The organism is Gemmatimonadales bacterium, assembly GCA_030697825.1.
In the GTDB taxonomy this organism is placed as follows: domain Bacteria; phylum Gemmatimonadota; class Gemmatimonadetes; order Gemmatimonadales; family JACORV01; genus JACORV01.
The window spans coordinates 1-55,554 of record JAUYOW010000146.1 but is presented as its reverse complement, the minus strand read 5'-3'; the positions used below and the strand labels follow the sequence as shown (position 1 = coordinate 55,554).

Sequence of the window (55,554 nt, the reverse complement as noted above, 5' to 3'; positions counted from 1 at the left end):
ATCCGCTCGAGCTCCCCGACGGGCGTCACGGTGTTGAAGATCCACATGAGCTCCACATGCTGGGGCACCTGCGACTGCACGAACAGTGTGCACTTGGCCGGGTCGAGACCCGCGGCCAGCAGCCCGACTGCCATTTCAAGAGTGCGCTCGGGTAGGTTTGCGGGATCGTAGGGCTGCGTGATAGCGTGCAGGTCGACGATACTGAAGATGCACTCGAACTGGTCCTGAAGCTCGACCCAGTAGCGAACCGCGCCGAGGTAGTTGCCGATGTGTAGCTCGCCGGACGGCTGGATTCCGCTGAATACGCGTGACATGGGGGCAAGGTAAGGATGGCCCGGGGGCGTGGCAAGTGAAGCACGAAGCGGCCCAACTCTTGATGATGGCGCAACTTGCGGCCGATCAAGCCGCCGAGTTCCTGCGCGGGCAAGAGGGCCGCCTTGGCCCGGAACGGTGGTCGGAGAAAGGCCGGGCGGATTTCGTCACCGAAGTGGATCGGGAGGCGGAGCGACTCATCGCGGAGGCGCTGCTGGTGGCGGCACCGGACAGTCGGGTCGTCGGCGAGGAGTTGACGCCAAACTCCTTGCCCCGGGGGCTGGCGTGGATCGTGGACCCGCTCGACGGCACCACGAACTTCCTCCACCGTTTCCCCTACTACTCGGTCTCGATAGCCGCGGTGACGGACGGGGAGATCCAGGCCGGAGTGGTCCAGCACGTCCCGCCCGGGATCCGCTATCACGCCACTCGCGGCGGCGGGGCGTTCCAGAACGGCGCGCCCATCGCCGTTTCTTCCATCCAGGATCCGAAGCACGCGCTGATCGGCACGGGTTTCCCCTTCAAGTTCGCCGATCTGCTCCCTCGCTATCAGCGGCAGTTCGCAGCCATTCTCGCCCGCTCCGCCGGCGTTCGGCGCCCCGGGTCGGCGGCACTCGATCTCTGCGACGTGGCGGCGGGCCGGTTCGACGGCTTCTGGGAGCTGATGCTGGCGCCGTGGGACGTCGCGGCCGGGACGCTGATCGTGCGCGAGGCTGGCGGCCTGGTGACGGACCTGGGCGGCGACGACGCGGTGCTGCGCCACGGACCCGTCGTCGCGGGCAACCCCGCCATCCATCGCTGGCTCCTGGGTATCTTGCAGGCCGTCCCGGACGCCTGACACGGGTGCTCTGCACCCTAAACCCTACACCCTACACCCTTTCTCTTCATGACCCATCTCGTCGAATGCGTGCCCAACTTCAGCGAAGGCCGAGACGCCGCCACGCTCGCTGCCCTGCGTGCCGCACTCCTGTCCGTTTCCGGCGTCCGGCTGCTCGACGTCCAGGCGGACGCCGATCACAACCGGTCGGTGTTCACGTTCGTGGCGCCGCCGGACGCGGCTGTCGAGGCGGCGTTCCGCGCCGTGAAGACCGCGAGCGAGCGGATCGACCTCACCGTCCACCAAGGTGAACACCCGCGCATGGGCGCTACCGATGTCGTCCCGTTCGTGCCGCTCGGCGGGACGACCATGGACGACTGCATAGCGCTCGCGAGGCGGCTCGGCGAGCGGATAGGGGCGGAGCTGGGGATCCCCGTGTTCCTGTACGCCCGCGCCGCCACGAGGCCATCGCGAGAGCGGCTGCCGGACGTGAGGAAAGGTGAGTTCGAGGGCCTGCGCGAGGAGATAGGCACCAACCTCGAGAAGGATCCCGACTACGGGCCCAAGCGCATGCACCCCACCGCGGGCGCGACGGCTGTGGGCGCCCGGCCGTTCCTCGTTGCCTACAACGTCTACCTCGGGGGCGGCGACGAGGCGCTTGCCAAGGCGATCGCGAAGAAGGTGCGTGCCTCGAGCGGCGGGCTGCCCGCCGTCCAGGCCATGGGTATCACCGTGGGCGGAGAGCCGCAGGTCTCGATGAACCTGGTGGACCTCGACACGACCTCGATCCACGAAGCGTTCGACGCCGTGGCGGCGGCGGCACGCGAAGCCGGCGCCGACACCGGCTGGAGCGAGATCGTTGGGCTGGTGCCCGAACGCGCGGTGCACCAGGCGGTCGAGGCCCACCTGAAGCTGCGCGAGCCGGTCTCCGAGCACGTGCTGGAGGCGAAGGTGCGCTGGTCCGCCGGTCCGTCGCTCGGCGAATGGATGGACGCAGTCGCGTCCGCGAGCCCGACCCCTGGGGGCGGGACCGTTTCGGCCGTGGCCGGCGCGATGGCGGCTGGGCTCGTGGCCATGGTGGCGCGGCTCACCGTGGGCCGCAAGAAATACGCCGAGGTGGACGCCGAATTCCGCGGCATGATCGAGCGGGCCGAAGCGTTGCGCCTAGCCTTGATCCGGCTCGGCGACGAGGACTCCAAGGCCTTTGACGCGGTCAGCGCGGCTTACTCCATCCCCAAGGACCGCGACGCGGAGAGGCAGGCGGCGATCCAGGCCGCCCTGATGGGTGCTACCCTGGTGCCCCTCGAAACGCTTCGGGCGGCCCGGGAGGTAGCCGGTCTGGCCGCGCGGGCTGCGGAGGCCGGGAACCGTAATGCGGTATCCGACGCGGGCGTAGCGGCCATTCTGGCCCACGCCGCGGCACGCGGAGCGGCATTTAACATGCGTGTGAACGTGGTCGGAATGCCCGACCCATCCGAGGCCGCGCCCATGGCGGAAGAGGCGCAGCGGCTGGTCGGTGAGGTGGCGCGGGACGCGGAGCGGGCGGCCGCCATGGTCGAAGCGGTAGTCGGCGGGTAGGGATGAGCCCGAAGACGGAGGTCATCCGAACCTACCTGGAACTCAGCAGCCGCGCGGCTTTTCAGCCTGCCAAGCTCGAGGATCCCAAGGTCACCCTCGAGCGAGTGCCGCGTTGCAGCGTCGAGCAGTCAAAGACGCTGTACCGGGAGGTGGGGGAAGCATGCCACTGGTTAGACCGGCTGGTTTGGAGCGACGACGAGCTTGATGCGTACCTGACCCAGCCTGGATTCGGGGTGTGGCTGATGCGCTACGAAGGTAAGTTGGCCGGGTTCTTCGAGTTACGAACAGATGCGGACAAGTCCATTGAAATCGCGCTCTTCGGCCTTCTGAGCGAGTTCTTTGGCCGGGGACTTGGGAAGCACCTGTTGAGTTGCGCGGTAGAAACGGCGTGGGAGATCGGCACCTCGAGGGTCTGGCTGCACACGTGCACCCTCGACAGCCCGGCGGCTCTGCCGAACTACCTGGGTCGCGGCTTCGTCCCATACAAGAGGGAATCACATGCCGTCGAGTCCGCTTCCCCCTGACGTTGCCAATAGGATGAGGTCGGCGGTATTTCCCCGAGGCGCCCCCTGATCGGTCGGGGCGCCGCGATCAGCCCGCCGTGGTCAGGATCCTCGCCCCGTTCTCGGTGATGGCGACGGTGTGCTCGAAGTGGGCCGAGAGGGAGCCGTCCTGCGTCACGACGGTCCAGCGGTCGCCGAGGGTGCGCACTTCCGGGCCACCGACGTTGATCATGGGCTCGATGGCGATGGTCATGCCGGGGATGAGGCGGGCGCCGTGCTTGGGCCGGCCGAAGTTGGGCACCTGCGGCTCCTCGTGGAACTGCGCGCCGATCCCGTGGCCTACCAGCTCGCGAACCACCGAATAGCCGGCGCTCTCCGCCACGTGCTGCACCGCGAAGCCGATGTCGCCCACGTGCGCGCCCGCCCGCGCCGCTCCGATCCCCGCCGCCAAGGCCCGCCGCGTGGCTTCGAGGAGCGCGAGGATGGCCGGCGAGACCTCGCCGACGGTCGCGGTGATCGCGCTGTCGGCGTGCAGGCCGCCCACGCACACGCCGACGTCCACGCTGACGATGTCGCCATCGACCAGGACGCGCCTCTTGGCGGGGATGCCGTGGACGACTTCGGCGTTGATGGAGGTGCAGAGGGTCGCGGGGAACCCGTACAGGCCCTTGAACGACGGCGTCGCCCCGGCGTGCGAGCGGATGAACTCCTCCGCGATGCGGTCGAGCTCCCAGGTAGAGGAGCCGGGGACGGCACGCGACCGGACCAGGTCCAGCACGCCGGCCACGATCCGGCCCGCGCGCGCCATCGTCTCGATCTCCCGCGCCGACTTCACCGTGATCACTACCTCACAGCCTCCCTCATGCGTCCCTGGATCTCGTCTACGCCGCCGCTCCCCGCCACCCGGTGAACCACGCCCTGGCCATCGTAATATGCGATGAGAGGCGCCGTCTGCGCGTGATACACCTTGAGGCGCTGCCGGATGGATTGGAGGTTGTCGTCGCTGCGGCCTTCCTTGGCCGCCCGCCCCAGGAGCCGCTGCACCAGCTCTTCCTCATCTACCTCGAGCAGTGCCACTCGGTCAACCTTGGCGTGCTTCACCGCCAGCATCCGGTCCACGGCCTCGGCCTGCGGGATGGTGCGGGGGAAGCCGTCCATCAGGACGCCCTTCGCCGCCGCCGGCGAGTCGAGGATCTCCTGGATCAGCCCGAATATCACTTCGTCGGGGACGAGCAGGCCCTGGTCATAGTACCCCTTGGCCTTCACTCCCAGCGGAGTGCCCTGTTTCATCGCGGCGCGGATCAGGTCGCCGGTGGACACCTGCGGAACGCCAAGGTGTTCGGCGAGGAGTTTGCCCTGCGTGCCTTTGCCGGAGCCGGGGGCTCCGAGGATCATTGCGTACATGGCGGCCCTCTTGGGTGGGGCGACTACGACAGATAGGGGAGATAGGAGAGAAAGGGGAGTTAGGGAAGAAGGGGGAGAAAGGGCTCACCCTCACTCCCCTCTCTCCCCTCACTCCCCACACTCCCATAACTCCCCTATCCGTCTCACATGAACCTCTGCTTCCCACGGAACCGGACCCTGCCCTGCTTCATGAACCCGTCGTACTGCCGCAGGATCATATGTTGCTGCATCTGCTGCACGGTGTCCAGCGCCACGCCGACCACGATGAGGAGACCCGTCCCGCCGAAGGCGAACGGCACTCCGAACCGGTCCAGCAGGACGATGGGAAGGATCGCGATGGTCGCCAGGAAGAGCGACCCCGGTAGCGTGATCCGGGAGAGCACGTGATCGATGTACTCGGCGGTACGCGAGCCGGGTTTCACGCCGGGGATGAACCCGCCCTGCTTCTTGAGGTTCTCCGACAAATCCACCGGGTTGAAGATGATCGCCGTGTAGAAGAACGTGAAAAAGACGATCAGCGCGGTGTAGGCCACGTAGTAGACCCACGAGGTCGGCTGGAACAGCTCCGAGAGGTCCCGCAGGAAGCCGATGCTGGAGAACTGGACCATCGTGCCGGGCACGATGATGATTGACTGAGCGAAGACGATCGGCATCACGCCCGCGGAGTTGATGCGGAGCGGGATGAACGACTTCTGGCCTTCGCGGATGCGGCCGCGCCCCATCACCTTGCGCGGGATCTGGATGGGGATGCGCCGGGCCGCGACGGTGATGGCCACGGTGAACCACACCACCAGGACCATGGCCACCAGGAGCGCCAGCAGGCCGGGGAACGTCAGCGCGCCGACCTTGAGCGACTCGATGGTCCGCAGGGTGGCGGGCAGCGCCTGCTCGATGATCGAGAAGAAGATCAGCAGGCTCATCCCGTTGCCGATCCCTCGCTCGGTGATCTGCTCACCGAGCCACATGATGAATACGCCGCCCACGGTCATCGTGAACGCGGTGGCGATGCGGAAGCCCAAGCCCGGGTGCGGCACGGCGCCCTGAAGGGACTCGAGGAAGAGCGTGATGCCGTAGGCCTGCGCCGCCGCGAGTCCGATGGTCAGGTAGCGCGTCCACTGAGTGATCTTCTTCCGGCCTTCCTCGTCCTTCTGGAGGCGCTCGATCGTGGGGAAGACCGCGCCCATGATCTGGAAGAAGATGCTCGCCGAGATGTACGGCATGATGCCGAGGGCGAACACCGTGGCCTTGGAGAGGGCGCCGCCGACGAACAGGTTGTAGACGCCGAACAGCGACTGGCTTCCCTGGTTCCGGAAGAAATCGATCGTGGCCTGCGCGTCCACCCCCGGCACGGTGATGTGGGCGCCGATGCGGTAGAGCAGCAGGCACAGCAGGGTGAAGAGGAGCTTTTCCTTCAGCTCCGGGATCTTGAAGGGGTTCGGCAGCTGCGGCGCGGTCACCGCTTACTCCTCGACTCGCCCGCCGGCCGCCTCGATCTTGGCGCGCGCGGACGCCGACATGGCAAGACCCTTCACGACCAGACCCTGCGGGGCGTCGCCATCGGCGAGCAGCTTGATCGGCCGGTCAGCGTGCTGGACCAGGCCGGCCTCCCTCAGGGCGGCCGCCGTGACCTCGCGACCGGCGAGGTCGGCGAGCGCCGCCAGGCTCACCACCTGCGCGCGGACCTTGAAGGGGTTGGTGAAGCCCCGCTTGGGGACGCGCCGGATGAGCGGCATCTGGCCGCCCTCGAAGCCGGGCCGCACATGGCCGCCGGAGCGCGCCTTCTGGCCCTTGTGGCCCTTGCCGGCAGTCTTGCCCGTGCCCGAGCCCGGCCCGCGGCCGAGCCGCTTGGCCACGTGGGTCGAGCCCTTGGCGGGGCGAAGCGAGTGCAGCGTCACGCGCTCGATCGTCTTCTCCTCCATCAACCCTCCTGGACCGGCGCGACCTTTACAAGGTGGCGCACCTGGAACAGCATGCCGCGCATCGACGGCGTGTCGTTCACGACCACCACGTCCTGGTGGTGCCGCAGCCCGATGGCCTCCAGCGTCCGCCGGTGGTTCGCGGGCCGGCCGATGCCGCTCCGCACCTGCTCGACGCGCAGGCGGGCCGAGGCCGGGGCCTTCGTCCTACCCGGCATGCGCGACCTCGCTTTGCCGCGGCCGGTAGCCCAGCGAGTCCGGATCCACGCCCCGCTCGCGCGCCACCTGGCGCACCGTCACGAGCTGGCTCAGCGCGTCCACCGTGGCCCGCACCATGTTGTGGGGGTTGTTGCTCCCCAGGCTCTTGGTCAGGATGTCGTGGATGCCGGCGCACTCGAGCACGGCCCGCACCGGACCGCCCGCGATCACGCCGGTCCCCGGCGAGGCGGGCTTCAGGAAGACCCTCCCCGCGCCCAGCGTGCCGGTGACCTCGTGCGGGATGGTCCCGCCGACGCGAGGCACGGTGAGCATCTTTCGGCGCGCCGCCTCCACGGCCTTGCGCACCGCTTCGCTCACTTCGTTCGCCTTGCCCGTCGCGACTCCGACGTGCCCGTCGCCGTCCCCGACGGCGACCAGCGCGTTGAAACTAAAACGCCGGCCGCCCTTCACGACCTTGGCGACGCGGTTGATGGCCACCACGTTCTCGATGAGCTCCGACTCGCGGTCGCGCCGGTCACGGCGGGGTTCGCGCTGCTGATCTCGTGCCATTCCCTAGAACTCCAATCCGCCCTTGCGAGCGCCCTCGGCGACCGCCTTGACGCGTCCGTGATAGGCGTAACCCGCGCGGTCGAAGACCACCCGGGTGATCCCTTCCTTCTTGGCCCGCTCGGCGAGCGCCAGGCCCACCGCGAAGCCCTTCGCTACCTTGCCGCTGTCCGTCGCCGTCACCCCGTCCGACCGGTCCGCCACGCCGAACAGCATGCGGCCCTTCGTGTCGTCAACGAGGTGCGCGTAGATGTGCTTGAGCGAACGGAAGACCACGAGCCGCGGCCGCTCCGTCGTCCCCTGGACCTTGCGCCGGACGCGCACGTGGCGCCGCGCGCGGCGCTGCTCTGCGGTCTTCGGCTTCCTGATGCGCCTCACGCTACTTCGCCCCCGTCTTGCCGGCTTTCCGCCGGACCTTTTCGCCCTGATACCGGATCCCCTTGCCCTTGTACGGCTCGGGAGGCCGGACCGCGCGGATGTTGGCCGCGACCTGCCCCACCAGCTCCTTGTCGCTCCCCGAGACCTTCACGACCGTGGGCTGGTCGGCCGTCAGCTTGATCCCCGGCGGCGCCTTGAACTCGACCGAGTGGGAGTAGCCGACGACGAGGTTGAGCCCGTACGGCTTGGTCTCCGCCTTGTAGCCGACGCCCTGGATCTCCAAGGTCTTCTCATACCCCTTCGTCACGCCCTCGACCATGTTGGCCACGAGCGTCCGTGAGAGCCCGTGCAGCGCCCGGTGCTTCGAGGAGTCCGTGGGCCGCTTCAACCGGACCTCGCTCCCCTCCACCGCCACCGAAAGCTCGCGGTGCAGCGTGCGCGTGAGCTCGCCCTTCGGGCCTTTCACCGCGATGGTCGTGCCGCTCACGGAGGCGGTGACGCCTTGGGGCAGCGGAACGGGCTTCCTGCCGATGCGCGACATGCCGCCCCCTACCAGATCACGGCGAGCAGCTCGCCGCCCAGGTGCGCGGTACGGGCATCGCGGTCCGTCATCAGCCCTTTAGGGGTGCTGAGGATGGCCATGCCCAGGCCGTTGCGGACCCGCGGGATCTGCCGCGCCCCGACGTACCGGCGCAGGCCGGGCGTCGAAACCCGCTTCAGCTCGCGGATCACCGGCTGGTCGCCGTCGTGATACTTCAGGTATACGCGCAGCAGGCCGTGCCGGCCGTCATCCAGTACCTGGAACTCCTGGATGTAGTGGTTGTCGCGCAGCAGCTTCGCGATCTCCGTCTTCAGCTTGGAGACCGGGATGTCCACCCGGCGGTGCCGGGCAAGACACGCGTTGCGGATGCGCGTCAGCATGTCTGCGACGGGATCGGTCATGCTCATGCTAGCGAACTCCTTGTGAACAGCGAACGTCTCGGCCGGGAGCCGGGAGCCGGACCTTCCGCGCCAGACCCGGGCCCCGCGCCAAGGGTACGGCTCCCAGCTCCCGGCTCCCGCTTCTCACCAGCTGCTCTTCCGCACGCCCGGGATCTCGCCCCGGAGGGCGAGCTCGCGGAAGCAGATGCGGCAGAGACCGAACTTGCGGAGATAGGCGCGCGATCGGCCACACCGCTGGCACCGGGTGTTCACCCGGGTGCTGAATTTCGGCTTCCGCTTGGCCCTCTCGATCCAACACTTTTTCGCCATCGGCTCCTCGTCCGGTTCAGCCCACGACCACCGGCGATTCGCCGTGGAAGGGCATGCCCATCTCCCGCAGCAGCGCCAGGGCCACATCATCTCGCTTGGCGTTCGTAACGATCGTTATGTCCATCCCGTGGATGCGCTCGACCTTGTCGTAGTCGATCTCCGGGAAGATCATCTGCTCTTTGATCCCGAAGGTGTAGTTTCCGCGGCCGTCGAAGCTCTTGGTCGGCAGCCCGCGGAAGTCGCGGACCCGCGGCACCGCGATGTTGATGAAGCGGTCCAGGAACTCGTACATCCGCGCGCCACGCAGTGTCACGGTCGCGCCGATCGGCATCCCCTGCCGAAGCGAGAAGTTCGAGATCGCCTTCTTCGCCCGGGTCACGACCGCCTTCTGGCCCGCGATCGCGCTCATCTCCGTCACCATCGCTTCCAGTGCCTTGGGCGCCTTCTGCGCCCCGCCGAACCCGATGTTCAGCACGATCTTCACCAGCTTCGGGATCTGGTGCGGGTTCGATAGCCCGAACTCGCGCGCCAGGGCCGGCCTCACGTGCTGTGCGTAGTGCAGATGGAGCCGGGCCGGCGGCGCCGGCTCGGCCGGGACCGCGGGCTGCCTCGGCTCGGCCGCCTCGGCCTTCGGCTCGCCCTTACCAGCCTTGGGCTTCTTCGACCCCTTCGACCCTTCGACCTTCGACTCTTTCACGTCTTTCATGGCCCCTACCGGTTCCGCGGGATCGGCTCGCCGGAGCGCACCGCGATGCGTTCGACCGTCCCGTCCTGATCCACCCGCCGGCGCACCCGCGTCGGCCGGTCCAGCTTCGGATCGATCAGCATCACCTTCGACACCGCGATGGGCGCCGGGAACGATACGATGGCGCTCTCTTCGCCCTGTTGTCGCGCCTTCCGGTGGCGCTTGGCGATGTTCACTCCCTCCACCACCACCCGGCCCTTCTTGGGCAGGGCACGGAGGACCTTGCCACGCTTCCCCTTGTCGTCGCCGGAGATCACCTGCACCAGGTCGCCCTTGGTGATGTGCATCCTGGCGCGCTCCGGCCGCACCGGACCCCTGCTGCGCCGCGCATTCTTCTGGTGGACCAGCACCCGCATGCTAGAGGACCTCCGGCGCGAGGCTCACGATCTTCATGAACCGCTTCTCGCGCAATTCACGCCCCACCGGCCCGAAGATGCGGGTGGCACGGGGCTCGTTCTGCTCGTTGATGATGACGGCCGCGTTCTCGTCGAAGCGGATATAGCTGCCGTCCTTGCGCCGCGTCTCCTTGGCGGTGCGCACCACGACGGCGCGCGCGACCTCGCCCTTCTTCACGGTGCCGGTGGGCAGCGCGTCCTTGATCGCGACGATCACGACGTCGCCGAGGCCGGCGTAACGCCGCTTCGAGCCGCCGAGGACCCGGATGACGAGCGCGCGCTTGGCGCCCGAGTTGTCGGCGATCTTGAGGATCGACTCCTGTTGGACCACGCCCCCCTCCTACTTCGCCCGCTCGACTACCGCGACCACACGCCACCGCTTGGTCTTCGACAACGGCCGCGTCTCCATGACGCGGACGACGTCACCGACGTGCGCGTCGTTGGCCTCGTCGTGCGCCACCACGCGCTTGGTCCGCGTTGACTGCTTCCCGTAGAGCGGGTGGGTGATCCTCCGCTCGAAAGACACGACGCACGACTTGTGCATCTTGTCGCTCACCACCGTGCCGACGCGCGTCTTGCGCCGGTTACGCACCGCCTGCTGCTCGCTCATGTCGCCTTCGCCTTCGACGCGCGGCCCTGTAGCGCCGTCTTGAGCCGGGCCACCGTGCGCCGCGTCGTCCTGAGATCCATGGGGTTGGCCATCACCTCGGTGGCCGACTTGAACCGGAGACCGAACCGCTCCTTCTCGAGCTCCACGAGCTTGGCGCGGATCTCGTCGTCCGTCATCTCGCGGATTGCCGTCATCGTCAGCTTCTCGAGCGCCATCGTCAGCCCTCCCGCTCGATGAAGCGGGTCTTGATCGGCAGCTTGGCCGAAGCCAGCGCCATCGACTTGCGCGCGACCTCCTTGGTCACGCCCTCGATCTCGAACAGCACGCGGCCCGGCTTCACCACCGCCACCCAGCCCTCCGGGTTGCCCTTGCCCTTGCCCATCCGCGTCTCCGCCGGCTTCTTCGTGATCGGCTTGTCGGGGAAGATCCGGATCCAGAGCTTCCCGCCGCGCTTCATCTCCCGCGTCATCGCCACGCGCGACGCCTCGATCTGCCGGTTCGATACCCAGCCAGCCTCGACCGCCTGCAGGCCGAAATGTCCGAAGGCGACCGTCGCCCCGCGGCCCGCGACGCCGCGCATCCGGCCCTTCATCATCTTGCGGAACTTCACCCGCTTGGGCGCGAGCATCGGCTACGCCCCCGTGCTGTAGGTCCGGCCGCGGGAATCCTCCACGACCTCGCCCTTGAAGATCCAGACCTTCACGCCGATGGTGCCGAAGGTCGTCTTGGCCGTCGAGGTAGCGTAGTCCACGTCCGCGCGCAGCGTGTGCAGCGGCACCCGGCCCTCGTGGTAGCCCTCGACCCGCGCGATCTCCGCCCCGCCCAGGCGGCCGCCGCACTTGATCTTGATCCCCTGCGCGCCCATCCGCATCGCCGACTGCACCGCCCGCTTCATGGCGCGGCGGAACGAGATTCGCTGGGCGAGCTGGTGCGCGACGTTGTCCGAGACCAGTTGCGCGTCGAGCTCCGGTCGCTTGATCTCCTCGACGTTGATCCCGATCTCCTTGCCGGTGAGCTGCGCCAGCTCGTCACGGAGCTTGTCCACCTCGGCGCCGCGCTTGCCGATCACGACGCCCGGCCGGCCGGTATGCACCGTGACCAGCACCTTGCCGGGCTTGCGCTCTATGTGCACGTCGCTGATCGCGGCGTGCGAGAGCCGGGTCTTCAGGTAGGTGCGCACCAGCTCGTCTTCCTTGAGCAGCGCCGGGAAGTCCCGGTTGGCGTACCAGCGGGAGCGCCAGGGCTTGACGATCCCCAGCCGGAAACCGTGCGGATGTGTCTTCTGTCCCACGAGTTACTCCTTCGTGGCCACGGTGATCTTCACGTGGCTCGTCCGCTTCTTGATCGGAGTCGCCCGGCCCATCGCCGCCGGCATGAACCGCTTCAGGGCCGGACCCTCGTCCACCGTCACGGTCTTGACGAAGAGCGAGTCCTCGTCGAGCCGTTCGTCGCCCTTCAGCGAATGCTCCCGCGCGTTCGACACCGCCGAGAGCAGGACCTTCGAGATCTGCCTCGCGGCGCCCTTCTTGCTGAACTTCAGGATCGAGAACGCCTCGTTCACCGGCAGGCCGCGGATCAGGTCCACGACGAGCCGCATCTTCCGCGGCGACTGGCGCACCGTCCGCTGGATCGCGCGCGCTTCCATTTACGCCTTCCCTCCGGACCCAGCGGCCGGCGCCGCGGCTGCCGGCGCCGCGGCGGCCGGCGCGGCGCCCTCGCCCTCCAGCTTCGCCTTCTTGTCCGCCGACAGCCTCCCGCTGTGGCCGCGGAACATCCGGGTGGGCGAGAACTCGCCGAGCTTGTGCCCGACCATGTTCTCCGACACGTACACCGGGACGAACTTGTTCCCGTTGTGGACCGCGATGGTGTGCCCGACGAAATCAGGCGTCACCGTGGAGGCGCGGGACCAGGTCTTGAGGACCCGCTTCTCCTTCTTCGCGTTCATCTCGTGGACCCGTCCGAGCAGCCGCTCGTCGACGTACGGACCCTTCTTGACGCTGCGTGCCATTATTGCGTCGCCTTGCCGCGTTTGCGGCCGCGGATGATGAGCTTCGTGCTGGCCTTCTTCTTGTGGCGCGTCTTCACGCCCTCGGGCTTGCCCCACGGCGAGACCGGGGGCCGGCCGCCGCTGGACTTCCCCTCACCGCCGCCCAAGGGGTGGTCCACCGGGTTCTTGGCCACGCCGCGCACCCTGGAGCGCCTCCCGAGCCACCGCGACTTGCCCGCCTTGCCTACGCTCTCGAGCTCGTGCTCGGCGTTGCCCACCTGGCCGATGGTCGCGAGGCACTCGCCGCGCACCAGCCGCACCTCGCCGCTCTTGAGCTTCAGCGTGACGTGGGCGCCTTCCTTCGCCACCACCTGGATCTCGGCGCCGGCCGCGCGGCCGATCTGGCCGCCGCGCCCACGCTTGAGCTCCACGTTGTGCACCGTCGTGCCGAGCGGGATCTCGGAGAGCGGGACCGCGTTGCCCAGGCGGATGTCCGCCCCGGGGCCCGCGTTGACCGTGTCTCCCACCTGCAGGCCGCGCGGGTGGATGATGTACCGCTTCTCGCCGTCCGCGTACTGGATGAGGGCGATGCGCGCCGAACGGTTCGGGTCGTACTCGATGTGCGCGACCTTCCCCGGCACCCCGTACTTGTCGCGCCGGAAGTCGATCCGCCGGTACATCCGCTTGTGGCCGCCGCCGCGGTACCGCGTCGTGACGTGCCCCTGGTTGTTGCGCCCACCCTGCGAGCGCAGCGGCTCGAGGAGGGACTCCTCGGGCGTGGTCCGCGTGATCTCCGCGAAATCGGAGATGATGCGGAACCGCTGCGACGGCGTGCCGGGCTTGAACTGACGGATGCCCATGGCCTAACCCTCGAAGATCTGGATGGCGTCGCCCTCTTTGAGGGTGACGATCGCCTTCTTCCACGACGACCGGCGCCCCGCGCGCCCGCGGCCCATGCCGCCGGCCTTACGCTCCTTGGTGCGGACGGTCATGGTGCGCACCGCGGTGACCGTGACGCCGAAGAGGTGCTCGATCGCCTCGCGTATCGCCGGCTTGGACGAGTCCAGGTGAACGCGGAAGGTGTAGATCTTCGCGTTCTCGTACGCCGCCGAGGACTTCTCGGTCACGACCGGCTTGATCAAGGTGCGCGTGAAATCTGGCATCGTGCTCTCCTACTTCCCCTTCTTCTTGCCGGGCTTCTTCGCCGCGGGCTTCTCGGCCTTCTTGGCCGGGGCGGCCTTCTTCGCCGCGGGCTTCGCGGCCTTCCTGGCCGGAGCGGCCTGCTTCGCAGCGGGCTTCTCCGCCTGCTTCGCCGGCGCGGCCTGCTTCGCCGCCGGCTTCTTCCTCTCCGGCTGGGCGGCCGCGGCCTCCGCCGTCTCGGCGCGCTCGGCTGCCCGCACCCGCTTCCGGGACGGCGGCGGCGCTTCCTGCGCCGGCGCCTCGGCGCCGGCCTCGAGCGCGCCCAGAGCGGGCTCCTCGATCACCACCGCGTCCGCGTGCAGGATGTCGTACGTCGACGCGTCCATATAACGCATCACGTCCACCTTCTGGAGGTTTCGCGCCGACCGCACCACGTTCGGCTTGTTCTCGCTCGTCAACACGAGGACCTGGTGCTCGCCGAGCCCCATCCGGAGGATCAGCTCGGCCATGCGCTTCGTCTTCGGCTCGTCGAACGCGAGCGTCTCGATGACCGAGAGCGCCTGCTCGCGCGCCCGGGCGTTGAGCGCCGACTGCCGGCCCAGCCGCCGAACCTTCCGCGGCAGCGCCAGGCGGTAGTCACGCGGCAGCGGTCCGAAGGCGGTGCCGCCGCCGGGCCAGTTGGGCGCCCGGATCGAGCCTTGCCGGGCCCGCCCGGTGCCCTTCTGCTTCCACGGCTTCTGGTTACCGCCGCTGACCAAGCCGCGCGTCTTGGTGCTGGCGGTCCCCTGCCTCTGGTTGGCGAGGAACGTCTTCACCGCCTCGTGCATCACGACCTCGTGAACGCGGCCGTCGAACGGGTCCTCGGGGAGTCGCACCGTACGCGGTCGCCGCGCGCCCTCGGCGGTGTAGGCCATCACCTCGAACGCGCTCACGTGCCCTCCTTGCGAACGGTCACGATCCCGCGCGTCGAGCCGGGAACCGCCCCCTGCACGAAGAGGAGGTTCCGCTCCGGGTCCACCTTGGCCACGGTGAGCCCTACCTGGGTGCGCTGCTTGGCGCCCATGTGACCGGGCATTTTCTTGCCCTTGATGACGCGCGACGGGTCGGTGCCGGGCCCGACCGAGCCGGGCTTCCGGAACTTCGTGTTGCCGTGGCTCGCGGGACCGCCGTGGAACCCGTGCCGGTGCACCACGCCCTGGAACCCGCGGCCCTTCGAAATGCCCGTGACCTTGACCTTCTCGCCGACCGTGAACGCCGAGACGGTGACCACCGTCCCGGGCTCCGGGGCGTCGCCGGCCGCCGGGAACTCTCGCAGCACCTTGGGCGCCGCCGGGAGACCGGCCTTCGCGGCGTGGCCCTTCTCGGCGCTGCTGGCGTGCTTGGCTCTGGCCTGGCCGAAGCCGAGCTGCACCCGCGCGTGACCACCGGGGGCCGGGGCCGGCCGCACCTGCACCACCGGGCACGGTCCCGCCTCGATCACCGTGACCGGCGTGACCGTCCCGTCTTCGGCGAACAGCTGGGTCATGCCCAGCTTGCGACCGATGATCGAATCCATTCCCTACTCCACCTTGATCTCGACGTCGACCCCAGCCGGAAGGTCCAGCTTGGTGAGGGCGTCTACCGTCTGCGGCCGCGAGTCGTTAATGTCGATCAGCCGCTTGTGGGTCTTCAGCTCGAACTGCTCCCGGCTCTTCTTGTCCACGTGCGGGCTCCGCAGCACCGTCCACAGCTGCCGCTTGGTGGGCAGTGGGATCGGGCCGGTGACCTGCGCGCCCGTCTTCTCCGCCGCGCGCACGATGTCCGCCGCGGCCTGGTCGATGACGGCGTGGTCGAACGCCTTGAGTCGGATCCGGATGCGGCCCGCGACTTTCATTCGCTCTACTCCAGGATCTTCGCGACGACGCCCGCGCCTACCGTGCGGCCGCCCTCCCGAATCGCGAAGCGGAGACCTTCCTCCATAGCGATCGGGGTGATGAGCGAGATCGTCATCTGCACGTTGTCGCCCGGCATCACCATCTCGACGCCAGCCGGCAGCTCCACGTTGCCCGTCACGTCGGTGGTGCGGAAGTAGAACTGCGGGCGATACCCCTTGAAGAACGGCGTGTGGCGCCCGCCCTCTTCCTTCGTGAGGACGTACACCTCGGCGTGGAACTTGGTGTGCGGCGTGATGGAGCCCGGCTTGGCCAGCACCATCCCGCGCTCGATCTCGTTCTTCTCGACGCCGCGCAGCAGCAGGCCGACGTTGTCGCCCGCCTGGCCCTCGTCGAGCAGCTTGCGGAACATCTCGACGCCGGTGACGACGGCCTTCTTGGCCGCGCCGAAGCCGACCATCTCGACTTCCTCGCTCACCTTGACCTTGCCGCGCTCGATCCGGCCGGTGGCCACCGTGCCGCGGCCGGTGATCGAGAACACGTCCTCGACCGGCATCAGGAACGGCTTGTCCACCTCGCGCTTCGGCTGGGGGATGAAGGTGTCGATGGCGTTGAACAGCTCCTCGATGTTCGCCACCCACTTCGCGTCGCCCACGATGGCCTTGGAGGCCGAGCCGCGGATGACGGGTGTGTCGTCGCCCGGGAAATCGAACTTGCTGAGCAGCTCGCGGACCTCGAGCTCCACCAGGTCGAGCAGCTCCGGGTCGTCCACCAGGTCGCACTTGTTCAGGAACACCACGATCGACGGCACGTTCACCTGACGAGCCAGGAGGATATGCTCCCGGGTCTGCGGCATCGGGCCGTCCACCGCGCTGACCACCAGGATGGCGCCGTCCATCTGCGCCGCGCCCGTGATCATGTTCTTCACGTAGTCGGCATGCCCCGGGCAGTCCACGTGCGCGTAGTGCCGGTTGGGCGTGTTGTACTCCACGTGGCTGGTCGCGATCGTGAGGATCTTGGTCGCATCGCGGCGCCCCTGGGACTCGGACGCCTTGGCCACCTGGTCGTACGTGACGTACGTCGTGCCCCATCCCTTGTCGGCGGCGATCTTGGTCAGCGCCGCGGTGAGGGTGGTCTTGCCGTGGTCCACGTGGCCGATCGTGCCGACGTTCACGTGGGGCTTGGTGCGCTCGAACTTTACCTTTGCCATCGGATTAACCCTTTACCTTGGTGATGATCTCTTCGGCCTTTGCCTTCGGCACTTCCTCGTACCGCGAGAACTGCATCGAGTACACCGCGCGCCCCTGGCTCATCGAGCGCAGCGTGGTGGAGTAGCCGAACATCTCCGAGAGCGGTACCGAGGCGCCGATGACCTGCGCCTCAGCGCGCTGCGTCATCCCGCCGATCCGGCCCCGCCGGCTCGAGAGGTCCCCCATCACGTCGCCGAGGTACTCGCTCGGCGTCACGACTTCCACGTCCATGATCGGCTCAAGCAGGATGGGCTTCGCGGCCCGCGCGGCCTCCTTGAAGGCCATCGAGCCCGCGATCTTGAACGCCATCTCGCTCGAATCCACGTCGTGGTACGAGCCGTCCGTCAGCTCGACCTTCACGTCCACCACGGGATATCCGGCCAGCACGCCGTTCTCGAGCGCTTCCTTGATCCCCTGCTCCACCGGGCGGATGTATTCGCGCGGGATCGAGCCGCCCACGATCTGGTCCTCGAAGACGAACCCCGCGCCCGGCGCGGCCGGCTCGAGGTTGATGACCACGTGCCCGTACTGGCCGCGGCCGCCCGTCTGCCGGACGAACCTCCCCTCGATGTCCGTCACTCGGTGGCGGATCGTCTCGCGGTAGGCCACCTGCGGCCGGCCCACGTTGGCGTCCACCTTGAACTCCCGGCGCATCCGGTCCACGATGATCTCGAGGTGCAGCTCGCCCATCCCGGAGATGATGGTCTGCGCGGTGTCGGGATCGGTGTGCACCCGGAACGTCGGGTCCTCCTCGGACAACTTCTGGAGCGCGATCGCCAGCTTGTCCTGGTCCGCCTTGGTCTTGGGCTCAATGGCGACGTCGATCACCGGGTTCGGGAACCGCATCGCCTCCAGGATGACCGCCTGGTCCTCATAGGCCAGCGTGTCGCCGGTCTTGGTGTCCTTGAGCCCGATGACGGCGGCGATGTCGCCCGCGCGTACCTCGTCGATCTCCTCGCGCTTGTTGGCGTGCATCTGCACCAGCCGGCCCACCCGCTCGCGCCGGTCCTTGGTGGAGTTGTAGACGTACGACCCGGAGCTCAGGACGCCCGAATAGACCCGGATGAACGTCAGCCGGCCCACGAACGGGTCGGTCATGATCTTGAACGCCAGCGCGGCGAACGGCTCCTCGTCGTTGGCGCAGCGCGTCGCCTTGGTCTCCGTGCGGTTCGGGAGGTGTCCCACCATCGGCGGGATCTCCAGCGGGCTCGGCAGGAAATCCACCACCCCGTCCAGCAACGCCTGCACGCCCTTGTTCTTGAACGCCGCGCCGCAGAAGACCGGGACGATGCCGTTGGCGACGGTCGCCTTGCGGATCGCGCGCCGGGTGTCTTCTTCCGAGAGCTCGCGCGTGTTGAGGTACTTTTCGAGCAGCTCGTCGTCGAACTCGAGCGACGCCTCGATAACCTCGTGACGCAACTGCTCCACCCGGTCCTGGAGCGCCGCCGGGACGGGGCCCTCGTGCCACTTCTGGCCGAGCGACGCCTCGTCGTACACCATCACGACCCGGCGCACGATGTCCACCACGCCGGTGAACAGCTCGCCCTGGCCCAGCGGGTACTGAACCGGGAACGCCCTGGCTCCGAGCTTCTGGCGGATCTCCGCCACCACCTGGTCGAAGTCGGCGCCGACGCGGTCCATCTTGTTGACGAACGCGAGTCGCGGGACGCCGTACTTGTCGGCCTGGCGCCAGACCGTCTCCGACTGGGGCTCGACTCCGCCCACCGCGCAGAACACGGCTACCGCGCCGTCGAGCACCCGCAGCGAGCGCTCCACCTCGACCGTGAAGTCCACGTGGCCGGGGGTGTCGATGATGTTGATCCGGTACTCTTCGCCAAAGCGCGTCCACTCGGCGGTGGTCGCCGCGGACGTGATCGTGATGCCGCGCTCCTGCTCCTGCTCCATCCAATCCATGGTCGCCGTGCCGTCGTGCACCTCACCCAGCTTGTAGGTGCGGCCGGTGTAGTACAGGATGCGCTCGGTCGTAGTCGTCTTCCCGGCATCGATGTGGGCCATGATGCCGATGTTACGGTATTTTTCGAGCTGCACCGTGCGTGCCATTGCGTCCTTTATTCAGCAAAAATGCGGGGCGACCGTACGCGGACGGGTCCGCAGGTCTCGCTCCGCTCTCGTCCGCCATGCCCGGCCGGACGGGGACCGCTTCTACCAGCGGTCCGGTATTGTTCGCGCTAAGGGTTTATTTGCCCCTACCACCGATAGTGGGCGAACGCCTTGTTCGCCTCAGCCATCTTGTGGGTGTCCTCTTTCTTCTTGATCGTGTTGCCTTCGCCCTTGGACGCCGAGATCAGCTCGTTGGCGAGCCGGTCGCCCATGGTCTTCTCGCCGCGGGCCCGGGTGTAGGAGATCAGCCATCGCATAGCGAGGGCCGTCCGCCGCTCCGGCCGCACTTCCACCGGCACCTGGTACGTCGCGCCCCCGACGCGCCGGCTCTTCACTTCCACCACCGGTTTCGCGTTGGCAAGCGCCTGCTTGAACACGTTCACGCCCGGCTGGCCGGTACGCTGCTCGATGGTGTCCATCGCGCCGTAGAAGATCCGCTCCGCCGTGGACTTCTTGCCCTTCCGCATCAGGTTGTTCACGAACTTGGATACGGTCTGGCTGTCGTAGCGCGGGTCCGCCGGGACCGTGCGCTTGACGTTGCGCGGGCGGCGGCTCACTTGGCGGCCTTGGGACGCTTGGCCCCGTACTTGGACCGGGACTGCTTGCGCTCGTTCACGCCCGCCGCGTCCAGCGTGCCGCGGACGATGTGGTAGCGCACGCCCGGGAGGTCCTTCACACGGCCGCCCCGGATGAGCACGATGCTGTGCTCCTGGAGGTTGTGGCCTTCGCCGGGGATGTACGCGGTTACCTCGAACCCATTGGTCAAGCGGACGCGGGCGACCTTGCGGAGAGCGGAGTTGGGCTTCTTGGGCGTCGTCGTATAGACCCGCGTGCAGACGCCGCGCTTCTGCGGATTGCCACGCAGCGCCGGCGCCTTCTCCTTCTTCACCACGTCCCGCCGGCCCGCCCGGACCAGCTGATTGATCGTCGGCATAGCCCTCCAACACACGGCGCAAGATAAAACGCGCGGCCCACTTCGGCCGCAGACGTAGGAACTTACCCGGGGCGCCAGGAAGGGTCAAGGGAGCGCTCTGTCCGGCACAATCGTTCGCTACATCGCGGGCGCAAACCCGATGACGACGATCGCGCGCTGCGGCAATTCGATCTATGCGGTGACGGCCGGATTCCCGTTCCTGCCGCCGACCCAGCCACATCAGGTGGTGCGGCTCGGTAGGTGACGGGAGTAGACGGTCGACGCTAAGAACGAGGGCGGCGGACGGCTAGCCCTCACGCTGCTCCTGCAACAGGGCCGCGGCCTTTTCAGCGTCGACGGGCTGCGAGTACAGGTAACCCTGTCCGCGTTCGCAGCGGAGCGTGATGAGCCTATCGGACTGCTGAGTGGTCTCGATACCTTCGGCGACCACCCGGATACCAAGCTCGCGGGCGACTGTGATGATCGCCTGCACCACCGCCGACCTCTCCACATGATCGCCCAGGCTGCTGACGAAGGAACGGTCAATCTTCAGGGTGTCGATCTGGAAGCGGCTGAGGTAGTTCAGGGAGGACGAGCCGGTGCCGAAGTCGTCCACCTGCACCTGGACGCCGAGGTCGCTCAGCTGACGTACGACCGCCACGTGGAGGTCCGGATCGTCCATCAGCACCGCCTCGGCGATCTCGAGCTTGAGTCTGCCGGGCTCCAGCCGGGTTTCGTGGAGCACTTCGGCGATATGATGGACGAGATCCGTCTGGTGCAACTGTTTGGCAGACAAGTTCACGCTGACCGACAAATCCGGCATGTCCTGGAAGCGCTCGACCCACGCCGACATCTGGCGACACGCCTGGCGCAACACCCACCGCCCCAGGGGAACAATGAGCCCCATTTCTTCGGCCAAAGGCAGGAACTCGGCTGGCGGGACCAACCCACGCTCGGGGTGCTCCCACCGGACGAGCGCCTCGAAGCTGGTGATTCGCTGGGTCTCGAGCGCCACCACCGGCAGGTAAACCAGCCGAAACTGCTCGTGGTCGAGCGCGTACCGCAGGTCCGTTTCCAGCTGCAAAGCGGCGACTGCTCGCTCGTGCATGCCCCGGTCGAAAACTTCGAACCGGGCCTTCCCGCGCGCCTTGGCGCGATACATCGCCGTGTCCGCATTCCGCAGCAACTGCTCCGGCGTCGCGATACCGCCGTCGGTCACCGCAATTCCAATGCTCGCAGTCGCAAAAACGTCGCGCCCGTCGATTCGAACCGGAGCCTTGAGCGCCGCTTGGATACGTTCCGCAACGCGGGTGCTGTCGCTACTGTCCTTGACATCGTCCAGCATAACGCAGAACTCGTCGCCGCCCAGCCTCGCTACCACATCGCCGGGGCGCACGCATTCCTCGAGCCGCCGACCAACTTCCATGAGGAGCTGGTCGCCCGCGGCGTGACCCAGACTGTCGTTGACCACCTTGAAGCGATCCAGATCCACAAACAGCGCCGCGAACGCGTACTCCTTTTGACGTTTCCTGCGCCTGAGCCCTCGCTCGAGTAGATCGGTCAGAAACGCCCGATTGGGCAGCCCGGTGAGGGTATCGTGGAGCGCCTCCCGCACCAGCTGCTCCTCCACCGCCTTGTGCTGCGTAATGTCAGTCAATGATCCCGCGATCCGGTATGGCTTGCCCTGGGGGTCCCGCTCCGCAATCCCCCGGGCCAGCACCCACCGGTAGGTCCCGTCCTTGTGCTTGAGCCGATGCTCGTTCTCGAAATGCAGAGAGCGATCTTCCCGATGGGCGCCCAGATCGGCCTTGACTCGCCCGAGGTCGTCGGGATGGACCCTGCTGAGCCATGCCTCGGGGCCGCCACCGACCTCGGCCTCGCTGTACCCCAGCATCGATTTCCACCGGGCGGAGTAGTACACCTCATTGGTCACCAGATTCCAGTCCCACAATCCGTCATTGCCGCCGCGGACTGCGAGCGAATACCGTTCCTGGCTCTCCCACAAGGCCCGTTCCCCCATCTTGCGTTGCGTGATGTCCTCGCAGGTCGTCACCACGCCGATCGGCTCCGCCACGGCGTTTCTGACAACATCGGACATCAGGTGCACGGGGAATAGCGTGCCGTCCCTGCGAACGTTAACGGTCTCCCGCCGCCAAGTCTTCATCTGCTCGATCTGCTCCGGGGTCATTCGTCTCTCGGTGCCCGGGGCTGCGAATACCCTGACGTCTCGGCCGACCAAATCTTCGACCGAGTAGCCGTGCATCGCGGCATCCGCGGGATTCATGTACACGATGCGCCCAACGAGGTCGGTGACCGTCACCCCGAGCTGCATGTTCTCGACCGCTTTTTCCAGCGGCCTGAACGCGGCATCGACTCGCCGGGACATGGTGATATCACGGTACATGAGGAAAGCCGCGATCTGCCGACCCGCCATCATGACAGGTGTGCAGAGAACCGAGACATCCACCGGTGTGCCATCCTTGCGCCGGAACACCGACTCGAAGCTGACCTTCTCGCCGACCAGCATTTGCCGGGTGACCGCAAGCGCTTCCCCAAAGCGCCGGCTCGGCGCAAGCAGCTCGTCAATCGACCGCTCGAAGATCTCGGGAGCGCCGTACCCGAACAGCGCGGTGAAGCGGCTGTTCGCTCGCAACACCCCACCCTCGTTGTCAACGAGGGCGATCGCCTCAGGGGAGCGCTCAAAGAGCTCTTCGAGGTGGGCCCTCTCGACCCCGAAGTCCCGTTCGACGCTGCGGTGCCGCAAGATGGTGCGGTCCAGGAGTGCCACGGTGAGCAGCGCCACGACACTCAAGCCCAGAGCCGGCAGTCCGCCGAGCCACGCTTCGGTTCGCAACGCCAGCGACGCCACTTGACCGAGAGCCAGCAGCAGGAGCCCCGCCGCAAGCAGCCGGTGGCGCCAATCGCCCCGCCGGGCCAGCAGCACGACCGACCACCCCGCAGCAGCCAGTGCAGCGGGTAGTGATACAACCGTGATCGGGGTCATGGGCAACATGGCTTGAATCTGACGCTGAAGGCTTCCACATGCCAACTAGCCCTTGCGAGCGGGAACTGTCAACGGCGCCTAGTCCGCTGGCCCGCCGGTCCCAGCGTCAGGCGCTGCGCGCGCGCCGTCGCGGCACCGAGTGGCACTTTGACGCCGAGCCGGAGGCCGCTAGCTTGCCCGCGCCATGACGACCCGGACACCGGATCCCGGGCCCCGGGATCCGTTCGATCCCGCAGGCGACGACGTGCAGGCCCTCGGCCGCGCCGTAACCGACTGGATCGCCAGACACTACGAGGCGCTCCGGGACCTCCCCGTCATCCCGGACACCACGCCCCAAGCGACGTTCGACCGGTTCTGCGAGCCGATGCCGGAGCACGGGGTCGCCTGGCCGGAGCTGATGCGACGGTTCGAGGACGAGGTCGCCCCCCTCGCCTTCAACCTTCCGAGTCCACGCTACTTCGGGCTGATGAACCCGACGCCGCTGCCGGTCGCCGTGTTCGCCGAAGCGCTGGCCGCCGCGCTCAACCAGAACCTGGGCGCCTGGCACCACGGCCCATCGGCCACGGCGATCGAGGCGACGGTGATACGCTGGCTGTGCGCGCTCGCGGGCCTGCCGGAGACCGGCTTCGGCAGCCTGACGAGCGGAGGCTCGCTCGCGAACACCACGGCCCTCAAGATGGCGCTCGCGGCCAGCGTGCCGGAGACCACGCGCGCCGGCCTCTGGGACCTGAAGGCGCGCCCCGTGCTCTACGCCTCCGCGGAGGCGCATTTCTCCATAGAGAAGAGCGCCAACATCATCGGACTGGGTGGGCGTGACGGCGTTCGCAAGGTTCCCGTGGACGCCAACTCGCGAATGGATGTCGAAGCCCTCAGGAAGATGATCGCGCTCGACCTGGCGTCGGGTCTGAACCCGTTCTGCGTGGTCGGCATCGCCGGGGTGACGAGCAACGGCGTCATCGACCCGCTCGACCGTATCGCCGAGGTGGCCCGCGAGTTCGGCCTCTGGTATCACGTGGACGCGGCGTACGCGGCGGGCGGATTGATGAGCGATGCGCTGCGGCCCCGGATGAAGGGTATCGAGCACGCCGACTCCATCACCATGGACCCGCATAAGTGGTTCTTCATGCCCTACCCGTGCGGCGCGGTCCTCACGCGCGACCCGGAGGCCGGCCTCAAGACCTTCACCTCCGACGACGTCTACATCCCGGACACGGGCAAGTCCATCGAGTTCCGCCACCACGGGCTGGCGGGCTCGCGTCCCTTCTCCGCGCTCAAGCTCTGGATGGCGATGAAACTGGTGGGACGGCGCGCCTACGGCCGGATGGCAGAGCAACAGGTCGCACTCACCGAGCGCTTCGTCGCGGAGCTGACCAAGGACGGGGCCTGGGAGGCGGTGACGCCGGTGGATACGGCGATCGCGGCGGTGCGGTACGTTGGCGCGGGACAAGAGGGAGCGGGGAGCGGGGAGCGGTACCATTCAGTGCAGGACAGGATCGTGGAGCGGGTGCTCGCGTCGCGGCGGCACTGGATCTCGGCCACGACCACCGTCGGGAAGCGGGCGATCCGGGTGATGGTGATCAGCTACCTCACGCGCTGGGAGCACCTCGAGGAGCTGATCGGCGAGATGAAGAAGGCAGCGCGGGAGGTCGCGGCGTGATACGCAGGGCGCTCCTGGCTCTGGCGTTGCTCCTCACTTCGGCGCTGGAGGCGCAACAACTCCACCTGCCAACGGCGTGCTGATGGCGCAGGCGACGGGCCAGCCGAAGTTCCGCGTCTACCCCGCGTCGGAAACGCGGTTCCTCCTGCGGGTGGTGGATGCGGAGATCGAGTTCATGCGGGGCGCTGACGGGCGGGTGACGTCGCTGATCCTGCACCAGAACGGTAGAGACCTGCCGGGGCAGCGGCTGCCGTAGACCGCGACCGCCGCACCGAGGCGTACGCAAGCCCGAAGCGCCCGGCGGGATTCCCGCCGGGCGCCTCTCCTGCAACTCTGCAACTCTTTCTTCTGCCTACCCGACCCCAGCGTGCACCAATTCCGGCACCGCACCCGGCGTCAAAGGCTCGGCCGGCGGCGGCGGGGGCTCGAAGCCCTCGGGCGGCGTCACGTCGATCTCCGAGTACCGGTAGATGCCGGTGCCGGCGGGGATCAGGTGCCCGATGATGATGTTCTCCTTGAGGCCGAGGAGGTCGTCCCGGGCGCCCCGGATGGCCGCGTCCGTCAGCACGCGCGTGGTCTCCTGGAAGCTCGCCGCGCTGATGAACGACTGCGTGGTGAGGCTCGCCTTGGTGATGCCCAGGAGCAGCGGCTCCGCCGCCGCCGGCGTGCCGCCCTTGCGGGTCACCCTGGTGTTCTCCTCGCGGAAGACGTTCTTGTCCGCGTGCTCGCCTTCCAGGAACTCGGTGTCGCCCGGGTCCATGACGCGCACCTTCTGGAGCATCTGCTTCACGATCACGCCGACGTGCTTGTCGTTGATCTTCACGCCCTGGAGGCGGTAGACCTCCTGCACTTCGTTGAGCAGGTACTCCTGCACCGCGCGCGGCCCCTTGATCTGGAGGATGTCGTGCGGGTTCACCGGGCCCTCAGTGAGGCGGTCGCCCGCCCGCACCCGATCGCCCTCATGGACGCGCAAGTGCTTGCCGGCGGGCACCTCGTAGAGCAGCGGATCGGTCGCGTCATCCACCGACCACGAGCCGTCCTTCAGCACCCGAACGTGATGCACGAAGATCTCGCGCTTGCCGCGCTTGATCTCGCCGAACTGCACCACGCCATCGATCTCGGAGATGGTGGCCGGGTCCTTGGGCCGCCGCGCCTCGAACAGCTCCGCCACCCGCGGGAGTCCGCCGGTGATGTCGCGGGTCTTGTAGGCCTCGCGGCTGATCTTCGCCACCGTCTGGCCGGCGTAGACGTCGTCGCCGTCCGCGACGGTGAGCTGCGCGCCCTCCGGCACCACGAAGTCGCGGACCTTCTTCTCCTTCCCGCCCTTCTCCTGCACGATCTCGATGTGCGGGTGGAGCTTCTTCTCGCGGTCCTCGATGATGACGCGCTGCCTGAGGCCGGTGAGCTCGTCCAGCTCCTCTCGGATCGTCTCGTCCTCGATGATGTCGCGGAACCGGATCTTGCCCGGTACGTCGGCGACGATCGGCGTGGTGTACGGGTCCCAGGTGAACAGCCGGTCGCCCTTCTTGATCTCCTTGCCGTCCTCCACCTGCAGCTCGGCGCCGAGCGGTACCTGGAACCGGGAGCGGACGCGCCCTTCCTCGTCCTTGAGGATCAGCTCGCCGTCGTGCTTGGTGACGATCTTCCGGCCGTCGGCGGTCTTGACCATCTGGAGGATGTCGCCGTACTCGACCAGGCCCTCCAGCTTCGAGCGGCGGTCGGTGACCTCCGCGATGCGGGCCGCGGTGCCGCCGATGTGGAAAGTCCGCAGCGTGAGCTGGGTGCCCGGTTCGCCGATGGACTGCGCGGCGAGGATGCCCACCGCCTCGCCGATGTCCACCATGTCCATCGTGGCGAGGTTGCGGCCGTAGCACATGCGGCACAAGCCGCGCCTGGACTCGCAGGTGAGCACCGAGCGGATGCGAACCATCTCGATGCCCGCGTCCTCGATGGCCTGAGCCATCTCCTCGCTGACCAGCTGCCCCGACGCTACCAACAGCCTCGGGTCCCCGTGCTCGTCAAGCTCGTGCGGGTCGAACACGTCGTCCGCCGCCACGGTACCCACGATCCGCTCGCCCAGGGGCTCGACGATGTCCTCGCCCTCCTTGAGCGCGCTGATCTCGAGACCGAGGACCGTGCCGCAGTCCTCCTCGCTGATCGTGACGTCCTGTGACACGTCCACCAGCCGCCGGGTTAGGTAGCCGGCGTCCGCCGTCTTGAGCGCCGTGTCCGCCAGGCCCTTGCGCGCGCCGTGCGTCGAGATGAAGTACTCGAGCACCGACAGCCCCTCGCGGAAGTTCGAGCGGATCGGGCTCTCGATGATCTCGCCGATGCCGCCCGTCAGCTTCTTCTGAGGCTTGGCCATCAGGCCGCGCATCCCGGCCAGCTGCCGGATCTGGTCGCGCGAGCCGCGCGAGCCGGAATCGAACATCATGTAGACCGGGTTGAACCCGCCCCTGGCCCGGCCCATCGCCTTGATCATCGCTTCGGCGATGTCGTTGTTGGCGTGCGTCCACGCGTCGATCACGCGGTTGTACCGCTCGCCGTTGGTGATCGAGCCGGTCTGGTACGCGCGCTGGAACCGTTCGACCCGTTCCTCCGCCTCGCCGATGAGCTTGGCCTTGGCGTCCGGGATCTGCAGGTCTTCCACCCCGATCGATATCCCGCCCAGCGTGGCGAAGCCGAAGCCCGCGCTCTTCAGCCGGTCGAGGAACTCGACGGTGGGCGCGAGGCCCAGCTCGCGGTAGCTGGTGAACACCAGGTCCGACAGCGTCCGCTTCTTCATGACTTCGTTGCGGAACTGGAGCCTCCGCGGCAGGATCGCGTTGAACAGCACGCGGCCCACCGTGGTCTCGATCCAGCTGCCCTTGCCGTCCTCGTCCACCCACCAGTAGCGGATAGGCGTGTGGTGGCTCGCGCGCCGGTTGAGCAGTGCCATCTCCACCTCGGCCAGGTCGCCGAAGGCGGGGGCCTTCTTCACGCGCTCCTTGAAGTCCGCCGGCTCCTTGGTGAGGAAGTAGCAACCAAGCACCATGTCCTGGCTCGCCTCGGCCACCGGGCGGCCGTCGGACGGCTTCAGGATGTTGTTGCTGGAGATCATGAGCAGCCGGCACTCCAGCTGCGCCTCGAAGCTCAGCGGCACGTGGACCGCCATCTGGTCGCCGTCGAAGTCGGCGTTGAACGCCGCGCAGACCAGCGGGTGGATCCGGATGGCCTTCCCTTCCACCAGCACCGGCTCGAACGCCTGGATGCCGAGGCGGTGCAGCGTCGGCGCGCGGTTCAGCAGCACCGGGTGGTCCTGGATGATCTCCTCCAGGATCTCGTACACCTCGGGGCTCTCGCGCTCCACGATCTTCTTGGCGCGCTTCACCGTCTCGGCGATGCCCTTCTCCACCAGCTTGTGGATGATGAAGGGCTTGAACAGCTCGACCGCCATCGCCTTGGGCAGCCCGCACTGGTGCAGGCGCAGCTCCGGGCCCACCACGATGACCGACCGGCCCGAGTAGTCCACGCGCTTGCCGAGCAGGTTCTGCCGGAACCGGCCCTGCTTGCCCTTCAGCATGTCGGACAGCGACTTGAGCGGGCGCTTGCCGCGGCCGCGGATGGCCTTGGAGCGGCGGCCGTTGTCGAACAGCGCGTCCACCGCCTCCTGGAGCATCCGCTTCTCGTTGCGGAGGATGACCTCCGGCGCGCGGTGCTGGATCAATTTCTGGAGCCTGTTGTTCCGGTTGATCACCCGCCGGTACAGGTCGTTGAGGTCGCTGGTCGCGAAGCGCCCGCCGTCCAGCGGCACCAGCGGCCGGAGGTCCGGGGGGATGACCGGGACCACGTCCAGGATCATCCACGCCGGGTTGTTGCGCACGTCGCCCTCGTCGCCCGAGTTGCGGAAGGCGTCGATCACCTTGAGGCGCTTGAGGAGCTGCTTCTTGCGGTGCTGCGACGTCTCGACGGCCACCTCGCCCTTGAGCCGCTCCGACGTCTTGTCCACGTCCAGCCGCTCGAGCAGGGTGCGGACGGCCGGCGCGCCGATGTCGGCCTTGAACGCCGTGTCCCCCCTCTCGCGCGCCTTCAGCCGGAGCTGGAGGTACTCGTCCTCGTCCAGCAGCTGGCGTTCCGTGACCTCCTGCTGCCCCGGGTCGATTACCACGTAGTTGGTGTAGTAGATGATGCGCTCGAGGTCACGGAGCGTGATGTCGAGCAGGTTGCCCATCGGGCTCGGCAGCGTCTTGAAGAACCAGATGTGCGCCACCGGCACCGCGAGCTCGATGTGGCCCATCCGCTCGCGCCGCACCTTGCTGAGCGTGACCTCCACGCCGCAGCGGTCGCAGATCACGCCGCGATAGCGGATCCGCTTGTACTTGCCGCAATGGCACTCCCAGTCCTTGACCGGGCCGAAGATGCGCTCGCAGAACAGGCCGTCGCGCTCGGGCTTGAAGGAGCGGTAGTTGATGGTCTCGGGCTTGGTGACCTCGCCCCACGACCACCAGGCGCGCTGGCCCTGCATCTCCAGGCGCTCGCGCTCCTTCTGGTCCTTCGGCCCCCGGATCTCCTCCGGCGAGGCGATCCGGACCTGGATGAAGTCGAAGCTGGACCCGGTCCGCTCGCGCGGGCTGCGGAAGTCGATCATCGGTTACTCCTCACCGTCTTCGGTGGTGCCGAGCATCACCCGGATGCCGAGCGCCTGCAATTCCTTCACGAGCACGTTGAACGATTCCGGGATGCCGGGCTCGGGCAGGTTCTGCCCCTTCACGATCGCCTCGTACACTCGGCTGCGGCCGTTCACGTCGTCGGACTTGACCGTCAGGATCTCCTGCAGCGTGTGCGCCGCTCCGTACGCCTCCAGCGCCCACACTTCCATCTCGCCGAACCGCTGGCCGCCGAACTGCGCCTTGCCGGCAAGCGGCTGCTGGGTGACCAGCGAGTACGGGCCGATCGAGCGCGCGTGGATCTTGTCGTCCACCAGGTGCGACAGCTTCATCATGTAGATGGAGCCTACCGTCACCTCGTTCTCGAACTGCTCGCCGCCGCGTCCGTCGCGCAGGCGTGCCTTGCCGGTGGGCGTGAGCCCGCCCAGTCGCAGCAGCGCGGCGGCCGCCGCGTCCACGTCGTGGTCCGTCTTCTTCCCCAGCATCGCGGCCAGGGCCGGAAGGCCCGTCACTTCGAGCACGTCCTCCGGGGCCTGGTGCTTCTCCAGCAGGGACTCGAGCGCTTTCTGGCCCTTCTTGAGGTCCGCCTTCTGCGCCTTCGTCACCTCCTCGTCACCGAGCAGGCGCTCGTGAGCCGCGATCGCGTCCTTCCAGCCCGCCACTTCGCGCACCGCCAGCTCCCTGGCCGCCTCCACCAGGAAGTCGCGCACGCCGTGGTACAGGTCGCGCGTCTCCTGGCTCGCCGCGCGGCTCCCCAGGCGCTCCAGCCTCACGGTCGACAGGTCCGGCCGGTCGCCGTTCTGGGCCGGGACCCTGGCGAGGTCCCCCAGCATCTGCTTGATCGTCTCGTGGTCCAGCGCCGGCGGCTCAGCCCCGAGGCCCAGCGCGTGCGCGGCCCACTTGAGGCCCGCCAGCCGCAGCAGCAACCCGATCTCGTTTTCGTTGGTGCCCTGGAAGACCGGCGTCTTGGCCTTGAAGCGCAACAGATTCGCGCACCAGCCAAGGTGCGTCTCCAGGATCTGCCCCACGTTCATGCGGCTCGGCACGCCCAGCGGGTTGAGGACGATGTCCACCGGCGTTCCGTCGGGGAGGAACGGCATGTCCTCCTCCGGCACGATCCGCGCGATGATGCCCTTGTTCCCGTGGCGGCCCGCCATCTTGTCGCCCACCGAGATCTTCCGCTTCTCGGCCATGTGGACCTTCACCAGCTGGATCACCCCCGGCGGCAGCTCGTCCGGCTGGAGGATGTTGTCGATCTGGTCTTCGGCCTTCTCTTCCACCTTGGCGCGCTCGGTCGCGGCCGCCTCGATGATCTGGCGGATGCGCTCGTTGGCCACCTTCGTTCCCGCCCGCAAGGTCTTGAGGTCCACGTCGCCCAGATTCACGCCCTCGAGCACCGGCTTGGTGAGCTCGGTGCCGGCGGGCAGGTACTCCTCCACCGTCCCGGCCTTCAGCATCAGGCCGACGTCCTGACCCAGCAGCTCGTGCAGCAGGTCCTCGTGCAGCGCCGCGGTGACCCGGGCCTTCTCCTCCGCCTCGAGCCGGCGCACTTCGCCGATCCGCTCGCCGCGGTCCTTCTCGACCACCTGGTCCTCGACGCGCGAGAAGATCTTCACGTCGATGACCACGCCCTCCATACCCGGCGGCACCTTGAGCGAGCTGTCCTTCACATCCTTGGCCTTCTCGCCGAAGATCGCCGTAAGGAGCTTCTCTTCCGGCGACAGCTCGGTCTCCCCCTTGGGCGTGATCTTCCCGACCAGGATGTCGCCCGGCTTCACGTGCGCGCCGATGCGCACGATGCCGCGCTCGTCGAGGTCCACGAGCGACTCCTCGGAGACGTTCGGGATCTCGCGGGTGATCTCCTCCTGGCCGCGCTTGGTGTCGCGGACGTGGAGCTCCAGCTCCTGGATGTGGATCGACGAGAAGACGTCGTCCTTCACCAGCCGCTCGGAGAGGACGATGGCGTCCTCGAAGTTGTGCCCGTACCACGGCATGAACGCCACGACCACGTTGGCGCCGAGCGCGAGCTCGCCGCCTTCGGTGCCCGCGCCGTCGGCGACGACCTCCCCGGCCGCGACCTCCTGCCCCTGCCGCACCACCGGCCGCTGGTTGATGGCGGTGTCCTGGTTGGTGCGCCAGAACTTCTTGAGCCGGTATCGGTCGTGCTGGGTGAGCCGCGCCAGCGGGTGATCGATGCGCCGGTCGTTGCCGACGTTGGTGTCGATGATGATCTCGTCCGCGGTTACGCGCTTGATCACGCCCGCCCGCCGCGCCACTACCACCGCGCCCGAATCGGTGGCGACCTTGGTCTCGAGCCCGGTGCCCACCAGCGGCGCCTGCGGCAGGAGAAGCGGCACCGCCTGCCGCTGCATGTTGGAGCCCATCAGCGCGCGGTTGGCGTCGTCGTGCTCGAGGAACGGGATCAGCGCCGCCGCGATCGAGATCAGCTGCTCCGGCGCGACGTCCATGTAATCCACCCGCTCGGGCGACAGCATCGGGTAATCGTCACGCTTGCGGCACAACACGCCCGGGTCCCGGAACGTGCCGTCGGGGTTGATGGGAGTGCTGGCCTGCGCGACCGCGTAGCTCTCCTCTTCCGAGGCGGAGAGCCACTTGATGTCGCTGGTGACGCGGCCGTCCTTCACCACCCGGAGCGGCGTCTCGATGAAGCCCAGCTCGTTCACCCGCGCGTACGTCGAGAGGCTGGTGATGAGGCCGATGTTCGGGCCTTCCGGCGTCTCGATCGGGCACATGCGGCCGTACTGCGAATAGTGCACGTCACGAACCTCGAAGCCCGCGCGCTCCCGCGTGAGCCCGCCCGGGCCCAGCGCGCTGAGCCGGCGCTTGTGCGTCAGCTCGGCCAGCGGGTTGGTCTGGTCCATGAACTGCGACAGCTGCGAACTGCCGAAGAAGGCCTGGATCACCGCGCTGACGGTCCGCGCGTTCACCAGGTCGTCCAGCGTGATCTTCTCCGGGTCGTTGTTGATGCTCATCCGCTCTTTTATGAGCCGCGCCATGCGCGAAAGGCCCACCGAGAGCTGGTTGGCGATCAGCTCGCCCACCGACCGGACCCGGCGGTTGCCGAGGTGGTCGATGTCGTCGGTGTAGCCGCGCCCCTCGTGCAGGTCGATCAGGTACCGGACGATGGCGATGAAGTCGTCCTCCGTGAGGACCGTGTGGTCCGGGGGGCGGTTGACGCCGAGCCGCTGGTTGATCTTGTAGCGGCCCACCCGGCCGAGGTCGTAGCGCTTGGGCGAGAAGAACAGCCGCTCCAGCGCCGAGCGCGCCGTCTCCAGGTTGGGCGCCTCTCCGGGGCGGAGCAGCGAGTAGATCTGAGCGAGCGCCTCGGCCTCGTTGCCGGTCGGGTCCTTGGCGAGCGTGTTCTTGATCAGCGGCGACTCGCCGCGGCCGCCCGGGAGGAAGACGTCCACCCGCGTGACGCCGGCCTTCCGCAGCCGCTTGCGCAGGGTCTCGGACAGGTCCTTGCCTCGCTCGGCCAGCACCTCGCCGGTCGAGGGGTCCGCGACGTCGAACGCGAGCACCTGCCGGTGCTCCCGCTCCCGGGTCGTGGTCGGCTGGTCGTGGTCGTCGCGCAGGTTGAGCTGGGTGTAGCCCGCGAAGACGGTGACCGACGCAAGGCCGGCCCGGCGAAGCGCCTGGAGCAGGTCCAGCGTCAGCTCGTCGCCTTCGCGCGCCAGAGGCTCGCCCTTCTTGTCCTCAGGGTTCGGCACTTCGGCCGCGAGCAGCGTGCCGAGGATCTCCCGGCGCTGGCTGCGCGCCTGGAGGTTGCCGGTGATGTCGAGCTCCTTCTTGGCGTAGAACAGCTCGAGGATGTCGGAGTTCGACGAGTACCCGAACGCGCGCAGCAGCGCGGTGGCCGGGAACTTCTTCTTCTTGTCTATGTGCACGAACACGACGTCGTGGATGTCGATGGTGAACTCGACCCACGAGCCGCGGAACGGGATGATGCGCGCCGAGAAGAGCCGCTGGCCGTTCGGGTGGATGGTCTCCTCGAACACCACGCCCGGCGACCGGTGCAGCTGCGACACGATCACGCGCTCGGCGCCGTTGATGACGAAGGTGCCCAGCGGCGTGAGCAGCGGCAGCTCCCCGAGATAGACCTCCTTCTCGAGGATGTTCTTGGGCCGCTTCGTGCCCGGCGTGATCTCCTCCATGATGATGAGCCGGAGGGTGGCCTTGAGGGGCGCCGAGTACGTCATGTCGCGCTCGATGCACTCCTCGACGGAGTACTTCGGCTCGCCGATGGCGTACTTCACGAACTCCAGCGAGTAGTTCTCGTTGACGTCCGTGATCGGGAACAGGTCCCGGAAGACGCGGTCCAGGCCGACATCGGGACGCTCGCCCGTGTCCCGCGTGAGGAGCGCCTGGAACGCCCTCGTCTGGATATCGAGCAGGTGCGGCATCGGCATCCCGTAGCCGAGTTTGGCGAACGAGATCACCGGGAGATTGTCACTCATCGCTCATCCTTCGCGCAGCGCAAAAGGCCCCGGGTGGGGGGCATACACCGACCATGTTCCGCGATCCTGGGCGTACCGCCCGGCTACTTCAGCTCGACGGTGGCGCCCTGCTCTTCGAGCTTCGCCTTCATCGCCTGCGCCTCGGCTTTGCTGACGGCGTCCTTGACCGTGGCCGGCGCGCCGTCGACGAGGTCCTTCGCCTCCTTCAGGCCCAAGCTCGTCAGCTCGCGGACGACCTTGATGACCTGGATCTTCTTCGCGCCCGTTTCCTTGAGGATGACGGCGAACTCCGTCTGTTCCTCTTCGGCGGGTGCGGCCGCGCCCGCGCCCGCGCCACCGGCGGCTGCCGGCGCAACGACGGTGATCGTCACGTTGAACTTCGTCTTGAACGCCTCGATCAGGTCTGCCAGATCGACGACCGTCATGCTGCCGATCGCCTCGAGGATATCGTCCTTGCTCAGTGCGGTGCTGGTAGCCATTGGTCTCTCTTCTCCCAGATCAGGCAGCGCCCTCGCGCTGCGTCTTGAGCGCCTCGAGGGCGCCAGCAAACGACGACAGGAGGGCCGACAGCGCCCCCGCGAACCCGGCCAGCGGGGCCTGCATCGCGGCGCCCAGCTCGGCCAGCAACTGCTCCCGCGGCGGCAATGACGCCAGCCGCTTCACCTGCGCGGGCGTGACCGCCCGCCCTTCTATCACCGCCGCCTTCACCGAGGGCTTCTGGAACTCCTTGGCGAACTCGGTCAGCACCTTCGCCGCGGCCGCCGGGTCCTGCGCGGTCAGCGCGAGGGCTGTGGCGCCGTGCAGGTGGTCGTCCAGCCCGCCCACCGCGGCGTCCAGCAAGGCGCGCCGGGCCAGGGTGTTCTTGACCACCACATACTCGACCCCCGCCTTCCGCAGCCGGCGGCGCAGGTCGCTCACGCGCGCGACGTTGAGCCCCTGGAAATCCGTCACGTAGATCGAGCGCGCGCCCTTCAGCTTGGCACCCAGATCCGTGACTATGCTCTGCTTGTCGGTCTTGTTCATCAGTGATACAGCCCCGTGTCGATGCGGAAGCCGGCGCCCATCGTGCTCGAGACGGCGACCGTCCTCACATAGGTACCCTTCGCCGCCGGCGGCTTGGCCCGGACGATCGTGTCCATGAACGCCTGGTAGTTGGCCTCGAGCTGCTCGACCGAGAAGCTCAGCTTGCCGATCGGCGCGTGCACGTTCCCGGTCTTGTCCACGCGGAACTCGATCTTGCCGGCCTTGATGTCCCGCACCGCCTTCGTCACGTCCATGGACACCGTCCCGGCCTTCGGGTTCGGCATCAGGCCGCGCGGACCCAGCACCCGGCCCAGCTGGCCGAGCTGTCCCATCACATCCGGAGTGGCGACGATCGCGTCGATGTCGAGCCAGCCGTCCTTGATCTTCTGGATGTACTCGATCCCCACGAAGTCGGCCCCGGCCGCCTCGGCCTCCTTCACCTTCTCGCCCTGCGTGATGACGAGCACCCGCACCTTCTTGCCGGTCCCGTGCGGCAGCACCACCGTGCCGCGTACGATCTGGTCGGCGTGGCGCGGGTCCACGCCCAGCCGGACGGCGATGTCCACCGTCTCGTCGAACTTGGCGGGCTTGGCGCCCTTGATCTTCTCGATCGCCTCGCGCGGTTGGTAGCGCGCGGCCGGATCGAGGCCGGAGATCGAGGCGCGGTACCGCTTCCCGTTCGGGCCCATCAGTCCACCACCTCGATGCCCATCGAGCGCGCCGTCCCGGCGATCATCGCCATGGCGCCGTCGAGGTCGTTCGCGTTCAGATCGGGCATCTTGAGCTCCGCGATCTTCCGGACCTGGGCCTTCGAAACCTTTCCTACCTTCTGCCGGTTGGACGTTGCCGAGCCCTTTTCGATGCCGGCTTCCTTGCGGAGCAGCACCGCCGCCGGCGGCGTCTTGGTGATGAAGGTGAAGGAGCGGTCCACGAAGACCGTCACGATCACCGGGATCACCATTCCCGGCTGGTTGGCCGTCTTGGCGTTGAACTGCTTGCAGAACTCCATGATGTTGAGCCCGTGCGGGCCCAACGCCGAGCCGACGGGCGGCGCGGGCGTCGCAGCCCCAGCGTTGATCTGGAGCTTTACGACGGCTTGGATCTTTTTCGGTGCCATCGGTCCCTCTCTCTAGCGCCGCGGCGCAATGCCCGCCGCAAGCTGCCGCGATGACCCGCGCGGTCGCGGGAGAAGCATCCTACACCCTCAGTGGGCTCTCAACTGCAGATAATCCAGCTCCACCGTCGTCGGCCGGCCGAACAGACTCACCGATACGCGGACCTTGCCCTTGTCCGTCAGCACCTCTTCGACGGTGCCGCTGAAATCGGAGAACGGGCCTTCGATGATCTCGACGACCTGGCCGTTGAGGAACGGGATCTCCTCCTTCGGTTCCGTCTCCGAGACCGCCTCCTCCACGCCGAGGAGCCTATTCACTTCGTCCTGCCTGAGGGGCATGGGCTCACGCCCGGTCCCTACGAACTTGATCACGCCCTGGATGTTGTTGACGGCGTGGAGCGTCTCCTGGTTCGAGACCATCTCCACCAGCACGTATCCCGGGAACAGCTTCCGCTCGACGTTGACCTTCTTGCCGTTCTTGATCTCGACCACTTCCTGCACCGGCACGAGCGCCTGGCGGATGGCGCGCTCCTCCGGCGGCCGAGGGTCGTCCTGGATGCGGCGCTCGATCAGCGACCGGACCTTGTTCTCGTGACCGGCGGTCGTCTGTATGGCGTACCAGCGGTGCTCCATGGTCACGGCTCCCGTCACGAAAGGCGTCCGGGCAGCGTCACCACTAGAAACTGGAGCGCGATGTCCAGAATGCCGATCAGGAGCGCCACGATCGCCACGAACGCGAGGATCACGAGCGTCGCGTTCTTGAGCTGCAGGCGGTCCGGCCAGGTGACCTTCTTGATCTCGCCCCGGACCTCGTCCAGGAAGACAACCGAGGCGCGCGCCCCCACTCGCACCCGCTCGCGCCATACCATGAGCGCCCCCGCGAAGGCAACAGCCGCCACGAGGATCGCCAGCGTGAGCCAGTTGCTCACTTCGTCTCCTTATGCGCCTTGTGCTTGTTGCAGCGCGGGCAGTACTTCTTCCACTCGACACGCTCGGGGTGCTTCCGGCGGTTCTTGGTGGTGAAGTAGTTCCGCTCCTTGCAGTCCGTGCACGCCATGATGATGTTCTCGCGGGCCATGCGCTCCCCACCTCATGAAAAAACGGTCTCGACGTCTCAAGCTCGCGAGCGGGATTGAACCGCTGACCTCGTCCTTACCAAGGACGCGCTCTACCGACTGAGCTACGCGAGCGAGCGGGCGACGGGGCTCGAACCCGCGACCCTCAGCTTGGAAGGCTGACGCTCTACCAACTGAGCTACGCCCGCAGTGGTGGGGGAAGGATTCGAACCTTCGTAGGCGCAAGGCCGGCAGATTTACAGTCTGCTCCGATTGACCGCTCCGGCACCCCACCCCAGCGCCCCATCCCACTGGCGTCTTTTGGTCCGCTGAACAGACCACCCCGCGGCGCGAAACGCGGGGTGGCGTGGTCTGCGGTGCTGCGTGCTCCCTCCCGGCTAACTGGAGCTGACGAAGGGACTCGAACCCTTAACCTGCTGATTACAAATCAGCTGCTCTACCGATTGAGCTACGTCAGCGCGCTGTCCCATTGCGGACTTCGCGAGCCCTGAAGCATAAACCTTGCGTTGGGGTGGGTCAAGTCGTGGTGGGAGGCTCAGTTACTCGGCGGAGTTCGTAGCCGCCGTCTTTCGAGTCGCGAACGTCGAAGCCTTTCTCGATCAACAGCTTGCGTAGCTCGTCCGCCCGCTGCCAGTTCTTCTTGACCCGGGCATCCTTGCGGGCTTCAGCCAACTCCCGAACCTCAGCCGGCACGATCAAGGTCTCAACCATCCCGGTCGGCTGGACTGCGCCCCCCAGAGAGACCTCAGTAGCGGCGGGCACGACCTGAAGCACTTCCGTGGCGCGATCGAACACCGAGACGGCTGAAGTCGAGACGCCGCCGCCGCGGTCGATCAACGCGTTGCCCGCGCGCACGAAGTCCATCACCGCCGCTAGCGCGCCCGGCACGTTGAGATCGTCGTCCATCGCCTCGGCGAAGCTACGCTCGAGCGTCGCCGTGGACGCATCCCACTCGGCGCTGTCGCCGGCGGGCGCCTTCGCAAGGCGCAGGCGGAACTCGCCGAGGCGGCGCACGCCGGCCGTAGCGCCTTCGAGCGCCGCGTCGCTCCAGTCGAGCTGCTTCCGGTAGTGCGTCTGGCCGAAGAGGTAGCGGACCGCGGCCGGGTCCACCCCGTTCTCGCGGAGATCTCTGGCCGTGAGAAAGTTGCCGTACCGCTTGGACATCTTGCTGCCGCTTACCGTGAGGAACTCCGCGTGGAGCCAGAACCGCGCGAACGGCTTGCCGGTCGCGGCCTCCGATTGCGCGATCTCGTCCTCGTGGTGGGGGAAGATGAGGTCCACGCCGCCGGCGTGGATGTCGAGCGTGTCGCCCAGATAGTGCTGCGACATGGCCGAGCACTCGAGGTGCCAGCCGGGCCGCCCTCGGCCGAACGGCGCGTCCCAGGCTGCGCCCACGGCTTCGTCCGCCGGCTTCGCGGCCTTCCACAAGACGAAGTCGCGCGCGTCCTCCTTGGCGTACTCGTCGCTCGAAACGCGCGCGCCCACCTTGATCTCGCGCGTATCCAGGCGGGAGAGGCGCCCGTACGAAGGGAACCGGTCTATCCCGAAGTACACCGAGCCGTCATCACCCCGGTATGCCACGCCCTTCTCGAGCAGCCGGCTCGCCAGCGCGACCATATGAGGGATGAACCCCGTGGCCGCCGGGTAGTGGTGCGCGGGCAGGATGCGCAGGTAGTCGCGGTCCTCGAAGAACGCTCTGGTGTACGGTGCCGTGTGTTCGACGAGCGGCATGCCTGCGGCGTTCGCGGCGTTGATGGTCCGGTCGTCCACATCGGTGACGTTCATGACGTGCAGCACGTCGAAGCTGCGGTACGCGAGATAGCGCCTCAGCACGTCCTCGACGACGAAGGTCCGGAAGTTGCCGATGTGGGCATAGTTCCAGACCGTGGGGCCGCAGGTGTAGAGCGTGACCTTGGGCGGCGCGAGCGGCGTGAACGGCTCGACGGAGCGGGAGAGGGTGTTGTGGAGGCGGAGCGGCATGGTGGAGGTTAGCCGCGTGCGGCTGGGCGGGTCAACACGCGCACGACGATCACGTCGTGGGCTGCGGGGCGGCATCGGCGAAGGCGCTATGGCATCCGCGGCGCGCCCGGCGGCCGCGACTCCTCGTAGACCCTCACGAAGCGCGGTTCCGCGCGGATCGGGTCGAAGCCGGGGAACACGAGGTAGGACCAGAGCCACGCCCCGCGCGGCCGCACCCGCTCCAGCACGTCGAGCGCGCGGTCCTTCTGCCCGGTCGCCACGAGCGCCAGCGCCAGCTCGTAGCCCTCCCGGACGGAAACCGGGCCCTCGGCGACGGGGGCGAGCAGCGGCTCGAGCCGCGCCCGGGCGGATGCGCTGTCCCCGGTGCGGGCCTCGACCTGCGCGAGCACGCTCAACGCCAGCGCGCGCGAGGCCACCGCGACCAGTCGCACCGCATCCTCGGCGTCTTGCCGGGCGCCCGCCGTGTCCCGCAGCTCCAGCCGGATGCGCGCACGGTATGTCAGGTGCTGCCACGCCCCCTGGTTCAGCGCGAGGGCGCTGTCGTACCATCCCGCCGCTTCACGGTAGCGCCGCCGGCTGTAGGCGATGAAGCCGAGGTCGCCGACCACCTGGCTCAAGCCGGGTTGGAGCTCGATCGCCCGGTGATACTCCGCCGCTGCCGCGTCAAAGGCTCCCATGCGCCGCAGCAGCACGGCGTTGCTCTGGCGGACGAAGACGTTGGTGGAATCCAGCGCGACCGCGCGGCGCATGGCCGCGAGCGCGCCGGTATAGTCGGGCGGGTCGCGAAGGAAGAGCACGAACCCCATGCCGCTCCACGCGTCGGCCGAAGTGGAATCCTCGGCCAGCGCCCGGTCTGCGGCGGCCTGAGCCCGGGCGGGCAGGCTCTCCACCGGGATGTCGGGCAGCGGCTGGTTCCAGTTCAACGCCCATCCATAGGCGTAGGCTATCCGGCCTCGGGCCGCGGTGAAGCCGGGATCGAGCCTGAGCGCGGTCTCGAACGCGGCGATTGCCAGCGCGGTACTGCGCGGGTCCACGTCCCAGATGGCGCGGCTTCCCCGCAGGTAGGCGTCGTAGGCCGCAGCGTTGCGGGTGGGCCTGCGCTCGAGGGTGGCGCGCTCGCCCGGCAGCAGCTGGCCGACGATGCCCGCCGCCACCGCCACCGCGATCTCCTCCTGTATGGCGAGCAGATCCGCCTGGCTCTGGTCGAACTGGTTGGACCAGACCTGCACGCCGCTGGAGGCGCGGACCAGCTCCACCGTGACCCGCAGCCGGCTCGCCGAGCGCCGCACGCTGCCGTTGAGCAGATAGTTCACGCTCAGCGCGCGGCCGATCTCCGGCGTGCTCATCGTCGCCGCATTCCGCAGCCGCCGCACGGCGGTGTGCGACGTGACGACCAGGCGGCCCACCTGTCCCAGGCGCGCGGTGATCTCCTCGGTGAGCCCGTCGGCGAGATAAGCGTCGGACGTGTCACGAGAGAGATTGTCGAAGTAGAGGACCGCGACGGTGTTCGCCGAGGCCGTCGCCGCCGGGCGGGCGGCGCGGCGGCAGGGTGGCGGCGTGCCGTCGGGGCACTGGGCCATCGCCACGCCACCGGCCGCCGCCAGGCCGAGACACGAGAGCAGGAACCCGCGGGCCGCGAAAGAGCCGCCGGCCTGCCCTTGGCCGAGCGCGTGCTTCAGCACGCGAACCAGTCTCGGGGTCCGTGGCACCGCCTAACGACCCGCCGCGGCCGGCGGTTTCGCCCCGCCGGTCCGCGCATGCGACAGGTTGCTCACCGCGCTTATCGATCCGTTCGCGACATAGTGCAGCGCCCCGTCGTCGCCCCTGAGCACCACCATGCGAAGGGTGATGCGGTGCACCACGCCTTCGACCGTGCCGATCCGAACTCGGTCACCCACCGCGAACTGCTGCTCGGTGAGCAGGAAGAACCCGGTGATGAAATCGCGCACGATGGTCTGGCCGCCCACCGCCACGGCGAGGCCCACCACACCCGCGCCGGCGAGGATCGGACGGATGTCGATGAAGATGCTGAGGATCGCGAGGACCGCGGCGAGGCCGATGACGATGTTGCCGGTGTACGTCAGGAGCTGGGCGAAGGTCTGCGCGCGCTGCTCCCGCTCGGTCAGCGTGTTAGGGTCGCCGTCGTCGGCGCGCTGGACGATGCGCCGCGCTACTCTCTTCAGGATGCGATTGCTGAGCAACGCAAAGCCGAGTATGACGGCGACCTGGAGCAGCGCGACCAGGAGATCGTCGCCGTGCAGCAGGCGGACGAAGAAGCGCCGCACCGCGGACCAGGGGTCCGCGGTGGGCGCTCTCATCATCGACATCACGCGGGTGACCACAGGCCAGCCAAGCTAGCCGGTGGCGTCGGACAGGGTCAACCGTCCAGCGTCGGCCGGTCCCCGCGCGGGAGTTCGTTGCGGCCGGTCTCCGACGGCGGGAGCTGCGGCGCCCCGCGGCGCAGCGTCCTCACGGTAAGCAGGGATCCCGAAATCAAGCAGACGGCCCCCGCCAGACCCACGAGCGTGCCCGCTTCCCCGGACTGCGGCATGAACGAGAAGCCGACGAGGATCGCGCCCAGACTCACGCTGACAGAAGCGCCGATCTGCCGAGCGGAGATCCGCCGGGCCGCGATCTGAAACAGCGTATAGCCGAACAAGGCCCCACCGAGCGAAAGCAGTCCGACGTTGATTAGAAGGTTCTTGTCCATCGTTCCTACCCCCCAGTCTACCCGTCCGAAGGCATCTCGTAGACGCAGTCAAGATACGCGTCCATGGTCTTGTCGTAAAACGCGATCGCGGTGGCCACGGCTGCGGCGGTGACAGGGCTGGGAGCAGCTATGAACGCGGCCGTTGCGGCACCCGCGACCCCCGCGGCCACGACGGTCATTGTGGCCTCGCCCAGGCAACGATACCACTGCGCCTCGAGGCGCTGGGGCAACAGGATCGACAGCAGCGACCGCTGCCCGTCAAAGCGGGGTACGCCGACCTGAGCACTCGCCAGTGTCGCTCCGTCCACAGCCCGGGTATGGCGCAGCATCGCCTGCCCGTGATCGTACACGGTGAGGGTACGCTGGCCGAGCACCCAGGCACCGTTGAGATTCTGCCACTGAAACGCGACGTCCACCAGTAGCTGCCCGTCCCGGTACACCTGGAACCCTTCGGCCGGCCGGCCCGGAGCGGACGAGCGGGCCACCAGCCTCGCGTGCCGCCCCTCCCGATCCGTGAACTCCACGTCGCTCGTCCCTCGTGCCAGGCCTCGACTGACCGCGATGGCGCCGCCATCGAGCGTGGCCTGACCATTGCGCACGACCGCCAAGAAGTCGCGCCGGGTCGGTTCCGGTCGATACGATACCGTCGGAACCAGGGCACTCACCTGCTCCACGACACTGCCACGGATCCTCGATCCATTGGTCAGAGTGCTTCCGGCCCCGGTCACGTCGGTGGCCGAGCCGCCGATGTCCCTCCCGCAGCCCGCGATCACCGCCAGTGTGACGAGCACCCCGCCCACCGCGGCCGCCATGATGCCTGCCTTCTTCATTGCCATGCCTCCTGAGAAGATGGATGGTTCGTCGCGCCGAACGGCGACGACGTAGGCAAGGCGCCCGCCGCGGTGCGATGCGCTGCGACCCTCGAAAGGACGCAGGAGGCCTTCACGCTGATACGCCGCTCCCGACAGAAGGCGAAGACGCCCTCGGGCGTCTCCCGTCCGTCGATGACCACGCTCAGCGAGCCTCCGTCGCTCAACACCTCGGGATAGCGCTCAGCCAGGATCCGCGCGGCCAACCGCACCGGCCCATCCACCACCAACACGAGTACCCGCTCTGCGATGCCCATCCGCCGACTCCTTGTTGCGGAGGTGGAAGAACCGGCGCGGAAAAGCACCGCGCCGCCCCGGTTTTCCGAGGCGGCGCGAACATAGCAGCGTCATGAAAAAGCATGGTATCGAAAACACCGCACTTCGGCGCGGTTTTACGCGGAGGGCAGGCTCCTCGCGAATGCTGCGATCGCGTCAACCAGCGGCGCCGCATCGAAGCGAACGGGATCGGTCGCCGGAAGACCCGTGTCGGCCGCGGCGCGCGCCACCGCGGCCCTCGCCTCGGCGTCCGAGAGGTCGTACGTGTTGAGCGCGATGGCGACCACCTTGGATGGTTGGACCGGCGCCGCCGCGGACTCGTAGATGCGCACCAATTCACTCAAGGGAGGGATCCGCAGCCACGGTGTGCGGCCGCTGTAGTCGCCGATGAACTCGCGCGAACTCTGATGGCAGAGCACCATCGCCTTCGGGCACGAGCCATGGAGCAGACCGAGCGTCACGCCCGAGTAGCCCGGGTGAATGAGGCTCCCCTGGCCCTCGACCAGCACCACGTCCGCTCCGTTCGCGGCTTCGAGGACCAGCTGTTCAGCCGCGCCCCCGATGAAGTCGGCGACCACCGCGTCCACCGCGATTCCCCATCCTGCTATCAGGATGCCCGTCTGCCCGGTGGCCGCGAAGCGCGTCCGGAGCCCCCGCGCCTCGAGCCCGCGCACCAGTTGGAGCTGCGCGGTCATCTTCCCGACGTTGCAGTCGCTTCCCACCGACAGGACGACGAGCGCGCTCACCCCCTTGGCCCTGCCGTCGGACACCGGGAGCTTCGGCGGCGGTTTGCGCAGGTCCTTAAGCGTCACGCCCTTCGAGGCGGCCCGCGCCGCGAGCTCGGCGTCGTCGGTGAGATAGGTGTGGAGACCGCTCCAGACGTCCAGCCCCCGGTCGATGGAGGCGAGGATCCACGCCCGCCACTCCGGCGGCAGCCGGCCGCCGGCCGGCGCGATCCCGATCAGGACCGCCGAGGGGCCGAGGGCGAACCCTTCGTCGATGGTCCGCACTACAGGGATCCCGCCGCCGAACCCGAGCACCTCCTGACAGGTGCGGCCGCCGGCCGCGCTGTCCAGAACTCCGACGATGCGCTCCGGGAGATAGCGCACGGCGGAGTTGGCGGTCTTCGACGTCTCAGGGCCGAAGGCGCCTTCGGCGATGATCAGGTACCTGGGGTCGAGCATCCAAATGTGCCGGGTGTCGGTTGTCAGGGGGGTGTTGCAGCCTGCACTTCGCGGCTCGGCCTCAAGACCGCGGGCGGGTGTGGAGTCCCACCCGCGGGGCTTTCATTGTAAACCTGGAAAATGAGGATGTGCCGGGTCAGAACCATGACAGTGGCGAGAGTCGGCACCGCCACGAGCAGGCCCAGCACGCCGCCCATCTTGGCCATCACCAGCACGCTCAGAATGGTGAGCACCGGCGGGAGCGCCACCCGGTGCTGCATGATGATCGGGTGGACGAGGTTGGCCTCGATCACGTGGACGATCACGCCCACCGACGCTACCGCGAGGGCGGGCAGCACGCCCCGATCTCCCAGAACGAGTAGCGCCGGGAGGACCGTGGAGACGAGCGTGCCGAAGAACGGCACCATCACGAGGACACCGGTGAAGATGCTGAACGCCAGCCAATACGGGACGTCGAGCAGCCACAGCCCGAGGCCGGTGAACAGGGCGAGCACGACCATGGCGAGGAGCTGGGCGCCCACCCAGGCGCGCAGCGTCAGGCCCAAGTCGGCGAGAATGGCGCGCGCCGTCTTGCGGTGCCGGGGCGGCGCCAAGGCGACGACCCCGTCGGCGTAGAGCGACGGCCGGTAGGCCAGGTAGAGTGCCATGACCATCACGGCGATGCCGTCAATGACGAGCTTGCCGGTGGCGGTGGCGTAGCCCACCACGCCGCGGCGCAGGAACTCCATCGTTTCGGTGAGGAGCGTGGTGACGAGACCGGACTCGGTGGAGGCGATGCCGGTGCGCCTCAAGAGCGGGTAGCGCGCGGCGAGGCCGCGCAGCATCTGGTCCAGCTCGGTCAGGTAACGCGGAATGGCTGCGATGAGGTCCTGGGTCTGCTGCGCCACGGCAGGGGCGAGTAGGACGCCGATCCCCGACAGCGCGGCGAGCGTCAGGAACAGGGCGAGAAACAGCGCCGGCCCCCGCGGCAGCCGCAGGCGCCGGCACAGGATGTCCATTATCCCGCCCAGATACACGGCGATCAGCGCCGCGATGAAGGCGATGAGGATCAGTTCCGCGATGCGGTAGAGCAGCAGCAGGACCGCGGCGGCGAGGAGAACCAGCACTAAGGGCACCGCCCGCCTGGTGGAGGGGACGGCGTCCGTCACCGTCGCCTAGGCCCCCTGCTTCGGCTCGTCGTCGGCTTCCTCCACGACCTCGGCGTCGCGGATGTCGGACCCCTTCTTGCCCGCGCCGAGCTGCTTGGAGGCCTCGCCCTTCCCTGCACCGAGAAGACCCATACGCTGCTTGAGGGCCAGGAGCTGGGTGTCGGCGTCGGCCTTGTATTCGAGCTGGGAGAGCTGCCGCTGCAACTGGTCGCCGTCGAGCTCCTCGCTGAGCTCCGCCGAGGCGAGCGCCTTGCGCTCGTTATGCTCGATGCGCTCGCTCATCCGCTCGAAGGTCTCGAAGGCGCTCTTGTCGCTCATCGACGACATCGTCTCGTGGATGCGCTGCTGCGCCTCCGCGCGCCGCGCCCGCGCGATGAGGATGTTCTTCTTGCGCTTGGCCTCTTCGATCTTGTCATTGAGGGCCCGGAGCGAGTTCTTCAGCGACTCGGTCTCGGCGGCGTGCTTGCGCCACGTCTCGTCGAGCTGGGCCGCGTTCTGCATATGCTCGGCGTGGCGGAGCAGCGCCTGCTTGGCCAGGTCATCCCGACCCTCCTGCACCGCCAGCATCGCCCGCTTCTCCCAGTCCTCGGCGAGCTTCTTCTCCTGCTCGACCTGCGCCTGGAGCTTCTTCTCGTCCGCGATCGCGGAGGCGACCTGCTGCTTGGCCTTGGCCAGCTGGCTCCGCATGTCGAGCACCAGCTGGTTCAGCATCTTCTCGGGGTTCTCGGCACGCGAGATCAGGTCGTTGAGGTTCGACCGGAGCACCGTGGAAAAACGGTCAAAGATTCCCATGACGCCTCACGCCTGGCGGAAAGGGGCAAGCGTCGCGAGGTGCGACGCCAGCGCCAGCATCATCGAGTCGTAGCTGGCCTGGAACTCGTTGAAGTCGAGGTTCTGCAGCTCGAGCGTGTCGGAAAGGACGACGTTGCTGCCGTCGATCCCGTACGACCCGTGCACGATGTCCGTCGCGTTCAGCTCGAGGAGGTGCCGGAACAGCTCGGCCTTCTGCTGCTTGGGGGAAAGCTCCATCACCTTCACCCGCAGCACCGCGACCGGCGGGTTGAAGTGGACCACCACCTCCGGCCCGTCACTGTTCTGGGTGAGCACCCAGAGACCGGGCTCGACCTCGCGCGAATGCACGCCATCGGTCTCGAGGCGAGCGATGAAGCTCTCCAAGTCTTCACGTGTGACCATGACTGCTCCTTCCGGTAAGGCCCGTACGCGCCGCCGTGCCTGAATATTTCACCCGACAACGTCCGATGCGCCAGGGAGGGCCTTGTCGCGGCGCACCTGGGCCAGCAGCCGCTCGGCGAAGTCCTGCCGTTCGGCCAGGTCGCCAAGCTGGTGCTGCATCGCGTCCAGCCGGTGGTTGAGGTCGTCGAGCTGTCCCACGTCCTGACGGCTGCCGCCGAGCCACCGCTTGATGACCTCGCCGATGGCGTGCCCGATCGGTCCGCGCGCGACCAGCCACACCATGACCGCGGCTCCCATCAGCGAGAAGAACACGATCGTGACGATGTCGTCCCCCGTCATGATCCCGTGGAACTCCGGCGGCATCGGCGGCATGGGCGGGAGCTGGGGGGCCGGCGTCTGCACGCTAGCGCTCCATTCCCGGGCCGAGTGCGCCTTTGTCGCGCGCCTGCGCGAGCATCCGCTCCGCGAAGTCGAGGCGCTCGTGCATGTCGCCGATCTGGCGACGCAACACCGACACCTCGTCCGCCAGCTCGTCCACCCGCGGATCGTCACTGCCGGCGCCCCGCAGCTGAACCTTACCGTGCATGATGCGGTTGCCGAGCGCGCGGGCGAGCGGGCTGAACGCGAGGCCGACAAAGGTCGCGCCCACGATCAGTGCCGTCAGGACTTCCTGGACGACCATCTCGACCGGCATCCTTACTTCTCCCCCGGCAAGGCGCCCTTCGTCTTCACCTGGGCAATGAGCCGCTCGGCGAAGTCGAGGCGGTTGTGCAGGTCGTCCAGCTCAGCGACGCGTCCCTGCATCTCCGCCAGCTCGCCACGCAACTGATCCACTTCCTCGCGGAGCGCAGCGACCTCTCGCTGGGCCTCGCCGTCCGGCCCGGCGCCGCCCAGCCGGCGGGCGATGGCGCGGCCGATGGGCGAGAACGAGAACCCCACGCTCCCCGCGACGAGGAAGAACGACATCGGGATGAGGATTTCCGGACCGCTGATGGAGACGGCTCCTGAAAACAGGGTGTAGGGTGTGGGGTGTAGGGTGTAGAAACCCAAACTCGGCCCGAGCCCCGCATCACAACGGCCCCAACCCCCGAAAGTTTCGCCTAAGCGCCCAATCTAGGCCTACTTGGCGGGGGCCGCCAGCAGGCGACCAGGGCTCGGCTGGAAGCCCCGGATACCGAGAAGCGAACGCCAGTTCAGCTTGCCGAGGCACGAGTCAGACGATAACTCTACCCTAACCTCCCGCGACCGAGTCTTTGTGAGCGTCCGCACCGGCCACCGCGTCGTCACTTCATTCCTTGTCGCGCTTTCCGCGACATGCCGTTGGTCGGCGTCCAAACTGTACTCGCAGGTTCCCATCCCGCTGGAGGCCGGCGGCCGCACTGCGTCGCTCGGCCAGCCCAGACTCTGGCGCTGGCAAGCGGGTGTCAGCGCCGGTGGTTGGCTGGACGGTCCATCCGACGACGTGCTGGCCCGTGCCCAAGCCGGAGCGTTGCGCTCGCTGTTGAACCCTGTCACCGGAATGGCCGAAGTCGGCGTAGAGGCCTGGGGCGGCGTGCGCCGTGGCCGGCCTGAGGGCGGAGTGCGGGGGATGCTGCAAGTGCCGTACTTGAGCACGGGGATCGGAGCGGAGTACAACCTGCGCACCGGCAGCGTCGATATGCTGGTCACCTCCCACACGCCGGTGCGCCGCGGAGGCCTGCTCACGCGCGGTACGCGGCTACGCATGGACTGGTACCCGCTGTCGAGCCACTCCTTTCTGCTCGGAGTCTCCGCGCCGCTCCGCGATCCCCTCGCCGGCAGAGGACGGCCGGTCCGAAGTCATGTGGTGGTGTCGGGCGCTCTTCGGATGCCGGCCGACCACCGGTCGGACGATCCGGAGCTCGCGGCGGCGCTGGAGGGTATTCGGATCTCCGCGGAGTGGATCGGGCGGACAGTCGCGCCGTTCCTGGACCAGGACGGCCGCCGCGCCGCCGTTGCGGTGGCCAGGACCAGGCGATACCTGGCCGAGATGCGCGGGCACCTTGCCGCCAGAAGCGCCGAGCAGGAAGTCCGCCATTTCCATGCGGAGGTCGAACGCGCCTTCGCCCTCGCGTCCGGGGACCCAGCGACCGGCCGCGAGCTCGCCCGGCTCAGCCGCGAGGTCGTACTCGCGGAGGTGCTCCTTCCATACGACGCCCTGTTGGGCCGCCAACGGCGCCGGGACAACCTCAGTGACCTGAGTCTCGCGGCCCGTGGGCGCTTCGGCCGGCTGGTCACGACGCCGGGCCTGGTCGCGGAAAACCGCACCGAGGCCGTGCTGTTCGTATTCCAGCGCCTGACCGAGATACTCGAAGAGATCCGCGGCCGAGCGTCACGGGAATGGGATGATCCGCGGCTGGTATGGCTGCCGCTCCAGTATGCGCTGCTTCCCGAGGAGCACGACGAGCAGGCCGAGCTGGACGCGCTCATCGAGCGCGCCACCGGCGTGCGATTCACCGACCGCAACCGCCTCTCCTACGTCGCCAACCTGGGATTCCACGAGGAGCTGCTGCGGATGATCCGGCAGACACGCGACTACCACGTGCTCTGGATCCACGACTTTCCGGCGATAACGGATGGCGGGCTCGACACGGCTGCGTTCGCTCAGGTAGTGGACGGCTACCTGGCGGCGCTGGCGGACCGGGTGGAGGCGTACGACTCGACCGGCACTCTGCCGTCGTTCTTCGTCTTCCTGGACCAGCACTACTACGAGCAGCGCCGCTCGCACATTCTCATGAGCATTCTGGAGGATCCGCTCCGCGCCTCGCCGAGTCTGGGCCAAGCACAGCCGCGGCAGGTCGCCCACCTGGACAGCGCGCTGCACCGGCTGCGCCGGGCCGTGGACCGTTCCCGGGTGTTGCAGGCCGAGGCGAGGGAATACGGCGAGGGCTGGCTGCACAACCGGATCAAGGTCCACGTCAACATCACCAACCGCCCCGACGCGTCGTTCTGGGGCGGCGGACTGATATCGAGCGTGTTCGGCTACCCGGACGACATCATGCGCGATCACCGCAAGATCGCGTTCCGGGACGTGACCGAGGATGATCCGTATCGCGGCGAAGCGATCCTCACGGGGATGGGGGTCGGGCAGCAATACCTCGGTCCGGGCTGGGACGACCGGTCACTGATACTCGAGGGCCCGTTACTGCTCGAGCTCAGGCGCCAGGCGCGTGAGCTGCTCTTGAGCCAGGGCATGCCCGAACGAGCCATTCCCATACCGCTCAGACCCAAGGCGTTCACCGCCATGGCCGTCAGGAGCGCCGCGGAGTCTGCCGATGCGGTCCGATTCGACACGCGCGCCATGGCGCTGATGAACGGAACCGGCTACCTGCCGAAGCCGCTCAACGTCGCGAAGGCGGTGCTCTACTCGCTGATGCCTCCCGGCACGGTGTTCAAGATCCCCGACTCGCTCTGGAACTCGACCTTCTTCGGTTCGCTGCTGGTGGGGGCGGCGCTTCGGGGCGGCCACGCATTGGTGGTATCGCCGGCGCGGGACAACGCACCGAGCGCCGGGTTTCCGCAGCTGGAGCGCGCGCACGAGCTGTTCACGCGGCTGCTGCTGGTTCGTGGCGAGCTCGGCGATGCGATCAACGCTGCGGGCGGAGACCTGCGAGTGGGGCTGTACGCGCTTCCACCTGATACGAACGGCTTCGCGAGCCGTGCCGACCGGTGGGCGAACGGGGTCGGGTCGACGGCATTCCTCCAGGCGCTGCTGCCGTTCGCTCCGGCGCTGGTGCCCGTGGTCGCTGCGGCCGGCCGGCAGGTCGCCGCCTTGTCCCCGAACGACACAGCCGCGCCGGTGACGCCCAAGCTGCACCACAAGGTGCAGTTCGTAGCCACGCGCGCATTCCTGACCGCGATCACGCGCTCTCCGGAATGGCCGCGGTTCATGTCGATGTACCTGCAGCATCGCCAGGCGACGTACGCGACCCGCGCCGACTACGCGAATGATCGCGGGCTGCCCGATTCGCTGGGGCGCATCGCCGATCTCATCTTCGCGGAAGCCCGGGAGGTGCCGGGCGCCGCGAGCTTCGCGATGGTCGGCTCGCAGAACCAGGACTACCGCGGAATGTTCATGGACGGGGAGGTCGGCGTGCTGTTCACCGGCGCCGAGTCTCTGGTGCCGCTCATCGACCTGGTGTTCATGATGGGCACGGTCAGGTGGGTGGACGATCAGCAGACGCTCGACCGGCTGCTTCCGCCGGTCGGCGAGCTGCGGCGCCGCATCGCGCGGGTCGCCAAGGACGGCCTGTGAGCCGGCGCCTCACTCGATGCGGCCTCGTCGTGGCGGCGCTGCTCCCGCTGGCGTCTGCGCTGCAGGCCCAGCTGGGCGAGGTGCAGCTCGGCGCGCTCGCAAGTTACGGAACGGGACGCGCCTACGGACCCGGCGCCGGCCTGGTGTTCGGCTTGGCGGCGGGCAGGCTCACCTACATCGGGCTCAGATGGGCCTATCATGCCGGTGCCACCACCGATTACCCATCCAGCCTGCCGGCCTCACCCGCCACCCGCGTCCGCACCCGCGTGCAGTTGTACGCCGTGGATCTGGGCGTGCTCGTACCGGTGGGGGGCGTCGAGATCGTGCCGGGGGTCAGCGTTGGAGCGGTGCGGTTCTCGCAGACCGCGACCCAGGGTGCGGGCGCCACTGCTACGCGATCTTCCCGCCATGATGGGCAGTTCCTGGCGGCACCCGGTGTGGCCGTGCACGTGCCGCTGTCACGGGTAACGCTCATCCCGGAGGCGCAGTACTCTCTCTCCGGATCGCCCAAGCTGCCGTGGCCCGTCAAGCACCGCGGCCTGCTCGTCTCGGTGCGGCTGGTGATCACGTTCGAGGCGCGCCGGATCCGGCGTTGACCGCCGGCATCGCATGACCTACCTCGCGCTAGGGCTTCGGGGCCGGTGCCGAGTCCGACGGCGCCGCCTCCGGTGCGGCGAAGGCCCACACCGGCCGGTGGTCGCTGGCGCCCCGGTTGTCCAGCACCGTGCCCGTTCCGTCGCCACCGACCGCGTGGAATCCCTTGAGGAAGAGATGATCCCAGCGACCCAGACGGCCGGTCCTTGGACCGCGCTCCGTCGGCCACTGGTAACCGTGGTCCCGCACCATGTATCCAAGCTCATGGTTGTTCATGTCTCCGCCCACGACGACCTGCGGGTAGCCCTCGGCATCGGCGAGGATCGTGAGGATCTGGTCGCGGCGCGAGCGCGGGCCGATCTCCGTGGGCGTGCCCAGATGAACGGAGTAGACGCGCACCAGTCTGCCGCCGACGCGGATCGTTGCGGCGGTCGCCGCTCGGGCGGTGCCGCTGCCGCGGCCACGATGCGGCAGGAGGATCTTGGCGTCGCTCACCATCGGCCAGCGGGTGAGGATCGCGTTCCCGAAATCATTGCGCGTCCCAGGATGGACCGTGGCCGGGTAGTAGACGTATCCGAGGCCCAGCGCGCGAGCGATGCGCTCGGTACCCGGCGCGTCCATCTCCTGCAGCATGATGAGGTCCGCGTCGCGCAGTGACTGCTCGGACTCGAGCACCACGATGGCGCTGTCCACGCGACGGGCGTACTTCACGTTGAAGGTCACGATTCGGAGCGGACCGGCCGAGCCGGCTGCCGGCATCGCGGCGGGCCCGCCGGCGTAACGCGGCCCCTGCGTCCCCAGATAATTCAAGGGCGTATGGCAGGCCGCGCACAGCACTGCACCGGTCAGCAACGCGACGGCGCGAACACGCATGCCTGAAGACTAGGGCCGCTCACCGGTGGCGCAATGGCTGGACGCGATGCGAGCGGCTGCGCGCACCGGCCCGCTAACCCTGTGCGGGCGGCCACCACGAGTGGCGCGAGCGGCACCGCGGAGGTTTCGCCTAACGCCCAATCCAGGCCGACGCGGCGGACGACGCCAGCGAGCGGCAGCAGGCTCCCAGACGGTGACGCCTGCGCGTCCTGGGGGGTATACGGAGTCCGACGACATTGTGTCAGTACGCCTGAGGAGTCGCGGGACGACGCGGACTGAAGTCCGCGCTCGGCGAAGGCAGGCCCTGAAGGCCCTCCGCTACCTCAGCACCGCTCGCAACGCATGCCCGGTGTGGCTCGACGCCTCGCGCGCTACCGCTTCGGGCGGCCCCTCGGCGACCACGGTCCCACCCGCCTCGCCGCCCTCCGGCCCGAGGTCGATGATCCAGTCGGAGGTCTTCACCACGTCGAGGTTATGCTCGATCACCACCACCGTGTTGCCCTTGTCCACCAGCCGGTGCAGCACCTCGAGCAGCAGCCGCACGTCCTCGAAGTGGAGGCCGGTGGTCGGCTCGTCGAGGATGTAGAGCGTGCGGCCCGTGTCGCGCTTGCTGAGCTCGGTGGCGAGCTTGACGCGCTGAGCCTCGCCCCCCGAGAGAGTGGTCGCGCTCTGGCCGATGTGGAGGTAGCCCAAGCCCACGTCGTTCAGCGTCTCCAGCTTCTGCCGCACCCTCGGCTGGTTGGTGAAGAACTCGAGGCCTTCGGCCACCGTCATGTCGAGCACGTCCGCAATGGACTTCCCCTTGAAACGGACTTCGAGCGTCTCGCGGTTGTAGCGGCGCCCGCGGCACACCTCGCACGGCACGAAGACGTCGGGCAGGAAGTGCATCTCGATCTTGACCAGGCCGTCGCCCTGACAGGCCTCGCACCGCCCGCCCTTCACGTTGAACGAAAACCGCCCCGGCCCATAGCCGCGCATCTTGGCCTCGGGCAGCTCGGCGAAGATGTCGCGGATCGGGGTGAAAAGGCCGGTGTAAGTGGCCGGGTTCGAGCGGGGCGTCCTTCCGATGGGGCTCTGGTCTATGTCGATGACCTTGTCGATGAGATCCAGCCCCTCGATCCGGTCGTGCGCGCCGGGAATCACCTGCGCGCGATAGAAGTGCCGCGCCAGCGCCTGATAGAGGATGTCGGTGACGAGGGTGGACTTGCCCGAGCCCGAGACGCCGGTGACGGCAACGAAGAGCCCGAGCGGGAAATCCACAGTCAGGTTCTTGAGGTTGTGCTGCCGCGCGCCGATGACGCGGACGGTACGGGACGGAACGGCGGAACGGCGGGACGACGGAACGTGGATGCGGAGCTCTCGCCGGAGGTAGCGCCCGGTGAGCGACCGCTCGCTCTTCAGGATCTCGCCTAACGGCCCTGACGCGATGAGCTCGCCGCCGTGGCGGCCGGCGCGCGGGCCAAGGTCCACGACGTAGTCGGCGGCGCGGATGGTCTCCTCGTCATGCTCGACGACCAGCACGGTGTTGCCGAGGTCGCGCAGCTCCTTGAGCGTGGCGAGGAGGCGGCCGTTGTCGCGCGAGTGCAGACCGATGGACGGCTCGTCGAGGATGTAGAGCACACCCACGAGTCTCGAGCCGATCTGGGTGGCGAGCCGGATGCGCTGCGATTCGCCGCCCGAGAGCGTACCAGCGGAACGTCCGAGGGTGAGGTAGTCGAGGCCCACGTTCACCAGGAAGCGGAGCCGGTCGCGCACTTCCTTGAGGATCGGTCCGGCGATGTCGGGATCCAGTCCCGGCTTGCCGTTGGAGCGGACCGGGAGATCGTCCGCGAAGACCAGGGCGTCCCCGACCGACATTTCCACTACTTCGCCGATGCTCTTGCCGTCTATGAGAACGGCGAGGCTCTCGCGCTTGAGACGGCGTCCCTCGCAGAGCGAGCAAGGCCGGAGCGTCATGTACTCGCTCAGCTGCTCGCGCACGCCGTCCGAGGTGGTCTCCTTGTACCGGCGCTCGACGTTGCGGAGGATGCCTTCCCACACCGACTCGTATTCGCCGCGGGTCTTCTCGCTCTCGTATCGGAACTTGAGCTTCTTCTCGCCGAGGCCGTAGAGCAGCGCCTTGCGCGCGGCCGCGGGGATCTTGCCCCACGGCACGTTGAGGTCGAAGTGCAGCTCCTTGGCCAGCGTCGGCAGCACCACGCGACGCAAGTACCCGCTAGGCTCACCCCACGGGAGCACGACGCCTTCGAGGATCGAGATGCTCGCGTCGCCGAGGGCGAGCTGCTCGTTGACCTCTCGCCGCGTGCCGAGGCCGGCGCACTCGGGGCAGGCACCGAAGGGAGAGTTGAAAGAGAACTGGCGCGGCTCCAGCTCGGGGAGGGAGAGGCCGCACTTGGGGCAGGAGTAGCGTTCCGAGAAGAGAAAGGGTGTAGGGTGTAGGGTGTGGGGTGTAGAGTGACGGACCACCTCGACCACGCCGTCGGCCTGGCGGAGCGCGGTTTCGATGCTGTCGGCGAGGCGCTGGCGGTCCCCCTCGACCACGACCAGCCGGTCCACCACGATCGCGATGTCGTGGTTCTGGCGGCGGTTGAGCTTGGGGACGGCGTCCAGTTCGTAGACCTTGCCATCCACGCGGGCGCGCACGAAGCCCGCCTTGCGCGCCTCTTCGAACAGGTCGCGGAACTCGCCTTTCCGGCCGCGCACCAGCGGCGCCAGGATCTCGAGCTTGGTGCCGGCGGGCCAGCCCTGGATGATGTCGGTGATCTGGGACGCCGACTGGCGCTGGATGGGCGAGCCGTCGTTGGGGCAGTGCGGCGTGCCGGCGCGGGCGTAGAGTAGGCGCAGGTAGTCGTAGATCTCGGTGATGGTGCCGACGGTGGAGCGCGGGTTCTGGCCGGCGGTCCTCTGCTCGATGGCGATGGCGGGGGAGAGCCCTTCGATGGCGTCCACGTCCGGCTTTTCCATCAGGCCGAGGAACTGCCGCGCGTAGGCGGAGAGCGACTCGACGTAGCGGCGCTGGCCTTCGGCGTAGATGGTGTCGAAGGCGAGCGAGGACTTGCCCGAGCCGGAGAGGCCGGTGATGACGGTCAGCGAGCCGCGGGGGATCTCGACGTCGATGTTCCGGAGGTTGTGCTCGCGGGCGCCGCGAACGATCAGGCGGTCATCGGGCATAGCCTCTGAGTGTAGTGAAATGGGGGGCGTGATTCAACGGGAGGGTGTGGGGTGTGGGGTGTCGGTAGACGCAAAAGGGCCGCGGCTTGGCCGAGACCCCTTCGAGCGTGGCTGAAGCTGGCCACGCGGCACACCCGCAATGTAGGCCGAGTATGTGCTCGGCTTCTGGCCGAGTCAATAGCCAGGGTGCGGATGGGGAGATTCGAGCCGATGCCGCCGCGCAGCGGCTGCGAGGCCGGGTGCGGTCGCCGCTTTGCGGCGACTGCGCCCAACTCCCATGGGCTTGCGCCCCGCACATTACCGGTGTGCTGCGTCTACCGTTTCCGCC

At 68.0% G+C, this 55,554-nt stretch carries 60 protein-coding genes, 4 tRNA genes and 1 pseudogene (1 of these 65 only partly in view); 7 read left to right on the top strand and 58 right to left on the bottom strand.

All coding sequences use genetic code 11. The features are described 5' to 3' along the window. Positions 1 to 314, bottom strand: the 5' portion of a protein-coding gene (gene trpS, locus Q8Q85_07885) for a tryptophan--tRNA ligase (protein ID MDP3774173.1). The gene continues 715 nt to the left of window position 1, outside the view; the window shows 314 of its 1,029 coding nt (coding positions 1–314); its start codon is at positions 312 to 314; the stop codon falls past the left edge of the window. Positions 315 to 349: 35 nt separating this feature from the next. Between trpS and Q8Q85_07880 the strand changes: the two genes are divergently transcribed. Genes Q8Q85_07880 through Q8Q85_07870 form a run of 3 tightly spaced genes read left to right on the top strand, consistent with a single transcriptional unit; the run spans position 350 to position 3,231 of the window. After that, complete coding sequence (locus Q8Q85_07880; protein MDP3774172.1) at positions 350 to 1,150, top strand: inositol monophosphatase family protein; 801 nt, start codon at positions 350 to 352, stop codon at positions 1,148 to 1,150. Positions 1,151 to 1,198: 48 nt separating this feature from the next. Continuing rightward, positions 1,199 to 2,707, top strand: a complete 1,509-nt coding sequence (gene ftcD / locus Q8Q85_07875) for a glutamate formimidoyltransferase (protein MDP3774171.1) — start codon at positions 1,199 to 1,201, stop codon at positions 2,705 to 2,707. Between the two features lie 2 nt (positions 2,708 to 2,709). Next, a complete protein-coding gene (locus Q8Q85_07870) occupies positions 2,710 to 3,231 on the top strand; it encodes a GNAT family N-acetyltransferase (GenBank protein MDP3774170.1) in 522 nt (173 codons plus the stop codon). A 67-nt stretch (positions 3,232 to 3,298) separates the two neighbouring features. On the opposite strand, the gene map is transcribed toward Q8Q85_07870, so the two are convergent. The 29 genes and pseudogenes from map to Q8Q85_07725 form a co-directional block, all read right to left on the bottom strand. Then, positions 3,299 to 4,054, bottom strand: a complete 756-nt coding sequence (gene map, locus Q8Q85_07865) for a type I methionyl aminopeptidase (protein MDP3774169.1) — start codon at positions 4,052 to 4,054, stop codon at positions 3,299 to 3,301. Continuing rightward, a complete protein-coding gene (locus tag Q8Q85_07860) occupies positions 4,054 to 4,614 on the bottom strand; it encodes an adenylate kinase (GenBank protein MDP3774168.1) in 561 nt (186 codons plus the stop codon). The genes map and Q8Q85_07860 overlap by 1 nt, the downstream gene beginning before the upstream one ends. A 143-nt stretch (positions 4,615 to 4,757) precedes the next feature. After that, positions 4,758 to 6,071, bottom strand: a complete 1,314-nt coding sequence (gene secY / locus Q8Q85_07855; protein ID MDP3774167.1) for a preprotein translocase subunit SecY — start codon at positions 6,069 to 6,071, stop codon at positions 4,758 to 4,760. A 3-nt stretch (positions 6,072 to 6,074) separates the two neighbouring features. After that, positions 6,075 to 6,533, bottom strand: a complete 459-nt coding sequence (gene rplO, locus Q8Q85_07850; protein ID MDP3774166.1) for a 50S ribosomal protein L15 — start codon at positions 6,531 to 6,533, stop codon at positions 6,075 to 6,077. Then, positions 6,533 to 6,748, bottom strand: a complete 216-nt coding sequence (gene rpmD / locus Q8Q85_07845; protein ID MDP3774165.1) for a 50S ribosomal protein L30 — start codon at positions 6,746 to 6,748, stop codon at positions 6,533 to 6,535. Before rpmD ends, rplO begins: the two co-directional genes overlap by 1 nt. After that, the gene (gene rpsE, locus Q8Q85_07840) at positions 6,738 to 7,298 is read right to left on the bottom strand and encodes a 30S ribosomal protein S5 (protein ID MDP3774164.1); all 561 of its coding nucleotides are present in this window, start codon (positions 7,296 to 7,298) and stop codon (positions 6,738 to 6,740) included. The genes rpmD and rpsE overlap by 11 nt, the downstream gene beginning before the upstream one ends. A 3-nt stretch (positions 7,299 to 7,301) precedes the next feature. Then, complete coding sequence (gene rplR / locus Q8Q85_07835) at positions 7,302 to 7,673, bottom strand: 50S ribosomal protein L18 (protein MDP3774163.1); 372 nt, start codon at positions 7,671 to 7,673, stop codon at positions 7,302 to 7,304. 1 nt (position 7,674) lies between these two features. Continuing rightward, positions 7,675 to 8,214: a 50S ribosomal protein L6 gene (gene rplF / locus Q8Q85_07830; protein MDP3774162.1), complete on the bottom strand. Its 540-nt coding sequence runs from the start codon at positions 8,212 to 8,214 to the stop codon at positions 7,675 to 7,677. 8 nt (positions 8,215 to 8,222) lie between these two features. Next, complete coding sequence (rpsH, locus tag Q8Q85_07825) at positions 8,223 to 8,621, bottom strand: 30S ribosomal protein S8 (GenBank protein MDP3774161.1); 399 nt, start codon at positions 8,619 to 8,621, stop codon at positions 8,223 to 8,225. Between the two features lie 117 nt (positions 8,622 to 8,738). Continuing rightward, entirely contained in the window at positions 8,739 to 8,924 is a 186-nt protein-coding gene (locus Q8Q85_07820; GenBank protein MDP3774160.1) for a type Z 30S ribosomal protein S14, read from the bottom strand. A gap of 16 nt (positions 8,925 to 8,940) precedes the next feature. Next, a complete protein-coding gene (gene rplE, locus Q8Q85_07815; protein ID MDP3774159.1) occupies positions 8,941 to 9,630 on the bottom strand; it encodes a 50S ribosomal protein L5 in 690 nt (229 codons plus the stop codon). A gap of 5 nt (positions 9,631 to 9,635) precedes the next feature. Next, positions 9,636 to 9,956, bottom strand: a complete 321-nt coding sequence (rplX, locus tag Q8Q85_07810; protein MDP3774158.1) for a 50S ribosomal protein L24 — start codon at positions 9,954 to 9,956, stop codon at positions 9,636 to 9,638. Between the two features lie 70 nt (positions 9,957 to 10,026). Beyond that, positions 10,027 to 10,395: a 50S ribosomal protein L14 gene (gene rplN, locus Q8Q85_07805; protein MDP3774157.1), complete on the bottom strand. Its 369-nt coding sequence runs from the start codon at positions 10,393 to 10,395 to the stop codon at positions 10,027 to 10,029. A 9-nt stretch (positions 10,396 to 10,404) separates the two neighbouring features. Next, complete coding sequence (rpsQ, locus tag Q8Q85_07800) at positions 10,405 to 10,674, bottom strand: 30S ribosomal protein S17 (GenBank protein MDP3774156.1); 270 nt, start codon at positions 10,672 to 10,674, stop codon at positions 10,405 to 10,407. Beyond that, positions 10,671 to 10,889: a 50S ribosomal protein L29 gene (gene rpmC, locus Q8Q85_07795; protein ID MDP3774155.1), complete on the bottom strand. Its 219-nt coding sequence runs from the start codon at positions 10,887 to 10,889 to the stop codon at positions 10,671 to 10,673. Before rpmC ends, rpsQ begins: the two co-directional genes overlap by 4 nt. A 2-nt stretch (positions 10,890 to 10,891) precedes the next feature. Continuing rightward, positions 10,892 to 11,302, bottom strand: a complete 411-nt coding sequence (rplP, locus tag Q8Q85_07790) for a 50S ribosomal protein L16 (GenBank protein MDP3774154.1) — start codon at positions 11,300 to 11,302, stop codon at positions 10,892 to 10,894. Between the two features lie 3 nt (positions 11,303 to 11,305). After that, complete coding sequence (rpsC, locus tag Q8Q85_07785; protein MDP3774153.1) at positions 11,306 to 11,965, bottom strand: 30S ribosomal protein S3; 660 nt, start codon at positions 11,963 to 11,965, stop codon at positions 11,306 to 11,308. A 3-nt stretch (positions 11,966 to 11,968) separates the two neighbouring features. Beyond that, positions 11,969 to 12,319 carry a 50S ribosomal protein L22 gene (rplV, locus tag Q8Q85_07780; protein MDP3774152.1) on the bottom strand — a complete coding sequence of 117 codons (351 nt, stop codon included), beginning with the start codon at positions 12,317 to 12,319 and terminating at the stop codon, positions 11,969 to 11,971. Between the two features lie 81 nt (positions 12,320 to 12,400). Continuing rightward, positions 12,401 to 12,682, bottom strand: a pseudogene (gene rpsS / locus Q8Q85_07775) (30S ribosomal protein S19). Further along, complete coding sequence (gene rplB, locus Q8Q85_07770; protein ID MDP3774151.1) at positions 12,682 to 13,521, bottom strand: 50S ribosomal protein L2; 840 nt, start codon at positions 13,519 to 13,521, stop codon at positions 12,682 to 12,684. Before rplB ends, rpsS begins: the two are co-directional and overlap by 1 nt. A 3-nt stretch (positions 13,522 to 13,524) precedes the next feature. Then, on the bottom strand, positions 13,525 to 13,824 hold the full coding sequence (gene rplW / locus Q8Q85_07765; protein ID MDP3774150.1) for a 50S ribosomal protein L23: 300 nt from the start codon (positions 13,822 to 13,824) through the stop codon (positions 13,525 to 13,527). 9 nt (positions 13,825 to 13,833) lie between these two features. Next, positions 13,834 to 14,733, bottom strand: a complete 900-nt coding sequence (rplD, locus tag Q8Q85_07760) for a 50S ribosomal protein L4 (GenBank protein MDP3774149.1) — start codon at positions 14,731 to 14,733, stop codon at positions 13,834 to 13,836. Then, on the bottom strand, positions 14,730 to 15,356 hold the full coding sequence (gene rplC, locus Q8Q85_07755; GenBank protein MDP3774148.1) for a 50S ribosomal protein L3: 627 nt from the start codon (positions 15,354 to 15,356) through the stop codon (positions 14,730 to 14,732). Before rplC ends, rplD begins: the two co-directional genes overlap by 4 nt. A 3-nt stretch (positions 15,357 to 15,359) precedes the next feature. Then, on the bottom strand, positions 15,360 to 15,674 hold the full coding sequence (gene rpsJ, locus Q8Q85_07750) for a 30S ribosomal protein S10 (GenBank protein ID MDP3774147.1): 315 nt from the start codon (positions 15,672 to 15,674) through the stop codon (positions 15,360 to 15,362). A 5-nt stretch (positions 15,675 to 15,679) separates the two neighbouring features. Further along, entirely contained in the window at positions 15,680 to 16,882 is a 1,203-nt protein-coding gene (gene tuf, locus Q8Q85_07745; protein ID MDP3774146.1) for an elongation factor Tu, read from the bottom strand. A 4-nt stretch (positions 16,883 to 16,886) separates the two neighbouring features. Beyond that, positions 16,887 to 18,983, bottom strand: a complete 2,097-nt coding sequence (gene fusA, locus Q8Q85_07740) for an elongation factor G (protein ID MDP3774145.1) — start codon at positions 18,981 to 18,983, stop codon at positions 16,887 to 16,889. Between the two features lie 146 nt (positions 18,984 to 19,129). Beyond that, a complete protein-coding gene (rpsG, locus tag Q8Q85_07735; protein ID MDP3774144.1) occupies positions 19,130 to 19,600 on the bottom strand; it encodes a 30S ribosomal protein S7 in 471 nt (156 codons plus the stop codon). After that, positions 19,597 to 19,977, bottom strand: a complete 381-nt coding sequence (gene rpsL / locus Q8Q85_07730) for a 30S ribosomal protein S12 (protein ID MDP3774143.1) — start codon at positions 19,975 to 19,977, stop codon at positions 19,597 to 19,599. Before rpsL ends, rpsG begins: the two co-directional genes overlap by 4 nt. Positions 19,978 to 20,263: 286 nt before the next feature. Further along, a complete protein-coding gene (locus Q8Q85_07725; GenBank protein MDP3774142.1) occupies positions 20,264 to 22,960 on the bottom strand; it encodes an EAL domain-containing protein in 2,697 nt (898 codons plus the stop codon). A gap of 184 nt (positions 22,961 to 23,144) precedes the next feature. On the opposite strand from Q8Q85_07725, the gene Q8Q85_07720 reads away from it, so the two are divergent. Both Q8Q85_07720 and Q8Q85_07715 read left to right on the top strand, forming a co-directional pair. Beyond that, positions 23,145 to 24,617: a pyridoxal-dependent decarboxylase gene (locus tag Q8Q85_07720; protein ID MDP3774141.1), complete on the top strand. Its 1,473-nt coding sequence runs from the start codon at positions 23,145 to 23,147 to the stop codon at positions 24,615 to 24,617. Between the two features lie 76 nt (positions 24,618 to 24,693). Beyond that, complete coding sequence (locus tag Q8Q85_07715) at positions 24,694 to 24,873, top strand: hypothetical protein (GenBank protein ID MDP3774140.1); 180 nt, start codon at positions 24,694 to 24,696, stop codon at positions 24,871 to 24,873. Positions 24,874 to 24,969: 96 nt separating this feature from the next. Here Q8Q85_07715 and rpoC read toward each other — a convergent pair whose 3' ends face one another. From rpoC to Q8Q85_07585, 26 genes are all read right to left on the bottom strand, one after another. Next, positions 24,970 to 29,244 (bottom strand): DNA-directed RNA polymerase subunit beta', encoded by a 4,275-nt coding sequence (gene rpoC / locus Q8Q85_07710; GenBank protein ID MDP3774139.1) that lies wholly within the window; start codon positions 29,242 to 29,244, stop codon positions 24,970 to 24,972. Between the two features lie 3 nt (positions 29,245 to 29,247). After that, the gene (rpoB, locus tag Q8Q85_07705) at positions 29,248 to 33,741 is read right to left on the bottom strand and encodes a DNA-directed RNA polymerase subunit beta (GenBank protein ID MDP3774138.1); all 4,494 of its coding nucleotides are present in this window, start codon (positions 33,739 to 33,741) and stop codon (positions 29,248 to 29,250) included. 83 nt (positions 33,742 to 33,824) lie between these two features. Continuing rightward, a complete protein-coding gene (rplL, locus tag Q8Q85_07700) occupies positions 33,825 to 34,220 on the bottom strand; it encodes a 50S ribosomal protein L7/L12 (GenBank protein ID MDP3774137.1) in 396 nt (131 codons plus the stop codon). Between the two features lie 19 nt (positions 34,221 to 34,239). Continuing rightward, positions 34,240 to 34,764 (bottom strand): 50S ribosomal protein L10, encoded by a 525-nt coding sequence (gene rplJ / locus Q8Q85_07695; protein ID MDP3774136.1) that lies wholly within the window; start codon positions 34,762 to 34,764, stop codon positions 34,240 to 34,242. Then, positions 34,764 to 35,453, bottom strand: a complete 690-nt coding sequence (gene rplA, locus Q8Q85_07690) for a 50S ribosomal protein L1 (GenBank protein ID MDP3774135.1) — start codon at positions 35,451 to 35,453, stop codon at positions 34,764 to 34,766. The genes rplJ and rplA overlap by 1 nt, the downstream gene beginning before the upstream one ends. Continuing rightward, positions 35,453 to 35,881, bottom strand: a complete 429-nt coding sequence (rplK, locus tag Q8Q85_07685) for a 50S ribosomal protein L11 (GenBank protein MDP3774134.1) — start codon at positions 35,879 to 35,881, stop codon at positions 35,453 to 35,455. The genes rplA and rplK overlap by 1 nt, the downstream gene beginning before the upstream one ends. Before the next feature lie 87 nt (positions 35,882 to 35,968). After that, positions 35,969 to 36,529 (bottom strand): transcription termination/antitermination protein NusG, encoded by a 561-nt coding sequence (gene nusG, locus Q8Q85_07680; protein MDP3774133.1) that lies wholly within the window; start codon positions 36,527 to 36,529, stop codon positions 35,969 to 35,971. Continuing rightward, positions 36,526 to 36,807: a preprotein translocase subunit SecE gene (gene secE / locus Q8Q85_07675; protein MDP3774132.1), complete on the bottom strand. Its 282-nt coding sequence runs from the start codon at positions 36,805 to 36,807 to the stop codon at positions 36,526 to 36,528. Before secE ends, nusG begins: the two co-directional genes overlap by 4 nt. After that, positions 36,804 to 36,956 (bottom strand): 50S ribosomal protein L33, encoded by a 153-nt coding sequence (gene rpmG, locus Q8Q85_07670; protein MDP3774131.1) that lies wholly within the window; start codon positions 36,954 to 36,956, stop codon positions 36,804 to 36,806. The genes secE and rpmG overlap by 4 nt, the downstream gene beginning before the upstream one ends. Before the next feature lie 39 nt (positions 36,957 to 36,995). Further along, a tRNA-Thr gene (locus Q8Q85_07665) sits at positions 36,996 to 37,068 on the bottom strand. 1 nt (position 37,069) lies between these two features. Continuing rightward, positions 37,070 to 37,142, bottom strand: a tRNA-Gly gene (locus Q8Q85_07660). 2 nt (positions 37,143 to 37,144) lie between these two features. Then, positions 37,145 to 37,228: transfer RNA gene (locus tag Q8Q85_07655), tRNA-Tyr, on the bottom strand. Positions 37,229 to 37,336: 108 nt separating this feature from the next. Beyond that, positions 37,337 to 37,412 (bottom strand) — tRNA-Thr (locus Q8Q85_07650). Positions 37,413 to 37,470: 58 nt separating this feature from the next. Continuing rightward, positions 37,471 to 38,934 carry a cysteine--tRNA ligase gene (gene cysS / locus Q8Q85_07645; protein ID MDP3774130.1) on the bottom strand — a complete coding sequence of 488 codons (1,464 nt, stop codon included), beginning with the start codon at positions 38,932 to 38,934 and terminating at the stop codon, positions 37,471 to 37,473. An 86-nt stretch (positions 38,935 to 39,020) separates the two neighbouring features. After that, positions 39,021 to 40,616, bottom strand: a complete 1,596-nt coding sequence (locus tag Q8Q85_07640) for a hypothetical protein (GenBank protein MDP3774129.1) — start codon at positions 40,614 to 40,616, stop codon at positions 39,021 to 39,023. Positions 40,617 to 40,646: 30 nt separating this feature from the next. Then, entirely contained in the window at positions 40,647 to 41,252 is a 606-nt protein-coding gene (locus Q8Q85_07635) for a mechanosensitive ion channel (protein ID MDP3774128.1), read from the bottom strand. Positions 41,253 to 41,311: 59 nt separating this feature from the next. After that, positions 41,312 to 41,644: a hypothetical protein gene (locus Q8Q85_07630; protein ID MDP3774127.1), complete on the bottom strand. Its 333-nt coding sequence runs from the start codon at positions 41,642 to 41,644 to the stop codon at positions 41,312 to 41,314. A 17-nt stretch (positions 41,645 to 41,661) separates the two neighbouring features. Continuing rightward, complete coding sequence (locus Q8Q85_07625; protein MDP3774126.1) at positions 41,662 to 42,474, bottom strand: hypothetical protein; 813 nt, start codon at positions 42,472 to 42,474, stop codon at positions 41,662 to 41,664. Then, entirely contained in the window at positions 42,471 to 42,770 is a 300-nt protein-coding gene (locus tag Q8Q85_07620; GenBank protein ID MDP3774125.1) for a hypothetical protein, read from the bottom strand. The genes Q8Q85_07625 and Q8Q85_07620 overlap by 4 nt, the downstream gene beginning before the upstream one ends. A gap of 135 nt (positions 42,771 to 42,905) precedes the next feature. Further along, positions 42,906 to 43,973 (bottom strand): DUF1611 domain-containing protein, encoded by a 1,068-nt coding sequence (locus Q8Q85_07615; GenBank protein MDP3774124.1) that lies wholly within the window; start codon positions 43,971 to 43,973, stop codon positions 42,906 to 42,908. 23 nt (positions 43,974 to 43,996) lie between these two features. Beyond that, positions 43,997 to 45,121, bottom strand: coding sequence for an AI-2E family transporter (locus Q8Q85_07610; GenBank protein ID MDP3774123.1), 1,125 nt, complete (start codon positions 45,119 to 45,121; stop codon positions 43,997 to 43,999). A gap of 6 nt (positions 45,122 to 45,127) precedes the next feature. Further along, positions 45,128 to 45,913, bottom strand: a complete 786-nt coding sequence (locus tag Q8Q85_07605; protein ID MDP3774122.1) for a PspA/IM30 family protein — start codon at positions 45,911 to 45,913, stop codon at positions 45,128 to 45,130. Positions 45,914 to 45,919: 6 nt separating this feature from the next. Continuing rightward, entirely contained in the window at positions 45,920 to 46,315 is a 396-nt protein-coding gene (locus tag Q8Q85_07600) for a YbjN domain-containing protein (GenBank protein ID MDP3774121.1), read from the bottom strand. A gap of 48 nt (positions 46,316 to 46,363) precedes the next feature. Then, positions 46,364 to 46,717, bottom strand: coding sequence for a hypothetical protein (locus Q8Q85_07595; GenBank protein ID MDP3774120.1), 354 nt, complete (start codon positions 46,715 to 46,717; stop codon positions 46,364 to 46,366). 1 nt (position 46,718) lies between these two features. Beyond that, the gene (locus tag Q8Q85_07590) at positions 46,719 to 47,009 is read right to left on the bottom strand and encodes a hypothetical protein (GenBank protein ID MDP3774119.1); all 291 of its coding nucleotides are present in this window, start codon (positions 47,007 to 47,009) and stop codon (positions 46,719 to 46,721) included. A gap of 2 nt (positions 47,010 to 47,011) precedes the next feature. Further along, entirely contained in the window at positions 47,012 to 47,281 is a 270-nt protein-coding gene (locus tag Q8Q85_07585; GenBank protein MDP3774118.1) for a hypothetical protein, read from the bottom strand. Positions 47,282 to 47,777: 496 nt separating this feature from the next. Between Q8Q85_07585 and Q8Q85_07580 the strand changes: the two genes are divergently transcribed. Next, entirely contained in the window at positions 47,778 to 50,588 is a 2,811-nt protein-coding gene (locus Q8Q85_07580; protein MDP3774117.1) for a hypothetical protein, read from the top strand. Continuing rightward, complete coding sequence (locus Q8Q85_07575) at positions 50,585 to 51,184, top strand: hypothetical protein (protein MDP3774116.1); 600 nt, start codon at positions 50,585 to 50,587, stop codon at positions 51,182 to 51,184. The genes Q8Q85_07580 and Q8Q85_07575 overlap by 4 nt, the downstream gene beginning before the upstream one ends. Positions 51,185 to 51,212: 28 nt before the next feature. Here the strand turns inward: Q8Q85_07575 and Q8Q85_07570 are convergent, their stop codons facing one another. Together Q8Q85_07570 and uvrA are read right to left on the bottom strand one after the other, a co-directional pair. After that, positions 51,213 to 52,055 (bottom strand): endonuclease/exonuclease/phosphatase family protein, encoded by an 843-nt coding sequence (locus tag Q8Q85_07570; protein MDP3774115.1) that lies wholly within the window; start codon positions 52,053 to 52,055, stop codon positions 51,213 to 51,215. Positions 52,056 to 52,373: 318 nt separating this feature from the next. Continuing rightward, a complete protein-coding gene (uvrA, locus tag Q8Q85_07565; protein ID MDP3774114.1) occupies positions 52,374 to 55,226 on the bottom strand; it encodes an excinuclease ABC subunit UvrA in 2,853 nt (950 codons plus the stop codon). Between the last annotated feature and the right edge of the window lie 328 nt (positions 55,227 to 55,554).

Coding starts and splice junctions, on each gene's coding strand:
- ftcD (MDP3774171.1), top strand. CDS start 1,199: ATGACCCATCTCGTCGAATGCGTGCCCAACTTCAGCGAAGGCCGAGAC.
- Q8Q85_07870 (MDP3774170.1), top strand. CDS start 2,710: ATGAGCCCGAAGACGGAGGTCATCCGAACCTACCTGGAACTCAGCAGC.
- Q8Q85_07860 (MDP3774168.1), bottom strand. CDS start 4,614: ATGTACGCAATGATCCTCGGAGCCCCCGGCTCCGGCAAAGGCACGCAG.
- rplO (MDP3774166.1), bottom strand. CDS start 6,533: ATGGAGGAGAAGACGATCGAGCGCGTGACGCTGCACTCGCTTCGCCCC.
- rpmD (MDP3774165.1), bottom strand. CDS start 6,748: ATGCCGGGTAGGACGAAGGCCCCGGCCTCGGCCCGCCTGCGCGTCGAG.
- rpsE (MDP3774164.1), bottom strand. CDS start 7,298: ATGGCACGAGATCAGCAGCGCGAACCCCGCCGTGACCGGCGCGACCGC.
- rplF (MDP3774162.1), bottom strand. CDS start 8,214: ATGTCGCGCATCGGCAGGAAGCCCGTTCCGCTGCCCCAAGGCGTCACC.
- rpsH (MDP3774161.1), bottom strand. CDS start 8,621: ATGAGCATGACCGATCCCGTCGCAGACATGCTGACGCGCATCCGCAAC.
- Q8Q85_07820 (MDP3774160.1), bottom strand. CDS start 8,924: ATGGCGAAAAAGTGTTGGATCGAGAGGGCCAAGCGGAAGCCGAAATTC.
- rplE (MDP3774159.1), bottom strand. CDS start 9,630: ATGAAAGACGTGAAAGAGTCGAAGGTCGAAGGGTCGAAGGGGTCGAAG.
- rplX (MDP3774158.1), bottom strand. CDS start 9,956: ATGCACATCACCAAGGGCGACCTGGTGCAGGTGATCTCCGGCGACGAC.
- rpsQ (MDP3774156.1), bottom strand. CDS start 10,674: ATGAGCGAGCAGCAGGCGGTGCGTAACCGGCGCAAGACGCGCGTCGGC.
- rpmC (MDP3774155.1), bottom strand. CDS start 10,889: ATGGCGCTCGAGAAGCTGACGATGACGGCAATCCGCGAGATGACGGAC.
- rplP (MDP3774154.1), bottom strand. CDS start 11,302: ATGCTCGCGCCCAAGCGGGTGAAGTTCCGCAAGATGATGAAGGGCCGG.
- rplV (MDP3774152.1), bottom strand. CDS start 12,319: ATGGAAGCGCGCGCGATCCAGCGGACGGTGCGCCAGTCGCCGCGGAAG.
- rplB (MDP3774151.1), bottom strand. CDS start 13,521: ATGGGCATCCGTCAGTTCAAGCCCGGCACGCCGTCGCAGCGGTTCCGC.
- rplW (MDP3774150.1), bottom strand. CDS start 13,824: ATGCCAGATTTCACGCGCACCTTGATCAAGCCGGTCGTGACCGAGAAG.
- rplC (MDP3774148.1), bottom strand. CDS start 15,356: ATGGATTCGATCATCGGTCGCAAGCTGGGCATGACCCAGCTGTTCGCC.
- rpsJ (MDP3774147.1), bottom strand. CDS start 15,674: ATGAAAGTCGCGGGCCGCATCCGGATCCGACTCAAGGCGTTCGACCAC.
- tuf (MDP3774146.1), bottom strand. CDS start 16,882: ATGGCAAAGGTAAAGTTCGAGCGCACCAAGCCCCACGTGAACGTCGGC.
- fusA (MDP3774145.1), bottom strand. CDS start 18,983: ATGGCACGCACGGTGCAGCTCGAAAAATACCGTAACATCGGCATCATG.
- rpsL (MDP3774143.1), bottom strand. CDS start 19,977: ATGCCGACGATCAATCAGCTGGTCCGGGCGGGCCGGCGGGACGTGGTG.
- Q8Q85_07725 (MDP3774142.1), bottom strand. CDS start 22,960: ATGACCCCGATCACGGTTGTATCACTACCCGCTGCACTGGCTGCTGCG.
- Q8Q85_07720 (MDP3774141.1), top strand. CDS start 23,145: ATGACGACCCGGACACCGGATCCCGGGCCCCGGGATCCGTTCGATCCC.
- rpoC (MDP3774139.1), bottom strand. CDS start 29,244: ATGATCGACTTCCGCAGCCCGCGCGAGCGGACCGGGTCCAGCTTCGAC.
- rpoB (MDP3774138.1), bottom strand. CDS start 33,741: ATGAGTGACAATCTCCCGGTGATCTCGTTCGCCAAACTCGGCTACGGG.
- rplL (MDP3774137.1), bottom strand. CDS start 34,220: ATGGCTACCAGCACCGCACTGAGCAAGGACGATATCCTCGAGGCGATC.
- rplJ (MDP3774136.1), bottom strand. CDS start 34,764: ATGAACAAGACCGACAAGCAGAGCATAGTCACGGATCTGGGTGCCAAG.
- rplA (MDP3774135.1), bottom strand. CDS start 35,453: ATGGGCCCGAACGGGAAGCGGTACCGCGCCTCGATCTCCGGCCTCGAT.
- rplK (MDP3774134.1), bottom strand. CDS start 35,881: ATGGCACCGAAAAAGATCCAAGCCGTCGTAAAGCTCCAGATCAACGCT.
- rpmG (MDP3774131.1), bottom strand. CDS start 36,956: ATGGCCCGCGAGAACATCATCATGGCGTGCACGGACTGCAAGGAGCGG.
- cysS (MDP3774130.1), bottom strand. CDS start 38,934: ATGCCGCTCCGCCTCCACAACACCCTCTCCCGCTCCGTCGAGCCGTTC.
- Q8Q85_07635 (MDP3774128.1), bottom strand. CDS start 41,252: ATGAGAGCGCCCACCGCGGACCCCTGGTCCGCGGTGCGGCGCTTCTTC.
- Q8Q85_07630 (MDP3774127.1), bottom strand. CDS start 41,644: ATGGACAAGAACCTTCTAATCAACGTCGGACTGCTTTCGCTCGGTGGG.
- Q8Q85_07625 (MDP3774126.1), bottom strand. CDS start 42,474: ATGAAGAAGGCAGGCATCATGGCGGCCGCGGTGGGCGGGGTGCTCGTC.
- Q8Q85_07620 (MDP3774125.1), bottom strand. CDS start 42,770: ATGGGCATCGCAGAGCGGGTACTCGTGTTGGTGGTGGATGGGCCGGTG.
- Q8Q85_07615 (MDP3774124.1), bottom strand. CDS start 43,973: ATGCTCGACCCCAGGTACCTGATCATCGCCGAAGGCGCCTTCGGCCCT.
- Q8Q85_07605 (MDP3774122.1), bottom strand. CDS start 45,913: ATGGGAATCTTTGACCGTTTTTCCACGGTGCTCCGGTCGAACCTCAAC.
- Q8Q85_07600 (MDP3774121.1), bottom strand. CDS start 46,315: ATGGTCACACGTGAAGACTTGGAGAGCTTCATCGCTCGCCTCGAGACC.
- Q8Q85_07590 (MDP3774119.1), bottom strand. CDS start 47,009: ATGCCGGTCGAGATGGTCGTCCAGGAAGTCCTGACGGCACTGATCGTG.
- Q8Q85_07585 (MDP3774118.1), bottom strand. CDS start 47,281: ATGTCGTTCTTCCTCGTCGCGGGGAGCGTGGGGTTCTCGTTCTCGCCC.
- Q8Q85_07570 (MDP3774115.1), bottom strand. CDS start 52,055: ATGCGTGTTCGCGCCGTCGCGTTGCTGACCGGTGCAGTGCTGTGCGCG.
- uvrA (MDP3774114.1), bottom strand. CDS start 55,226: ATGCCCGATGACCGCCTGATCGTTCGCGGCGCCCGCGAGCACAACCTC.